Annotated in this window: 55 protein-coding genes (2 of these 55 cut by a window edge); 25 read left to right on the top strand and 30 right to left on the bottom strand. The window is 58.7% G+C overall.

What is annotated here, in order from left to right:
- The 7 genes from ispC to rpsB all read right to left on the bottom strand — a co-directional run.
- On the bottom strand, positions 1-998 hold the 5' portion of the coding sequence (ispC, locus tag QMK58_RS06200; RefSeq protein WP_053159591.1) for a 1-deoxy-D-xylulose-5-phosphate reductoisomerase. It extends 193 nt beyond the left edge of the window; the window shows 998 of its 1191 coding nt (coding positions 1-998); it begins with the start codon at positions 996-998; its stop codon lies beyond the left edge, outside the window.
- Positions 995-1801 carry a phosphatidate cytidylyltransferase gene (locus QMK58_RS06195; RefSeq protein WP_320396005.1) on the bottom strand — a complete coding sequence of 269 codons (807 nt, stop codon included), beginning with the start codon at positions 1799-1801 and terminating at the stop codon, positions 995-997. Before QMK58_RS06195 ends, ispC begins: the two co-directional genes overlap by 4 nt.
- Positions 1801-2556, bottom strand: coding sequence for a polyprenyl diphosphate synthase (uppS, locus tag QMK58_RS06190; RefSeq protein WP_053159595.1), 756 nt, complete (start codon positions 2554-2556; stop codon positions 1801-1803). Before uppS ends, QMK58_RS06195 begins: the two co-directional genes overlap by 1 nt.
- 13 nt (positions 2557-2569) lie before the next feature.
- Complete coding sequence (frr, locus tag QMK58_RS06185; protein WP_053159597.1) at positions 2570-3127, bottom strand: ribosome recycling factor; 558 nt, start codon at positions 3125-3127, stop codon at positions 2570-2572.
- Positions 3124-3867 (bottom strand): UMP kinase, encoded by a 744-nt coding sequence (gene pyrH / locus QMK58_RS06180; RefSeq protein WP_003172271.1) that lies wholly within the window; start codon positions 3865-3867, stop codon positions 3124-3126. Before pyrH ends, frr begins: the two co-directional genes overlap by 4 nt.
- A gap of 208 nt (positions 3868-4075) precedes the next feature.
- Positions 4076-4939 (bottom strand): translation elongation factor Ts, encoded by an 864-nt coding sequence (tsf, locus tag QMK58_RS06175; protein ID WP_053159599.1) that lies wholly within the window; start codon positions 4937-4939, stop codon positions 4076-4078.
- A gap of 189 nt (positions 4940-5128) precedes the next feature.
- Positions 5129-5866, bottom strand: a complete 738-nt coding sequence (gene rpsB, locus QMK58_RS06170) for a 30S ribosomal protein S2 (RefSeq protein ID WP_003222119.1) — start codon at positions 5864-5866, stop codon at positions 5129-5131.
- Between the two features lie 371 nt (positions 5867-6237).
- Here rpsB and map point away from each other — a divergent pair, with 371 nt between their 5' ends.
- From map to QMK58_RS06150, 4 genes are all read left to right on the top strand, one after another.
- Positions 6238-7020, top strand: coding sequence for a type I methionyl aminopeptidase (gene map, locus QMK58_RS06165; RefSeq protein WP_053159601.1), 783 nt, complete (start codon positions 6238-6240; stop codon positions 7018-7020).
- 41 nt (positions 7021-7061) lie between these two features.
- Complete coding sequence (locus tag QMK58_RS06160; protein ID WP_053159603.1) at positions 7062-9764, top strand: [protein-PII] uridylyltransferase; 2703 nt, start codon at positions 7062-7064, stop codon at positions 9762-9764.
- A 162-nt stretch (positions 9765-9926) separates the two neighbouring features.
- Entirely contained in the window at positions 9927-11126 is a 1200-nt protein-coding gene (gene dapC, locus QMK58_RS06155) for a succinyldiaminopimelate transaminase (RefSeq protein ID WP_053159605.1), read from the top strand.
- Between the two features lie 166 nt (positions 11127-11292).
- The gene (locus tag QMK58_RS06150; protein ID WP_053159607.1) at positions 11293-12024 is read left to right on the top strand and encodes a M12 family metallopeptidase; all 732 of its coding nucleotides are present in this window, start codon (positions 11293-11295) and stop codon (positions 12022-12024) included.
- A 16-nt stretch (positions 12025-12040) separates the two neighbouring features.
- On the opposite strand, the gene QMK58_RS06145 is transcribed toward QMK58_RS06150, so the two are convergent.
- Positions 12041-13672 (bottom strand): Na+/H+ antiporter, encoded by a 1632-nt coding sequence (locus QMK58_RS06145; RefSeq protein WP_053159609.1) that lies wholly within the window; start codon positions 13670-13672, stop codon positions 12041-12043.
- Between the two features lie 267 nt (positions 13673-13939).
- Between QMK58_RS06145 and QMK58_RS06140 the strand changes: the two genes are divergently transcribed.
- The 4 genes from QMK58_RS06140 (at position 13940) to QMK58_RS06125 (ending at position 17123) form a co-directional block, all read left to right on the top strand.
- Positions 13940-14302: an ArsC family reductase gene (locus QMK58_RS06140; protein WP_320396004.1), complete on the top strand. Its 363-nt coding sequence runs from the start codon at positions 13940-13942 to the stop codon at positions 14300-14302.
- A gap of 32 nt (positions 14303-14334) precedes the next feature.
- Positions 14335-15369: a 2,3,4,5-tetrahydropyridine-2,6-dicarboxylate N-succinyltransferase gene (gene dapD, locus QMK58_RS06135; protein WP_053159613.1), complete on the top strand. Its 1035-nt coding sequence runs from the start codon at positions 14335-14337 to the stop codon at positions 15367-15369.
- Between the two features lie 147 nt (positions 15370-15516).
- Positions 15517-16722 (top strand): aminotransferase class V-fold PLP-dependent enzyme, encoded by a 1206-nt coding sequence (locus QMK58_RS06130; RefSeq protein WP_053159615.1) that lies wholly within the window; start codon positions 15517-15519, stop codon positions 16720-16722.
- A complete protein-coding gene (locus QMK58_RS06125; RefSeq protein WP_053159616.1) occupies positions 16719-17123 on the top strand; it encodes a SufE family protein in 405 nt (134 codons plus the stop codon). Before QMK58_RS06130 ends, QMK58_RS06125 begins: the two co-directional genes overlap by 4 nt.
- A 92-nt stretch (positions 17124-17215) precedes the next feature.
- Here the strand turns inward: QMK58_RS06125 and tcdA are convergent, their stop codons facing one another.
- Entirely contained in the window at positions 17216-18034 is an 819-nt protein-coding gene (gene tcdA / locus QMK58_RS06120; RefSeq protein WP_053159875.1) for a tRNA cyclic N6-threonylcarbamoyladenosine(37) synthase TcdA, read from the bottom strand.
- 264 nt (positions 18035-18298) lie between these two features.
- On the opposite strand from tcdA, the gene QMK58_RS06115 reads away from it, so the two are divergent.
- The 4 genes from QMK58_RS06115 (at position 18299) to QMK58_RS06100 (ending at position 23478) form a co-directional block, all read left to right on the top strand.
- Entirely contained in the window at positions 18299-20887 is a 2589-nt protein-coding gene (locus tag QMK58_RS06115) for a glycosyltransferase (protein WP_053159617.1), read from the top strand.
- A 176-nt stretch (positions 20888-21063) separates the two neighbouring features.
- On the top strand, positions 21064-22215 hold the full coding sequence (gene dapE, locus QMK58_RS06110) for a succinyl-diaminopimelate desuccinylase (RefSeq protein ID WP_053159619.1): 1152 nt from the start codon (positions 21064-21066) through the stop codon (positions 22213-22215).
- Positions 22215-23024, top strand: coding sequence for a putative RNA methyltransferase (locus tag QMK58_RS06105; RefSeq protein ID WP_320396003.1), 810 nt, complete (start codon positions 22215-22217; stop codon positions 23022-23024). Before dapE ends, QMK58_RS06105 begins: the two co-directional genes overlap by 1 nt.
- A gap of 76 nt (positions 23025-23100) precedes the next feature.
- On the top strand, positions 23101-23478 hold the full coding sequence (locus QMK58_RS06100) for a hypothetical protein (protein ID WP_053159623.1): 378 nt from the start codon (positions 23101-23103) through the stop codon (positions 23476-23478).
- 110 nt (positions 23479-23588) lie between these two features.
- Here QMK58_RS06100 and QMK58_RS06095 read toward each other — a convergent pair whose 3' ends face one another.
- Entirely contained in the window at positions 23589-23798 is a 210-nt protein-coding gene (locus QMK58_RS06095) for a cold shock domain-containing protein (protein ID WP_053159625.1), read from the bottom strand.
- 236 nt (positions 23799-24034) lie between these two features.
- On the opposite strand from QMK58_RS06095, the gene plsB reads away from it, so the two are divergent.
- From plsB to QMK58_RS06075, 4 genes are all read left to right on the top strand, one after another.
- Complete coding sequence (gene plsB, locus QMK58_RS06090) at positions 24035-26527, top strand: glycerol-3-phosphate 1-O-acyltransferase PlsB (RefSeq protein WP_320396002.1); 2493 nt, start codon at positions 24035-24037, stop codon at positions 26525-26527.
- A 152-nt stretch (positions 26528-26679) separates the two neighbouring features.
- Entirely contained in the window at positions 26680-27315 is a 636-nt protein-coding gene (locus QMK58_RS06085) for a hypothetical protein (protein WP_053159628.1), read from the top strand.
- Positions 27316-27410: 95 nt separating this feature from the next.
- Complete coding sequence (locus tag QMK58_RS06080) at positions 27411-27809, top strand: YbaY family lipoprotein (RefSeq protein ID WP_053159630.1); 399 nt, start codon at positions 27411-27413, stop codon at positions 27807-27809.
- A gap of 27 nt (positions 27810-27836) precedes the next feature.
- Positions 27837-28526, top strand: coding sequence for a DUF4197 domain-containing protein (locus tag QMK58_RS06075; RefSeq protein ID WP_320396001.1), 690 nt, complete (start codon positions 27837-27839; stop codon positions 28524-28526).
- Positions 28527-29150: 624 nt separating this feature from the next.
- Here the strand turns inward: QMK58_RS06075 and QMK58_RS06070 are convergent.
- Positions 29151-32216 carry an efflux RND transporter permease subunit gene (locus QMK58_RS06070; protein WP_320396000.1) on the bottom strand — a complete coding sequence of 1022 codons (3066 nt, stop codon included), beginning with the start codon at positions 32214-32216 and terminating at the stop codon, positions 29151-29153.
- 6 nt (positions 32217-32222) lie between these two features.
- Entirely contained in the window at positions 32223-33323 is a 1101-nt protein-coding gene (locus tag QMK58_RS06065) for an efflux RND transporter periplasmic adaptor subunit (RefSeq protein ID WP_053162113.1), read from the bottom strand.
- Between the two features lie 93 nt (positions 33324-33416).
- On the opposite strand from QMK58_RS06065, the gene QMK58_RS06060 reads away from it, so the two are divergent.
- The gene (locus tag QMK58_RS06060) at positions 33417-34055 is read left to right on the top strand and encodes a TetR/AcrR family transcriptional regulator (RefSeq protein ID WP_053162116.1); all 639 of its coding nucleotides are present in this window, start codon (positions 33417-33419) and stop codon (positions 34053-34055) included.
- 137 nt (positions 34056-34192) lie between these two features.
- Here QMK58_RS06060 and QMK58_RS06055 read toward each other — a convergent pair whose 3' ends face one another.
- Positions 34193-34975 (bottom strand): class I SAM-dependent methyltransferase, encoded by a 783-nt coding sequence (locus tag QMK58_RS06055; RefSeq protein ID WP_053162118.1) that lies wholly within the window; start codon positions 34973-34975, stop codon positions 34193-34195.
- A gap of 93 nt (positions 34976-35068) precedes the next feature.
- On the opposite strand from QMK58_RS06055, the gene QMK58_RS06050 reads away from it, so the two are divergent.
- Entirely contained in the window at positions 35069-35689 is a 621-nt protein-coding gene (locus tag QMK58_RS06050; RefSeq protein WP_053162119.1) for a hypothetical protein, read from the top strand.
- 3 nt (positions 35690-35692) lie between these two features.
- Here the strand turns inward: QMK58_RS06050 and QMK58_RS06045 are convergent, their stop codons facing one another.
- From QMK58_RS06045 to ppc, 7 genes are all read right to left on the bottom strand, one after another.
- Positions 35693-36388 carry an extensin family protein gene (locus QMK58_RS06045; RefSeq protein ID WP_320395999.1) on the bottom strand — a complete coding sequence of 232 codons (696 nt, stop codon included), beginning with the start codon at positions 36386-36388 and terminating at the stop codon, positions 35693-35695.
- A gap of 2 nt (positions 36389-36390) precedes the next feature.
- A complete protein-coding gene (locus QMK58_RS06040) occupies positions 36391-37212 on the bottom strand; it encodes an isocitrate lyase/phosphoenolpyruvate mutase family protein (protein ID WP_320395998.1) in 822 nt (273 codons plus the stop codon).
- Positions 37213-37247: 35 nt separating this feature from the next.
- Complete coding sequence (locus QMK58_RS06035; protein ID WP_320395997.1) at positions 37248-38108, bottom strand: DUF72 domain-containing protein; 861 nt, start codon at positions 38106-38108, stop codon at positions 37248-37250.
- A complete protein-coding gene (locus QMK58_RS06030; RefSeq protein WP_053162127.1) occupies positions 38108-38413 on the bottom strand; it encodes a hypothetical protein in 306 nt (101 codons plus the stop codon). The genes QMK58_RS06035 and QMK58_RS06030 overlap by 1 nt, the downstream gene beginning before the upstream one ends.
- 218 nt (positions 38414-38631) lie before the next feature.
- A complete protein-coding gene (gene tsaB, locus QMK58_RS06025) occupies positions 38632-39306 on the bottom strand; it encodes a tRNA (adenosine(37)-N6)-threonylcarbamoyltransferase complex dimerization subunit type 1 TsaB (protein ID WP_053162129.1) in 675 nt (224 codons plus the stop codon).
- Positions 39307-39398: 92 nt separating this feature from the next.
- Positions 39399-40046 (bottom strand): adenylate kinase, encoded by a 648-nt coding sequence (gene adk, locus QMK58_RS06020; RefSeq protein WP_053162130.1) that lies wholly within the window; start codon positions 40044-40046, stop codon positions 39399-39401.
- Between the two features lie 288 nt (positions 40047-40334).
- Positions 40335-42965: a phosphoenolpyruvate carboxylase gene (ppc, locus tag QMK58_RS06015; protein ID WP_053162133.1), complete on the bottom strand. Its 2631-nt coding sequence runs from the start codon at positions 42963-42965 to the stop codon at positions 40335-40337.
- Positions 42966-43166: 201 nt separating this feature from the next.
- Here ppc and QMK58_RS06010 point away from each other — a divergent pair, with 201 nt between their 5' ends.
- The 3 genes from QMK58_RS06010 to QMK58_RS06000 all read left to right on the top strand — a co-directional run bounded on the left by QMK58_RS06010 (position 43167) and on the right by QMK58_RS06000 (position 45087).
- Positions 43167-43511 (top strand): hypothetical protein, encoded by a 345-nt coding sequence (locus QMK58_RS06010; protein ID WP_053162135.1) that lies wholly within the window; start codon positions 43167-43169, stop codon positions 43509-43511.
- 318 nt (positions 43512-43829) lie between these two features.
- The gene (locus QMK58_RS06005) at positions 43830-44243 is read left to right on the top strand and encodes a DUF4398 domain-containing protein (RefSeq protein WP_053162137.1); all 414 of its coding nucleotides are present in this window, start codon (positions 43830-43832) and stop codon (positions 44241-44243) included.
- A gap of 46 nt (positions 44244-44289) precedes the next feature.
- Positions 44290-45087 carry an OmpA family protein gene (locus QMK58_RS06000; protein ID WP_053162138.1) on the top strand — a complete coding sequence of 266 codons (798 nt, stop codon included), beginning with the start codon at positions 44290-44292 and terminating at the stop codon, positions 45085-45087.
- Between the two features lie 92 nt (positions 45088-45179).
- Here the strand turns inward: QMK58_RS06000 and QMK58_RS05995 are convergent, their stop codons facing one another.
- The 7 genes from QMK58_RS05995 to prfB all read right to left on the bottom strand — a co-directional run bounded on the left by QMK58_RS05995 (position 45180) and on the right by prfB (position 52074).
- A complete protein-coding gene (locus QMK58_RS05995) occupies positions 45180-45509 on the bottom strand; it encodes a hypothetical protein (RefSeq protein ID WP_320395996.1) in 330 nt (109 codons plus the stop codon).
- Positions 45506-46420 carry an alpha/beta hydrolase gene (locus QMK58_RS05990; protein WP_320395995.1) on the bottom strand — a complete coding sequence of 305 codons (915 nt, stop codon included), beginning with the start codon at positions 46418-46420 and terminating at the stop codon, positions 45506-45508. Before QMK58_RS05990 ends, QMK58_RS05995 begins: the two co-directional genes overlap by 4 nt.
- Positions 46421-46567: 147 nt before the next feature.
- Positions 46568-47845 carry a flavohemoglobin expression-modulating QEGLA motif protein gene (locus QMK58_RS05985; protein WP_053162144.1) on the bottom strand — a complete coding sequence of 426 codons (1278 nt, stop codon included), beginning with the start codon at positions 47843-47845 and terminating at the stop codon, positions 46568-46570.
- 33 nt (positions 47846-47878) lie between these two features.
- Positions 47879-48433 (bottom strand): hypothetical protein, encoded by a 555-nt coding sequence (locus QMK58_RS05980; protein WP_053162146.1) that lies wholly within the window; start codon positions 48431-48433, stop codon positions 47879-47881.
- A 131-nt stretch (positions 48434-48564) separates the two neighbouring features.
- Complete coding sequence (locus QMK58_RS05975; protein ID WP_053162148.1) at positions 48565-49269, bottom strand: TetR/AcrR family transcriptional regulator; 705 nt, start codon at positions 49267-49269, stop codon at positions 48565-48567.
- A 111-nt stretch (positions 49270-49380) separates the two neighbouring features.
- A complete protein-coding gene (gene lysS / locus QMK58_RS05970; protein ID WP_053162150.1) occupies positions 49381-50883 on the bottom strand; it encodes a lysine--tRNA ligase in 1503 nt (500 codons plus the stop codon).
- A 95-nt stretch (positions 50884-50978) separates the two neighbouring features.
- Positions 50979-52074, bottom strand: a protein-coding gene (gene prfB, locus QMK58_RS05965) for a peptide chain release factor 2 (protein ID WP_156322387.1) whose coding sequence is annotated in 2 segments (ribosomal slippage) — positions 50979-52001 and positions 52003-52074 — 1095 coding nt in all. Because the reading frame shifts where the segments join, the coding sequence is not laid out codon by codon here.
- A 652-nt stretch (positions 52075-52726) separates the two neighbouring features.
- Here prfB and QMK58_RS05960 point away from each other — a divergent pair.
- From QMK58_RS05960 to QMK58_RS05950, 4 genes are all read left to right on the top strand, one after another.
- Positions 52727-52885 (top strand): saccharopine dehydrogenase NADP-binding domain-containing protein, encoded by a 159-nt coding sequence (locus QMK58_RS05960; RefSeq protein ID WP_320395994.1) that lies wholly within the window; start codon positions 52727-52729, stop codon positions 52883-52885.
- Positions 52886-52923: 38 nt separating this feature from the next.
- A complete protein-coding gene (locus tag QMK58_RS28905; protein ID WP_413817399.1) occupies positions 52924-53259 on the top strand; it encodes a saccharopine dehydrogenase NADP-binding domain-containing protein in 336 nt (111 codons plus the stop codon).
- Positions 53260-53437: 178 nt separating this feature from the next.
- Positions 53438-53740 carry a hypothetical protein gene (locus QMK58_RS05955; protein ID WP_256220751.1) on the top strand — a complete coding sequence of 101 codons (303 nt, stop codon included), beginning with the start codon at positions 53438-53440 and terminating at the stop codon, positions 53738-53740.
- A 19-nt stretch (positions 53741-53759) separates the two neighbouring features.
- The gene (locus tag QMK58_RS05950) at positions 53760-53924 is read left to right on the top strand and encodes a rubredoxin (protein ID WP_413817398.1); all 165 of its coding nucleotides are present in this window, start codon (positions 53760-53762) and stop codon (positions 53922-53924) included.
- Positions 53925-54214: 290 nt separating this feature from the next.
- Here QMK58_RS05950 and QMK58_RS05945 read toward each other — a convergent pair whose 3' ends face one another.
- The 3 genes in view from QMK58_RS05945 to QMK58_RS05935 are tightly spaced (at most 48 nt apart) and all read right to left on the bottom strand, a layout consistent with a single transcriptional unit that may run on beyond the window.
- Positions 54215-55216: a response regulator gene (locus QMK58_RS05945; RefSeq protein WP_053162152.1), complete on the bottom strand. Its 1002-nt coding sequence runs from the start codon at positions 55214-55216 to the stop codon at positions 54215-54217.
- 48 nt (positions 55217-55264) lie between these two features.
- Entirely contained in the window at positions 55265-56275 is a 1011-nt protein-coding gene (locus tag QMK58_RS05940) for a chemotaxis response regulator protein-glutamate methylesterase (protein ID WP_053162154.1), read from the bottom strand.
- Positions 56272-57671 carry the 3' portion of a hybrid sensor histidine kinase/response regulator gene (locus tag QMK58_RS05935; protein ID WP_320395993.1) on the bottom strand. It continues 880 nt past the right edge of the window, so 1400 of the gene's 2280 nt are visible here — the last part of the coding sequence; the start codon falls outside the window, past its right edge; it ends in the stop codon at positions 56272-56274. The genes QMK58_RS05940 and QMK58_RS05935 overlap by 4 nt, the downstream gene beginning before the upstream one ends.

Raw genomic sequence — 57671 nt, 5'->3', positions numbered from 1 at the left:
AGCATGGCAGGAGCACTATTACCGGCTTCAGCCGCCTGCCGCGCCAATCGCAGACACGGGAAGCGTTCTTCGTCAGGCGCCTGGAAATCCAGGCGCGCAATGGCGAACAGGTCCAAAGGGGCAACCCCCGAATCAATTCGCTCGGGCCAGGCCAAAGCGTTGGCAATTGGCGTGCGCATGTCTGGATTACCCAACTGCGCCAAAACAGAACCATCGACATAGTCGACCAGCGAGTGAATCACACTCTGCGGGTGAATCACTACTTCGACCTGGGATGGCTTGGCATCGAATAGCCAGCAAGCTTCGATCAACTCAAGGCCTTTGTTCATCATGCTGGCCGAATCAACGGAAATCTTGCGCCCCATGGACCAGTTTGGGTGCGCGCAGGCCTGATCAGGTGAAACATGGGCCAATTCAGCCATCGGTGTCTGTCGGAACGGGCCACCAGAAGCTGTCAGCAGAATCCGACGCACGCCGACAGCACTCAATCCACGGTCGAAATCCCGCGGCATGCACTGAAAAATCGCGTTGTGCTCACTGTCGATCGGCAGCAATACCGAACCGCTTTTACGCACAGCCTGCATGAACAAAGCGCCGGACATGACCAGCGCCTCCTTGTTGGCCAGGAGAATCTTCTTGCCTGCCTCTACTGCCGCCAGGGTCGGACGCAATCCCGCCGCCCCGACAATAGCCGCCATGACCGCATCGACTTGCGGGTCAGCCGCTACCTGACAAAGGCCTTCCTCACCGACCAGCACGCGGGTCGAGAGGCCCGCCGCGAGCAAATCATCCTGCAAGCGCACGGCAGCATAGGCCTCGGGCACCACGGCAAACCGTGGAGAGTGGCGCACACAAAGCGCCAGCAGCTCGGCCAACCGAGTGAAACCGCTGAGGGCGAAAACCTGATAACGATCCGGATGCCGGGCAATGACGTCGAGTGTACTCAGGCCAATCGAACCCGTAGCGCCCAGAACGGTAATCTGCTGTGGGTGACTCATGGTCCCGCCATCCACAGCAGCACGGCGAACACTGGTATTGCCGCCGTCAGGCTGTCGATCCGATCCAGCACACCGCCGTGGCCGGGCAGCAGGTTACTGCTGTCCTTGATTCCGGATTGGCGCTTGAACATGCTTTCCGTGAGATCTCCGACCACCGAAATAAACACGATGACTGCTGCGCCAAACAGGCCCATCAGCATCTGAGAAAAGCTCCAGTCACGCGCAATACCGACGAGTGCAGTGATGACCAGGCTCAGCAACAGACCACCATACACGCCCTCCCAGCTTTTGCCTGGACTGACTTGCGGCGCCAGCTTGCGCTTGCCGAAGGCCCGACCGGAAAAGTACGCCCCGATATCAGCCCCCCAGACCAGCACCATCACCGCCATGATCAACCAGTTACCCAAAGACTCCTGCTTGATCAGAACCAGGCCCTGCCAGGCCGGCAGCAAGATCAGCAGCCCGATGACAAGCTTGCAGACCGCACTGGCCCAATGCTCGCTACTGCGCGGGTACGTCAGCACCAGGTACGTCGCTACCCCCCACCACAACACCGAAGCCCCCAATACCCAAGGGGCCAGGGCCGGCAGGACGTGCAAGACAAACAGAATTGCCGCGACGACAGCGGCATAAGCAACCCGGATCGGCTGGGCGGTAAAGCCTGCCAAACGAGCCCATTCCCAGGCGCCAAGGGTCACGACCAGACCGATAAACAGCGCAAAACCGGACCCCTCCAGCAGGAAAAACCCGCACAGGGCAATCGGCAGCAGGATCAGTGCGGTGATGATTCGTTGTTTAAGCATTAAACCCGGGCTCCAGCCTCGACCTGCTCGCTCGTTTTACCGAAGCGACGCTGGCGGGATGCGAAATCGGCCAGCGCGTTACGCATGGCATCGTGTTTGAAGTCCGGCCAGAACAGGTCGGAAAAGTACAATTCGGCGTAGGCCAGTTGCCACAGCAGGAAGTTGCTGATGCGGTGTTCGCCTCCCGTGCGAATGCACAGGTCAGGCAATGGCAGGTCGCCGGTAGCCAGGCAGGTCTGCAGCAGCTCCGGCGTAATGTCCTCCGGGCGCAGATGCCCGGCCTGGACTTCCCGGGCCAGCCGCTGGGCGGCTTGTGCAATATCCCACTGACCGCCGTAGTTGGCGGCGATCTGCAGAACGAAACGATTGGCACCGGCCGTCATGGCTTCCGCTTCGCGCATCGCCGCCTGAAGCTCGGGATGGAAGCGCGAGCGATCACCAATGATGCGCAGACTGATGTTGTTGTCGTTGAGGCGCTTGGCCTCACGACGCAACGCCTTGAAGAACAAATCCATCAAGGCACTGACTTCATCGACCGGGCGCTGCCAGTTCTCGCTGGAAAACGCGAACAGGGTCAATACTTCGACCCCAGATTCAGCACACACCTCAATGACCGCGCGAACCGCGTCCACGCCCGCCTTATGCCCTGCAACTCCCGGCATAAAGCGTTTTTTTGCCCAGCGATTATTACCATCCATGATGATCGCGACGTGACGCGGAACTATAGACGGCGCAGCCTGCTTGGTCTTTTCCATGAAAACTCGACCCTTATACGGCCATCAGGTCTTTTTCTTTCTGCGCCAAATCCGCGTCGATTTTTGCCACGAATTTTTTCGTCAGATCGTCGATTTCGCCAGTTGCGCGGCGCTCTTCGTCTTCACTGATGGCTTTTTCCTTGACCAGATCCTTGAGCTGGCTGTTCGCATCGCGACGGATGTTGCGCACGGCAACACGAGCGTCTTCAGCAACGTCACGGGCCTGCTTGGTGAAGCCCTTGCGGGTTTCTTCGGTCAGGGCCGGCATGGAGATCAGCAGCAGCTCGCCAAGGTTGGTCGGGTTCAGGTTCAGACCTGCGCTACCGATAGCCTTGTCGACAGCACCCAGCATGTTGCGCTCGAAGGCAACCACTTGCAGGGTGCGGGCGTCTTTGACGGTGATGTTTGCTACTTGCTTGATCGGAGTATCGGAACCGTAGTACGGCACCATCACGCCTTCCAGAATGCTTGGGTGCGCCTGGCCGGTACGGATACGGCCGAAGTTGTGCGCCAGCGATTCGACGGACTTCTGCATGCGCTCTTGAGCGTCTTTCTTGATTTCGTTGATCATTGTTGGCCTTCCTCGATCAGAGTCCCTTCAGCGCCGCCGTGAACGATATTCAGCAGGGCGCCGGGCTTGTTCATGTTAAATACGCGCAGCGGCATCTTGTGGTCGCGGCACAGACAAATGGCCGTCAGATCCATCACACCCAGCTTGCGATCCAGCACTTCATCGTAGGTCAGATGATCGAACTTCTCGGCATGCGGGTCTTTGAATGGGTCAGCGGTGTAGACACCATCGACCTTCGTCGCCTTGAGCACGACATCGGCATCGATTTCGATAGCACGCAGGCAGGCTGCCGAATCCGTGGTAAAGAAAGGATTGCCGGTACCCGCCGCGAAAATCACGACTTCCTTGGCATTCAGATGGCGCATGGCTTTGCGGCGATCATAGTGATCGGTCACGCCCACCATGGAAATGGCCGACATCACGATGGCCGAGATATTGGCACGTTCAAGCGCGTCACGCATAGCCAGGGCGTTCATCACAGTGGCCAGCATGCCCATGTGGTCGCCTGTTACCCGATCCATGCCGGCAGCGCTGAGCGCTGCACCGCGAAACAGGTTGCCGCCGCCGATGACCAGACCGACCTGAACGCCGATCCCGACCAATTGGCCAACTTCCAGTGCCATGCGATCCAGAACTTTCGGGTCGATCCCGAACTCTTCCGAGCCCATCAGGGCCTCGCCGCTAAGCTTGAGTAGAATGCGTTTATAGCGAGCCTGATAACCACTGCCCTGCTGAGCCATTGCGAATCTCTCCTGCGGCGTATTTTAAAAATTCTTTGCGAGCTGTTTTCAGCTGGCGTTCACTCTAGCTTGGCGCTGCTTCAGCGCCATCGGAACATGGCTTTGTAAGCCAGTTCCAATGGGAAACCAATAAAAATTGGTACCCCATCTGAAAAGAGGCTGCGCGCGTGAGCGGGCAGCCTCTTCAGGGCGACAGTTAAAAACCGTCTTATTGCTTGGCGGCAGCCAGCTGTGCAGCAACTTCTTCCGCGAAGTTGTCGACTGGCTTCTCGATGCCTTCGCCTACTTTGAAGTAGGTGAAGGAAACGATTTCAGCGCCGGCTTTCTTGGCCAATGCACCCACGGTGATTTCCGGGTTCATGACGAAAGCTTGCTCGACCAGGCTGGCTTCAGCCAGGAACTTGGTGATACGACCAGCAATCATTTTCTCAACGATTTCTGCTGGCTTGCCTTTCATCTTGTCTTCGTTCAGCGACAGGAATACGGCTTTCTCACGCTCGATGGCTTCTGGCGAAACCTGCGATGGCAGCAGGAACTCAGGGTTGCTTGCCGCCACGTGCATGGCGATTTCTTTGGCCAGCTGAACATCGCCGCCCTTGAGAACAACAGCAACGCCGATTTTGTTACCGTGCAGGTAGGTGCCGACAACGTCGCCCTCTACGCGTACCAGGCGACGGATGTTGACGTTTTCGCCAACTTTGGCCACCAGGGCTTCACGAGCCGATTCCTGAGCCGCGATCAGCGGAGCTGCGTCGGTCAGTTTTTCGTCGAAGGCTTTTTCTACGCTGGCAGCAACGAAGTTCTTGAAGTCGTCTTGCAGGGCCAGGAAGTCGGTCTGCGAGTTGACTTCCAGCAGCACGGCTGCCTTGTCGTCAGCCTTGATGGCGATAGCGCCTTCAGCGGCAACGTTGCCCGCTTTCTTGGCAGCCTTGATGGCGCCCGAAGCACGCATGTCATCAATGGCTTTCTCGATGTCGCCGCCAGCCTTGGTCAAGGCCTTTTTGCAATCCATCATGCCTTCGCCGGTACGCTCGCGCAGTTCTTTGACCAACGCTGCAGTAATCTCTGCCATTTCAAAATCCTCTTGGATAGGTTTTCAACCATTCCACCCGATCGAACGGGCGTTCAATTCTTCCCGAACCACCCTTGTTAGCTGCCGCACGTTACAGATAGAGCAGTGGGCGCCGACAAATGGTTTTCGAGGTGGCAAAAAGGGGGCCAAGCCCCCTTTTTGCTTACTGAGTCAACGCCAGGGCGTCAATTACTCAGCTGCAGCCTGAGTTTCTTCAGCTGCGAACTCTACGGTGCCGCCGGCAACGTTGTTGCGACCACGGATAACCGCGTCAGCCATCGAACCCATGTACAGCTGGATAGCGCGGATTGCGTCATCGTTGCCTGGGATGATGTAGTCAACGCCTTCCGGGCTGCTGTTGGTATCGACTACGCCGATAACCGGGATGCCCAGCTTGTTGGCTTCGGTGATCGCGATGCGCTCGTGATCAACGTCGATAACGAACAGAGCGTCTGGCAGACCGCCCATGTCTTTGATACCACCCAGGGAACGGTCCAGCTTTTCCAGGTCACGAGAGCGCATCAGCGCTTCTTTCTTGGTCAGCTTGGCGAAAGTACCGTCTTCGGCTTGCACTTCAAGGTCACGCAGACGCTTGATGGAAGCACGGATGGTTTTGAAGTTGGTCAGCATGCCGCCCAACCAGCGGTGATCGACGTACGGCGAACCGCAACGTGCTGCTTCTTCAGCAACGATCTTGCCAGCGGAACGCTTGGTGCCGACGAACAGAATCTTGTTTTTGCCCTGGGCCAGACGCTCTACGAAAGTCAGAGCTTCGTTGAACATTGGCAGGGTTTTTTCAAGGTTGATGATGTGAATCTTGTTACGCGCGCCGAAAATGTATTTACCCATTTTCGGGTTCCAGTAACGGGTCTGGTGACCGAAGTGCACACCGGCCTTCAGCATATCGCGCATATTGACTTGGGACATGATAGTTCCTTAATAAGTCGGGTTTGGCCTCCACGTATCCCAATGACCAACCAGCAGCTTCAGCTGAAGGCACCCAGGTCATCGTGTCGACACGTGTGTGGATTTAGGCTTTTCGGGGCATCCCCGGAAAGCGGCGCATTTTATATCATAAGACAGGGAAAAACGGAACCCGGATTCAAAAATCCCGGCAGGCGCTTTGCGCGACCCCTTGGAATCAGCCAAGAATGCACCATTCTATAAAGAGAAGCGATGCACTCAGGCGCAGATTTGCGCTGATCGTCTGATAGAATCGCATTTTTCAGGGCTGCGAAGTTCGATCGCGCAACGCCCTTTCCGTTTAGAAAGCGCCTTTGAGCGCAGAGAGAGCCTGTATGACCGTCAACCTCAAAACCCCCGAGGACATCGCAAAAATGCGTGTCGCCGGCAAACTGGCCGCCGACGTACTGGAAATGATTGCCGAATATGTGAAGCCGGGCGTCACTACCGATCAGCTGAACCAGATCTGTCACGATTATATTGTCAATGAGCAGAAAGCCATCCCCGCCCCGCTCAACTACAAGGGCTACCCGAAGTCGATCTGCACCTCGATCAACCATGTGGTCTGCCACGGCATCCCGAACGACAAGCCACTGAAAGATGGCGACACCCTGAACATCGACGTCACCGTCATCAAGGACGGCTACCACGGCGACACCAGCCGCATGTTCCACGTCGGCTCCGTACCGGTCTGGGCCGAGCGCCTGTCCCAGGTGACCCAGGAGTGCATGTACAAGGCGATTGAAATCGTCAAACCCGGCTGCCGCCTGGGCGACATCGGCGAAATCATCCAGAAGCATGCCGAAAAGAACGGTTTCTCCGTGGTTCGCGAGTTCTGCGGTCACGGTATCGGCAAGGTATTCCACGAAGAACCGCAGATCCTGCATTACGGCCGCGCCGGCACTGGCATGGAGCTGAAGGCCGGCATGACCTTCACCATCGAGCCGATGATCAACCAGGGTCGCGCCGACACCAAAGTGCTGGGCGATGGCTGGACCGCGATCACCAAGGATCGCAAGCTGTCGGCACAGTGGGAACACACCCTGTTGGTGACCGACACCGGTTACGAGATCTTCACCCTGCGCAGCGATGACACCATCCCCCGCGTCTCGGCCTGATCCCGCTACCGACCCCAGCCTATAGAAAGGAAAGCCAATCGATGCCGCAGGTGGATCCCGAACTCTTCGACCGCGGCCAGTTCCAGGCTGAACTGGCCCTGAAGGCAAGCCCCATCGCTGCGTTCAAGAAGGCAATCCGCCAGGCCCGCGAAGTGCTCGACGGGCGCTTTCGCAGCGGCAGGGACATTCGTCGGCTGATCGAGGATCGCGCCTGGTTCGTCGACAACATCCTGCAAAAGGCCTGGGATCAGTTCAACTGGAGCGAGGACGCCGACATCGCGCTGGTCGCGGTCGGCGGCTACGGTCGCGGTGAGTTGCACCCTTATTCCGACATCGACTTGCTGATTCTGCTGGACAGCGCCGACCACGAAGTTTTCCGCGATTCCATCGAGCGTTTTCTGACGCTGTTGTGGGATATCGGCCTGGAAGTCGGCCAGAGTGTTCGCTCAGTCGACGAATGCGCCGTCGAGGCACGAGCTGACCTGACCGTCGTCACTAACCTGATGGAAAGCCGCACCATCGCCGGACCCGAGCACTTGCGCCAACGCATGCTGGATGTCACCAGCACCGCTCATATGTGGCCGAGCAAGGACTTCTTCCTCGCCAAGCGCGCCGAGCAAAAGGCCCGCCACCACAAGTACAACGACACCGAGTACAACCTGGAACCCAACGTCAAAGGCTCCCCCGGGGGACTACGGGATATCCAGACGATTCTTTGGGTGGCCCGCCGTGAATACGGCACCTTGAACTTGCGCGCATTGGCGGGTGAAGGTTTCCTGGTCGAGAGCGAAAACGCCTTGCTCGCCTCTTCTCAGGAGTTTCTGTGGAAGGTTCGTTACGCCCTGCATATGCTCGCCGGACGTGCCGAAGACCGCCTGCTGTTCGATCATCAGCGCACCATCGCCGGTCTGCTGGGCTTCGCCGGCGACGACGCCAAGCAAGCCATCGAAAACTTCATGCAGCAGTACTACCGGGTGGTCATGAGCATTGCCCAGCTCAGCGACCTGATCATCCAGCACTTCGAGGAAGTGATCCTCGCGCCGGAAGACGAAGCGCCGCCACAGCCGATCAATTCGCGATTCCAGTTGCACGACGGTTACATCGAGGCTCGAAACGACAACGTGTTCCGCCGTACGCCGTTCGCCATGCTCGAAATATTCGTGCTGATGGCCCAGCAACCGGAAATCAAAGGTGTTCGTGCCGACACCATTCGCCTGCTGCGCGAGAACCGTCACCTGATCGACGACGACTTTCGCAATGACATTCGCAACACCAGCCTGTTCATCGAACTGTTCAAGTGCAAGATCGGCATCCACCGCAACCTGCGCCGGATGAACCGTTACGGCATCCTTGGGCGTTATCTTCCGGAGTTCGGCTTCATCGTCGGGCAGATGCAACACGACCTGTTCCACATCTATACGGTCGACGCGCACACCCTGAACCTGATCAAACACCTGCGTAAGTTGCAGTACACCCAGGTGTCGGAAAAATTCCCGCTGGCCAGCAAAACCATGGGCAAGTTGCCCAAGCCCGAACTGATTTACATCGCCGGCCTGTACCACGACATCGGCAAGGGTCGGCATGGCGACCACTCGGACATCGGCGCCGTGGATGCCGCTGCATTTTGCCAGCGTCATCAATTGCCCGCCTGGGACAGCCGCCTGATCGTATGGCTGGTGCAAAATCACCTGATGATGTCGACCACTGCCCAGCGCAAGGACTTGTCCGACCCGCAGGTGATCCACGATTTCGCGCAGATCGTCGGTGACGAAGCCCACCTCGATTACCTATACGTGCTGACCGTCTCCGATATCAATGCCACCAACCCGACGCTATGGAATTCCTGGCGCGCCAGCCTGTTGCGCCAGCTCTACACCGAGACCAAGCGGGCACTGCGTCGCGGCCTGGAAAACCCCGTGGACCGCGAAGAGCAGATCCGCCAGACCCAAAGCGCCGCCCTCGACATCCTGGTGCGCGGTGGCACCGATCCGGACGACGTCGAGCAGTTGTGGGCGCAGTTGGGCGACGACTATTTCTTGCGTCACACCGCCGGCGACGTCGCCTGGCACACGGATGCGATCCTCCAGCAACCCGTCGACGGCGGGCCGCTGGTACTGATCAAGGAAACCACCCAGCGCGAGTTCGAGGGCGGCACGCAGATCTTCATCTACGCACCGGACCAGCATGACTTCTTTGCCGTGACCGTGGCGGCGATGGACCAGCTCAACCTGAACATTCATGACGCCCGGGTCATCACGTCCAGCAGCCAGTTCACCCTCGACACCTACATCGTGCTCGACACTGACGGTGACTCGATCGGCGATAATCCGGCGCGGGTCAAACAAATCCGCGATGGCCTGACCGAAGCCCTGCGCAATCCGGACGACTACCCGACCATCATCCAGCGTCGGGTACCACGTCAGCTCAAGCATTTCGCCTTCGCGCCCCAGGTGACGATCCACAACGACGCCCAGCGCCCGGTGACGGTGCTGGAGTTGACAGCTCCCGACCGGCCGGGCTTGCTGGCGCGAATCGGCACGATTTTCCTGGAGTTTGATCTGTCCTTGCAGAACGCCAAGATCGCCACGCTTGGCGAGCGGGTGGAAGACGTGTTCTTCATCACTGACGCACACAATCAGCCGCTGTCCGATCCATTGCTGTGCAGTCGCTTGCAGGATGCAATCGTCGAGCAGTTGAGCGTCAACCAGGAACCCGATATCAAACTGTCGCGCATCAGTATCTGACGTGAAAATGGCCCGGGCCCCCTCTGTATGAGCGAGCATACTCGCGATGGTCATCAACGATGACGCTTGGCAGCAGGCTGAACTTCGCGACCTCGAGACCATCGCGAGCAGGCTCGCTCCTACAGTCGACCAGCGCTACCCTATACCGAACGAGATCTATCGATGAACAACGCTCTGACCCAGTTGCAGCCTTACCCTTTCGAAAAGCTCCGCGCCCTGCTCGGCAGCGTGACGCCGAACCCGGACCTGCGCCCGATTGCACTGTCCATCGGCGAGCCGAAACACCGTTCGCCAAGCTTTGTCGCCGAGGCCCTGGCCAGCAACCTGGATCAGATGGCGGTGTACCCGACCACGCTCGGCATCCCGGCGCTGCGTGAAGCCATCGCGGCCTGGTGCGAGCGTCGCTTCGGTGTTCCTGGCGGCTGGATCGACCCGGCGCGCAACGTGCTGCCGGTCAACGGCACCCGCGAGGCCCTGTTCGCCTTCACCCAGACCGTGGTCAACCGTGGCGACGACGCACTGGTGGTCAGCCCGAACCCCTTCTACCAGATTTACGAAGGCGCGGCGTTCCTCGCCGGAGCCAAGCCGCACTACCTGCCGTGCCTGGACGAAAACGGCTTCAACCCGGATTTTGACGCCGTTTCGCCAGACATCTGGAAACGCTGCCAGATTCTGTTCCTGTGCTCGCCTGGCAACCCGACTGGCGCCTTGATCCCGGTCGAGACTCTGAAAAAGCTGATCGCCTTGGCCGATGAATACGACTTCGTGATTGCTGCCGACGAGTGCTACAGCGAACTCTACTTCGACGAACAGACCCCGCCGCCAGGTTTGCTTAGCGCTTGTGTAGAACTGGGCCGCAAGGATTTCAAGCGCTGCGTGGTGTTCCACAGCCTGTCCAAGCGTTCGAACCTGCCAGGCCTGCGTTCGGGCTTTGTCGCCGGTGACGCCGACATCCTCAAGGGCTTTTTGCTCTATCGGACGTACCACGGCTGCGCTATGCCGGTGCAGACTCAACTGGCCAGCGTAGCGGCGTGGAATGACGAAGTGCACGTACGCGCCAACCGTGCGCTGTATCGCGAGAAGTTTGATGCCGTACTGGAAATTCTCAGCCCTGTGCTGGACGTGCAACGCCCGGATGGCAGCTTCTACCTGTGGCCGAACGTGGCCGGGGACGACGCTGCGTTCTGCCGCGACCTGTTCGAGCAGGAGCATGTGACTGTGGTGCCGGGCTCTTACTTGTCCCGTGAGGTGGACGGTGTCAATCCAGGTGCTGGCCGCGTGCGCATGGCACTGGTCGCGCCACTGGCCGAGTGCGTCGAGGCGGCGGAGCGCATTCGCGCATTTGTTACCCGTAACAAGTAACGGCCTCTGCCCGCATTACGCAATGTCGTGCGGGCAGTCCAACGTATGAAGTTACACTTTCCCAACTTCTAATGTTTTCCCTGCGCATACATACACCTTAATATTATTTCGCGCGCAGCAGCACGCCTCATAAACCCAACTATCACTTCATGGAAGAAGTCCGCCAATGAATAACATTGAGCACTGCACACTTATCCAATGGCCCGATCATCAGGAATCTTATGACGCAGCCATCAACGAAAGCCCCAGAAATGCAAACTATCAAACAGGCTCCCGCCGCAAGCGCTCTTTAGTTAATTATTCAAAACTGTGGGAAAATGACCGCACGTTGAAAATCGCGTTCATGGATGATCCTGACGATGAGCATAAACGCAAGATCATCGATGCGGCCAGCAAATGGTTGCCCTATATCAATCTGACTTTCGATTTCGTCGAGGGTCGAGCAGGCGAGATAAGGATCGCCACCAAAAACAACCGCAACAGTTCAATACTGGGCACCGATGCGCTATTGACTCACCCGGACTGGCCAACCATGCAACTGGGCGTAAAACCAGAACATGAAGACTTTGAGCTTATTGTCATTCACGAGTTCGGACACGCCTTGGGAGCAATGCATGAACACCAACATCCCGATGCCAATATCCCCTGGGATAAGCCGAAAGTGTATGAATTCTACAAAAACCGGGAAATGAACCCAATCGACAAGGAGGCGGTTGACATGAACATCTTTACTCCCTTCGATACAATTGAAGCGATTTATACGCCTTACGACAAAAAGTCCATCATGCATTACCCTGTTGCCAACGCCCTGACACTGGGAGACTGGGAAATCCCCCCTAATCGCAAGATCAGCAAGAAAGATAAAACAATGATGAAACTGCTCTACCCAAAACGCTGACCTTCAACAAATTTAACTAGTTGACGTGCCCCAGGTTTGCTTCACTCAAATCCAGTTCACCCAGTATTTCTCGCAATACGTCATCACCAATCTGGTGATGACGGCTGAGGCTGTACAACTCCAGTCGCTGAGCCTTCAAAGCCTTCAAACGCAAACGCCGCTCCAGCAAATCCATCTGAAAGGCCAGCGCCTGGGCTTCGGCCGAATCGTTGAACACCTCCAGCTGATGGCGATATTCAGACATGATCCGGGCCTTCAGTTCGACGGCCAGTGCTGCCTCTGCCGCATCCTGGGCACCGGCCTCTTCAACTTCCAGTGCATGAATGGCCGCTTCAGCCGTTTTGCGCCACGCTTCGCGCACTTCGTGGCGACGCTTGTCGTCCGGGCTGGTTTCAACACCCCGCAGCAACAGCGGCAAAGCGATACAGGCTGCGATCAGCGACAACAGGATCACGCCGGCGGCGATAAAGATCAGCAGGTCGCGCTCCGGAAATACCACCCCGCCCATCAGCAGCGGCACCGACATCACACCCGCCAGCGTCACCGCTCCGCGCACACCACCCACGGTCAACAACCAGCAGGACCGCGTTGTCGGCACATGAGTCATTTCGCCCTTGCCACGCAGACGGCGCAAAAAAACCGACAATCGCCAGGTGCTCTGCACCCAGACGAATCGCAATATCAGCAGCACCAGGAAAATCGCGACGACATCAAAACAGCGATACAGCAGCGTCGGCCATAGCGACGTTTCATGACTGGCCACCGCCTTGATGATGTCCGGCAACTGCAAACCCAACAGAAGAAAAATCAGGCCGTTGAAGGCAAACTCCAGCAACGACCAGACGCTGCGATTGAGTAGCCGGGTGCTGGTCTGACGCGGCAGCAGGTCAAGCCAGCTTTGCATCATGCCCGCTGCGACCGCCGACAGAATGCCCGACGCCCCAAGCTGTTCGGCCAGCACATATGCCGCAAACGGCAGCAACAACATGAAGACCACATGGGTAGCCGGATCATCCCAACCGCGGTTGATCATCCACGCCCGAAGACGGCCGACCAGCCAGCTAAGCGCCACGCCAACAGCCAACCCTCCAACCGCGACCAACACAAACGCCAGACTGGCATTGGTCAGTGAAAACACGCCCGTCACGGCCGCCACCAGAGCAAACTTGAACGTCACAAGACCCGAGGCGTCATTCATCAACGCTTCGCCCTGCAGCATGTGCATCAGTGGTGTCGGTAGCCGATTGCGCGCAATGGCCGAGACCGCTACCGCATCCGTCGGCGACAACACCGCCGCCAGCGCAAACGCCACGGGCAGTGGCACGCTGGGCAGCAACCAGTGAATGAAATATCCGGCCCCCACTACCGTAAACAACACCAACCCCACCGCCAACGTCAGGATAGGCCCGCGCAAGCGCCAGAATTCGCGCTTGGGCATACGCCAGCCGTCGGAAAACAACAGCGGCGGCAAGAACAGAAAAAGGAACAACTCCGGATCCAGCACCACATGCAGGCCCAGCGTCGGCCAGGCGAGCAACGCACCGGCGGCAATTTGCACCAGTGGCAACGGCAGCGGGATCACTCGCCCGATCAGGCGTGAAACGCCGACCAGCATCAGCAGGATCAGGACGGTATAAGCGGTTTGCATAAAGCGAGGTTCCCGGGCAATCGACAGCGTTGAAGTGCCATATTAGACGCTTAGACTACCGGTGGCCCTTGCACCTATGTCGCACCCGCAAGCACCACACCCCCTGCAGGAGCGAGCCTGCTCGCGATAGCGGTGGTTCAGTCAGCAGAAGTGTCGGCTGTAATGCCGCATCGCCAGCAGGCCCCCACAGGGTTTTGGGTTTTAACTTCAGGGTCATGGCATAATCCGTCACCTTTTATTTACAGCACCTGCAAAGGGGGCAATTCCTTGACCGTTTCAAGCAAAACGTTGCACCTTTTCGGCATCAAAGCCTGCGACACCATGAAAAAAGCGCGCACCTGGCTCGATGAACACGCAGTCAGCTACGACTTCCATGACTACAAAACGGTCGGAATCGACCGTGAACACCTGACCCAATGGTGCAACGAGCACGGCTGGGAAGTGGTGTTGAACCGTGCAGGCACGACCTTTCGCAAACTCGACGACGAACGCAAAGCCGATCTCGACCAGTCGAAAGCCATCGAGCTGATGCTCGCACAACCCTCGATGATCAAGCGCCCGGTGCTCGATCTCGGTGACCGAACCCTGATTGGCTTCAAGCCAGATATCTACGCGGCCGCACTCAAGTAAGCAGCCCGTTCCATTTTGTTAGAGGTATCAACATGTCTACTACCCTGTTCAGCCTGGCCTTCGGTGTCGGCACTCAAAACCGTCAAGGCGCCTGGCTGGAAGTGTTCTACGCCGCCCCGGTGCTCAACCCATCGGCCGAAGTCGTAGCCGCCATCGCGCCAATCCTGGGCTACACCGAAGGCAATCAGGCCATCGCGTTCAGCACCACTCAAGCTTCGCAACTGGCTGAAGCGCTCAAGGGCGTCGATGCTGCCCAGGCTGCCTTGCTGACCCGTCTGGCCGAGAGCCACAAGCCGCTGGTCGCGACTTTACTGGCAGAAGATGCCCAGTTGTCGTCCACGCCTGAGGCCTACCTCAAGCTGCACCTGCTGTCCCATCGCCTGGTCAAGCCACACGGCCTGAACCTGGCGGGCATTTTCCCGTTGCTGCCAAACGTGGCGTGGACCAGCCAGGGCGCAATCGACCTGGCCGAGCTGGCCGAACATCAACTCGAAGCACGCCTGCGCGGCGACCTGCTGGAAGTGTTCTCGGTCGACAAATTCCCGAAAATGACCGACTACGTGGTTCCGGCCGGGGTGCGTATCGCTGACGCTGCACGTATCCGCCTGGGCGCTTACGTGGGTGAAGGCACCACCGTGATGCACGAAGGTTTCGTCAACTTCAACGCCGGCACCGAAGGCCCGGGCATGATCGAAGGCCGCGTATCGGCAGGCGTGTTCGTCGGCAAGGGCTCTGACTTGGGCGGCGGTTGCTCGACCATGGGCACCCTGTCGGGCGGCGGCAACATTGTGATCAAGGTCGGCGAAGGCTGCCTGATCGGCGCCAACGCCGGTATCGGTATTCCGTTGGGCGACCGCAACACCGTCGAGTCGGGCCTGTACGTCACCGCCGGCACCAAAGTGGCGCTGCTGGACGAGAACAACCAGCTGGTCAAAGTCGTGAAGGCCCGTGAACTGGCCGGTCAACCTGACCTGTTGTTCCGTCGCAATTCGCAAACCGGTGCCGTGGAATGCAAAACCCACAAATCGGCCATCGAACTGAACGAAGCGCTGCACGCTCACAACTAAGCCACACGACCACCCGCACCTCTGTAGGAGCGAGCTTGCTCGCGATGGACGTCAACGATAACGCGCGGCATCAGACAGCCCGTGTCGTCCACGCGTCCATCGCGAGCAAGCTCGCTCCTACAAGGGGCAGGCGTACAGGCGAACAACATGATGATTCTCTCCCCCTGGCGCGCCGATTTTCCGGCCATCGCCGCCCTCCAACGGCAAGGCCAGACCTATCTGGACAACGCCGCCACTACGCAGAAACCTCAAGCCCTGCTGGATGCGCTGGCGCATTACTACGTCAACGGCGCGGCCAACGTGCATCGGGCGCAACATTTGCCCGGCGCCCACGCCACTCAGGCATTCGAGGACAGCCGTCGCAAAGTCGCGCAATGGCTGAATGCTGGCGATAGCGGTCAGATCATCTTTACCCACGGCGCGACGTCCGCGTTGAATCTCCTGGCCTACGGCCTGGAACATCTATTCCATCCGGGCGATGAGATCGTCATCAGCGCCCTGGAGCATCACGCCAACCTGCTGCCGTGGCAGCAACTGGCACACCGTCGCGACGTGAAACTGGTGATTCTGCCGCTGGATGCCAACGGCGTGATCGACCTTGAAGTTGCCGCAGGCTTGATCGGCCCGCGTACGCGCCTGTTGGCTATCAGTCAGCTGTCCAACGTGATTGGTGCCTGGCAACCCTTGCCCGAGCTGTTGACGATGGCCAAAGCTCGTAACGCTTTGACCGTGATCGACGGCGCCCAAGGCGTGGTCCATGGCCGCCACGACGTGCAAGCGCTGGGCTGCGATTTCTATGTATTTTCCAGCCATAAACTCTACGGCCCCGATGGGCTGGGCGTGCTGTTCGGGCGCAATGAAGCGCTGCAACAGCTGCGTCATTGGCAGTTCGGTGGCGAGATGGTACTGGACGCCAATTATCACGACGCTCGCTTCCGCCCGGCGCCGCTGGGTTTCGAGGCCGGTACGCCACCGATTTCCAGCGTGATCGGTCTGGGCGCAACCCTGGATTACCTCTCGGAACTCGACCAGAACGCCCTGTCCACTCACGAAGCCGCGTTGCATGACTGTCTGCTCAAAGGTCTTACGGCCCGCAACGGCATCCGTCTGCTGGGCAAGCCACAACTGGCGCTGGCCAGTTTTACCGTCGAGGGTGTGCATAACTCGGACTTGGCACATTTGCTGACCGAACAAGGGATCGCGGTGCGTGCCGGCCATCACTGCGCCATGCCGCTGCTCAAAAGCTATGAATTGGCCGGGGCAATTCGGGTGTCGTTGGCGTTGTACAACGACTCCGAAGACCTGGAACGGTTCTTTATCGCGCTGGATCAGGCGCTGGAGTTATTGCGATGAGCTTGCCTGCCGATGCTGTCACAGCGCTTGAAGTCTTTCGGGCGGCCGCTGGCTGGGAACAACGCGCACGACTGTTGATGCAGTGGGGCGAACGCTTGCCAGCGTTGGTTGATGCCCAAATGTGCGACGCCAACCGGGTGCACGGCTGTGAAAGTCAGGTGTGGTTGGTAGGTGAGTTGCGCGAAGGCCATTGGCAGTTCCACGCCAGCAGCGATGCGCGTTTGATTCGTGGATTGGTGGCGCTGTTACTGGCGCGGGTCAACGGGTTGTCGGCGGCCGAGTTGCAGCAGGTGGACTTGGCGGACTGGTTCAATCAGTTGGGACTGGGCCGACAGTTATCCGAGTCGCGCAGTAATGGCTTGAATGCGGTGCTTCAGCGGATGCGGGAAATATCCTTGTAGGAGTCGGCTTCCTCGCGATCCGCGCACCGCGCACCGCGGTGTATCAGGACTGCCGCCATCGCTGGCAAGCCAGCTCCTACAGCGGATACATTTTAAACCCGCGGTTTGACCCGCTCCGCCGGCCGCCGAACGCCCGCTACAATCTTATCCACAGCCTTGGTCGCCGCGACCATGCCGAACGTGGCTGTCACCATCATGACCGCGCCAAACCCGCCGGCGCAGTCGAGCTTCACGCCATCCCCGACAAAACTTTTCTGCAAGCAAATGCTGCCATCCGGTTTCGGGTAACGCAGTTGCTCGGTGGAAAATACGCACGGCACGCTGTAATGGCGGGTTACGGTGCGGGAGAAACCGTAATCACGGCGCAAAGTGGAGCGCACTTTCGAGGCCAATGGATCATTGAACGTGCGGTTCAGGTCGCAGACCTGGATGAGCGTCGGGTCAATCTGCCCGCCCGCGCCGCCCGTGGTGATGATCTGGATCTTGCGGCGTTTGCACCAGGCGATCAGCGCCGCTTTCGCATTGACGCTGTCGATGCAGTCGATCACGCAATCGATGTCGGGCGTGATGTATTGGGCCATGGTGTCGCGGGTGACGAAGTCCGGCACCGCATGCACCGTGCACTGCGGGTTGATCCCGCGCAGACGCTCGGCCATCACCTCGACCTTGGGCTTGCCGACCGTACTGTCGAGCGCATGCAACTGGCGGTTGGCGTTACTGACGCACACGTCGTCGAGGTCGAACAGCGAAATCTCGCCGACGCCGCAACGGGCCATGGCTTCCGCCGCCCACGAACCGACGCCGCCCACGCCGACGATTGCCACATGAGCTGCTTTCAAGCGCTCAAGACCTTCGATGCCATACAAACGGGCGATGCCAGCAAACCGTGGATCTTCTGTACTCATGACCAACACCTCAAAAACCGGCGCGCATTATAGGGCTGTCGGCGGCCAAGAGCATCATTACGCTATGAACGGGTAACTTCCACGTAAACACCATCGAACGAAGATTTGTCCTACACGCTCTAACGAAAGAACTTAAAGAGACTTGGGTTGCCCAACGTCCGGCAATTCCTTGTCTGCTGTACGACAAAAGAATACCCGGTGTAGGATGCGCGCCCCTTGGCGACGGCCAACCGTTCCTCCGTTCCACAGTCTTTGGAACCCGAAATAACTATGTCATCGCGTAAATTTGGACTCAACCTGGTGGTGGTGCTCGCCATCGCTGCCTTGTTTACCGGCTTCTGGGCGCTGATCAATCGCCCGGTCACTGCCCCCAACTGGCCCGAACAGATCTCCGGCTTCTCGTATTCGCCATTCCAGCAGGGTCAATTCCCGCAGAAGGAACAGTACCCGACCGACGATCAGATGCGTCGCGATCTGGAGATCATGAGCAAGCTGACGGACAACATCCGTACTTACTCGGTGGATGGCACGCTTGAGAACATCCCCAAACTGGCGGAAGAGTTCGGCCTGCGGGTGACGCTGGGGATCTGGATCAGCCCCGATCAGGAACGCAACGAACGGGAAATCACCCGCGCCATCGAAATCGCCAACTCCTCGCGCAGCGTGGTTCGCGTAGTCGTCGGCAACGAGGCACTGTTCCGTAAGGAAATTACCGCCCAGGAACTCAGCGTCTTGCTGGACCGTGTGCGTGCCGCTGTGAAGGTGCCGGTGACCACGTCGGAGCAATGGCACGTCTGGGAAGAACACCCTGAACTGGCCAAGCACGTCGACCTGATCGCCGCTCACGTGCTGCCGTACTGGGAGTTCATTCCGATGGACAAGGCAGGGCAGTTCGTCCTCGACCGCGCCCGCGACCTGAAAAAGATGTTCCCGAAAAAACCGCTGCTGCTGTCCGAAGTGGGCTGGCCGAGCAACGGCCGCATGCGCGGTGGCGCCGATGCGTCGCCGGCAGACCAGGCAATCTACCTGCGCACCCTGGTCAACAAGCTCAACCGCCAGGGTTTCAACTACTTCGTGATCGAAGCATTTGACCAGCCATGGAAAGCCAGCGACGAAGGCTCGGTGGGCGCTTATTGGGGCGTGTTCAACGCCGCGCGCCAGCAGAAATTCAACTTCGAAGGCCCGGTGGTAGCAATCCCTCAATGGCGCGTGCTGGCCATCGGCTCGGTGGTTCTGGCATTGCTGTCATTGACGCTGCTGATGATCGACGGTTCGGCCCTGCGTCAACGTGGCCGCACTTTCCTGACCTTCATCGCCTTCTTGTGTGGCTCGGTGCTGGTGTGGATCGGTTACGACTACAGCCAGCAATACAGCACCTGGTTCAGCCTGACGGTCGGCTTTTTGCTCGCCCTCGGCGCGCTCGGGGTGTTCATCGTCTTGCTGACCGAAGCCCATGAATTGGCCGAAGCCGTCTGGGTGCACAAGCGTCGCCGTGAATTCCTGCCGGTGGTGGGCGATTCCACGTACCGCCCGAAAGTCTCGATCCACGTACCTTGCTACAACGAGCCGCCGGAGATGGTCAAACAGACCCTCAACGCCCTGGCCAACCTCGACTATCCGGATTTCGAAGTCCTGATTATCGACAACAACACCAAGGATCCGGCCGTGTGGGAACCGGTGCGCGACTACTGCGAAACCCTCGGTCCGCGCTTCAAGTTCTTCCACGTTGCACCGCTCGCCGGCTTCAAGGGCGGCGCGCTGAACTACCTGATTCCGCACACCGCCAAGGACGCCGAAGTGATCGCGGTGATCGACTCGGACTACTGCGTACACCCGAACTGGCTCAAGCACATGGTGCCGCACTTCGCCGACCCGAAAATCGCCGTGGTGCAATCGCCGCAGGATTATCGCGACCAGAACGAAAGCACTTTCAAGAAGCTTTGCTACGCCGAGTACAAAGGCTTCTTCCACATCGGCATGGTCACCCGCAATGACCGTGATGCGATCATCCAGCACGGCACCATGACCATGACCCGTCGTTCGGTGCTCGAAGAACTGGGCTGGGCCGACTGGTGCATCTGTGAAGACGCCGAACTGGGTTTGCGCGTGTTCGAGAAAGGCCTGTCGGCGGCGTATTACCACGACAGCTACGGCAAAGGCCTGATGCCCGATACCTTTATCGACTTCAAGAAGCAGCGTTTCCGCTGGGCCTACGGGGCGATTCAGATCATCAAGCGTCACACTGCCAGCCTGCTGCGCGGCAAGGACACCGAACTGACCCGTGGCCAGCGTTATCACTTCCTTGCGGGCTGGTTGCCGTGGGTTGCGGATGGCATGAACATCTTCTTCACCGTCGGCGCCCTGCTGTGGTCGGCAGCAATGATCATCGTGCCGCAACGGGTCGATCCGCCGCTGCTGATCTTCGCAATCCCGCCGTTGGCGCTGTTCGTGTTCAAGGTCGGCAAGATCATCTTCCTGTACCGCCGCGCAGTGGGCGTGAATCTGAAGGATGCGTTCTGCGCGGCACTGGCCGGGCTGGCGCTGTCGCACACCATCGCCAAAGCGGTGCTGTACGGTTTCTTCACCAGCAGCATTCCGTTCTTCCGCACGCCGAAAAACGCCGATAACCATGGCTTCTGGGTGGCGATTTCGGAAGCCCGTGAAGAGATGTTCATCATGCTGCTGTTGTGGAGCGCCGCGCTGGGGATCTATCTGGTGAACGGCCTGCCGAGCAACGACATGCGCTTCTGGGTCACCATGCTGCTGGTGCAGTCGCTGCCGTACGTCGCGGCGCTGATCATGGCGTTCCTGTCTTCGCTGCCCAAACCTTCGGCGCAGCCTGAGATCGCAGCGGCATAATCCGTTGCGGATAACGTCAAACGGCGGCCTTCGGGTCGCCGTTTTGCTTTAGAATGATCGCCCTTTTGCACTGTAGGAGCTGCCGAAGGCTGCGATCTTTTAATCTACAACAGCAAAAGATCGCAGCCTTCGGCAGCTCCTACAGGTTTATTGTGCTGCACAGATCGGAGTTTTCCATGACGGCCTACGCCGACCTTTCGCCGACCCTCCAACTCGCCATCGACCTGATCCGCCGTCCGTCCGTGACGCCGGTTGACGCCGATTGCCAGAAGCAGATGATGCAGCGCCTGGGCGATGCCGGTTTCGCACTGGAGCCGATGCGCATCGAAGATGTGGATAACTTCTGGGCGACCCACGGCAAACATGACGGCCCGGTGCTGTGCTTCGCCGGCCACACCGATGTGGTGCCAACCGGTCCGGTCGCCGCCTGGCAGATCGAACCGTTCAATGCACTGATCGACGAACACGGCATGCTTTGCGGCCGTGGCGCAGCGGACATGAAAGGCAGCCTGGCTTCCATGACTGTCGCCGCCGAACGCTTCGTCGCTGACTACCCGGATCACAAGGGCAAGGTCGCGTTCCTGATCACCAGTGACGAAGAAGGCCCTGCGCATCACGGCACCAAAGCGGTGGTTGAGCGCCTCGTCGCACGCAAGGAGCGTCTGGACTGGTGCATCGTCGGCGAACCATCGAGCACCACGCTGGTCGGTGACGTGGTCAAGAACGGCCGTCGCGGCTCGCTCGGCGCCAAACTGACCGTCAAAGGTGTGCAAGGTCACGTGGCCTACCCGCATCTGGCCAAGAACCCGATCCACCTCGCCGCCCCGGCCCTCGCCGAATTGGCCGCCGAGCATTGGGACCACGGCAACGATTTCTTCCCGCCAACCAGTTTCCAGATTTCCAACGTAAACTCCGGCACTGGCGCAACCAATGTCATCCCCGGTGACCTGGTGGCGGTGTTCAACTTCCGTTTCTCCACCGAGTCCACCGTTGAAGGCCTGCAAAAACGCGTCGCCGACATCCTCGACAAGCATGGCCTGGACTGGCACGTCGATTGGGCATTGTCCGGTCTGCCATTCCTCACCGAACCGGGCGCATTGCTCGATGCAGTGTCGTCGAGCATCAAGGACATCACAGGACGCGAAACCAAGGCTTCCACCAGCGGTGGCACGTCCGACGGCCGCTTCATTGCGACCATGGGCACGCAAGTGGTTGAGTTGGGGCCGGTCAACGCGACCATCCACCAGGTCAACGAACGCGTGCTGGCCGCTGACCTCGATGTGCTGACCGAGATCTACTATCAGACCCTGATCAAGTTGCTCGCCTGATGCTTTCTTGCCCAATCTGTAGCGAACCGCTCAATGCGGTGGACAACGGCGTGGTGTGCCCTGCCGGGCACCGCTTTGACCGTGCACGTCAGGGTTACCTGAACCTGTTGCCGGTACAGCACAAGAACAGCCGTGACCCTGGGGATAACCAGGCGATGGTCGAGGCACGCCGTGATTTCTTGAACGCCGGCCACTATGCGCCGGTGGCCAAGCGTCTGGCGGAGCTGGCAGCCAGCTATGCGCCGCAGCGCTGGCTCGACATTGGTTGTGGCGAGGGTTACTACACCGCGCAAATTGCCGAAGCCCTGCCGAACGCCGAAGGCTATGCACTGGACATCTCTCGCGAGGCGATCAAACGCGCCTGCAAACGCAATCCGCAACTGACCTGGTTGATCGCCAGCATGGCGCGGGTGCCGCTGGCCTCGGACAGCTGCCAGTTTCTGGCCAGCGTCTTCAGCCCATTGGATTGGGAAGAAGCCAAACGCCTGCTCAGCGTCGGCGGCGGCCTGATGAAAGTCGGACCGACTAGCGGCCATCTGATGGAATTGCGCGAGCGTTTGTACGACGAAGTGCGCGAATACATTGACGACAAGCATCTGGATCTGGTGCCCGAAGGCATGGCGCTGGCGCACAGCGAGACGCTGACGTTCAAGCTGACGCTGGACAAGCCGCAGGACCGCGCCAACCTGTTGGCGATGACACCCCACGGCTGGCGCGCCAGTGCCGAGCGCCGGGAAGCGGTTATCGAACAGACCGAGCCGTTCGAGACGACCGTGTCGATGCGCTACGATTACTTCGTTCTTCAATAACTTTTTGGTTCCGGGCGAGTGCCCGAGACCGGCTAAATCCGCGAATGGATTTTTCAGACACGCAGTGAGGACATCCATGCGCCAACCCGATATCGAGATTTACCTCAAAGACGCCGACGTCGATCACAAGGCCATCTCGGCCTGGCTGGGTGCGGCATTGGGCCCATGCACCGACTGGGTGCAAAAGGGCCAGACCTACAAGTGCAAGGCCGGCAATGTGCCGGTGACCTGGTTACCGAAAGCCGTAGGAAAGTGGAACAGCCTGTACCTGGAAAGCGACCAGACCCCGTGGGAAGACGACATCGCCTGCGCTCGCGCTGCATTTGTCGCACTGAACGTCGAAGTGCGTTGCGCACCGGGAACCTGGGTCGAGGAAGAAGGCGAAGAGACCGCCGATCGCTGGATACGCATCAGCGCGGACGGAGAAGAAGAGATCACCTGGAAAACCGCCTGACATTGCTGGATGTAACGTGACCCTGTAGGAGCCGGCTTGCTGGCGATCCATGCACCTCGGTGCATCAGGATTGTCGCCTTCGCTGGCAAGCCAGCTCCTACAGGACCGTATTACAGACCTACCACATCCTCAGCCTGCAACCCCTTCTGCCCTTCCACCACCGCATACTCAACCTGCTGCCCTTCAGCCAGTGAGCGGTGTCCTTCGCCGCGTATCGCGCGATAGTGCACGAACACGTCCACCCCGTCTTCGCGCTGAATGAAGCCGTAGCCCTTGGCGTCGTTGAACCACTTCACGTTGCCGGTTTCGCGTGTTGCCATGTGTTCATACTCCTTTTTTATTATGGGTCGGGCTTTTCGCAGGAAAGCCTCGGGAACGTCAGCCTGCGCATACCGGTCCCATGAGGGCAGTGGCGACAGAGCGCCGAGTATATGACAGAGGGTAAAACTCTCAACAGGAGTTTACTTCGCCGCTTTTTTGCCGATTTTCAACGAATCCGGCACACTATCGACCTCCCGAGCAAACGCTCGGTTTTATTCACTCACGCAGAAGCCGTATGACCCGTTCCCCGTTCCGCCGTCTTGTGTTTGGCACCCTGCGCCGACTGTTGTATCTCTGGGTTCGCTCGGAGACGATCAACCAGTCGTCGTTCACCCTTGACCTCGACCGCAGTCGTCCGGTGTTCTACGTCCTGCAAAACCCTTCGCTAACCGATCTCGCTGTGGTCGACACCGAATGCAGCAAGGCTGGCCTGCCGCGTCCGGTTTTGCCGGTGTCCGTAGGCAACCTGCTGGAACCCGCCGCGTTCTTCTACCTGACACCGGACCCGGACTGGCTCGGTCGTCAGGACAAGCGCGGCGCGCCGCCGACCCTGACCCGTCTGGTCAGCGCCTTGAGCCAGAACGCCGCCGAAGACGCGCAGATCATTCCGGTCAGCGTGTTCTGGGGCCAGTCGCCAGACAGCGAAAACAGTCCGTGGAAACTCTTGTTCGCCGACAGCTGGGCCGTCACCGGTCGCTTGCGCCGACTGCTGAGCGTCATCGTGCTGGGACGCAAGACTCGCGTTCAGTTCTCCGCACCGATCCACCTGCGCGAGCTGATCGATCACAACAAGGGCCACGAACGCACCGTGCGCATGGCCCAGCGCATCCTGCGGGTGCACTTCCGCAACCTCAAAGCGGCAGTGATCGGCCCGGACATTTCCCACCGTCGCAATCTGGTCAAAGGCCTGCTCAACCAGCCGATGGTCAAGCAAGCGATCCTCGACGAAGCCGAGCGCGAGAACATCTCCCCCGAGAAAGCCAAGGCTCAAGCGCTGCGCTACGGCAACGAAATCGCCTCGGACTACACCTACACCGCGATCCGTTTTATGGAAGTGGTGCTGAGCTGGTTCTGGAACAAGATCTACGACGGCATCAAGGTCAATCACATCGAAGGCGTGCAGAAGGTCGCCCAGGGTCACGAAGTAATCTACGTGCCCTGCCACCGCAGCCACATCGACTACCTGCTGCTCTCCTATCTGCTGTTTCGCAACGGCCTGACCCCACCGCACATCGCCGCCGGCATCAACCTGAACATGCCGGTGATCGGCGGCCTGCTGCGTCGCGGTGGCGCGTTCTTCATGCGCCGCACCTTCAAGGGCAACCCGCTCTACACCTCGGTGTTCAACGAATACCTGCACACCCTGTTCACCAAGGGCTTCCCGGTGGAGTACTTCGTCGAAGGCGGTCGTTCGCGCACCGGGCGCATGCTGCAACCGAAAACCGGGATGCTGGCAATTACCCTGCGCAGCTTCCTGCGGTCGTCGCGCATGCCCATCGTCTTCGTGCCGGTGTACATCGGCTACGAACGCGTATTGGAAGGTCGAACCTATCTTGGCGAGTTGCGCGGTGCGGCCAAGAAGAAAGAATCGATTTTCGATATTTTCAAAGTCATCGGCGCGCTCAAGCAGCGCTTCGGCCAAGTGGCGGTGAACTTCGGCGAACCGATCAAACTGGCGGAGTTCCTCGACAGCGAACAGCCGGACTGGCGCCAGCAGGAACTCGGTCCGCAGTTCAGACCCGCCTGGCTCAACGAAACCACCAACCGCCTCGGCGAGAAAGTCGCCCGGCATCTGAACGAAGCGGCGGCGATCAACCCCGTAAATCTCGTGGCCCTGGCCCTGTTGTCCACCAGCCGTTTGGCACTCGATGATCGCGCCATGGCGCGGGTGCTCGATCTGTATCTGGCACTGTTACGCAAGGTGCCGTACTCGCCGCACACCACGCTGCCGGAAGGTGACGGGCGCGCGTTGATTGCACACGTGAAAGATATGGATCTGCTGTCCGAGCAGAGCGACGCCCTGGGCAAGATCCTCTATCTGGACGAGCAAAACGCCGTCCTGATGACCTACTACCGCAACAACGTGCTGCACATTTTCGCCCTCCCGGCGCTGCTGGCCAGTTTCTTCCAGAGCGCCTCGCGCATGAGCCGCGAACAAATCCTGCGCTACACCCGCGCGCTGTACCCGTACCTGCAAGCGGAATTGTTCATTCGCTGGTCGCTCGACGAACTGGATACGGTGATCGATCAATGGCTGGAAGCCTTCGTCGAACAAGGCTTGCTGCGCTTCGAGAACGACGTGTACCTGCGTCCGGCGCCAAGCTCGCGACATTTCGTGCTGCTGACCTTGCTATCGAAGAGCATCGCCCAGACGTTGCAGCGCTTCTACATGACCGTTTCCCTGCTGCTCAACAGCGGCCAGAACAGCATCAGCGCCGAAGAACTGGAAGACTTGTGCACGGTCATGGCCCAACGCCTGTCGATCCTGCATGGACTGAACGCCCCGGAATTCTTCGACAAGAGCCTGTTCCGTCACTTCATCCAGACGATGCTAGACCTCGACGTGCTCAAGCGTGATGAAGCCGGCAAGCTGAGCTACCACGAACTGCTCGGTGAACTGGCCGAAGGCGCGGCCAAACGGGTGTTGCCGGCGGATATTCGTCTGTCAATTCGTCAGGTGGCGGTGCATCGCAGTGAAGACGCGGCGGATCTCGTCGAGCAGGTATAAGCCGTCAATGTGTCAGAAGCAAGGACGCTTCCGACCTATCCCGTCATCAATTCGCTTTCGCTTGGCGAACTTTTCCTACATAACGCTCGAATGCGCGGGAGATAAGCTCAGCGCTCGTCATTTTCGACGAGCCCATTGATAAGGAAATCATCATGACCCAACATACCATCAACACCCAGCTGCACTTTCCTCCAGACTTTGAACTACCGGAAAGTTGCGAAATAAGTATCAGAGTACAAAACATTACCAACAGAGATGCGCCCAGGCTTCACTGTCAGTGGGGCAGCAACCAACTTTCCTCGACGCGTCCCATCATCTTCCCGGTTGTGGTCGACTCACAGTCGAACACGTTCGGAAGCCGCTTCTCCATCAATGTAAAAATCTCCCACCAAGGGACCGCGCTGCTACTGGATCTGGAGCAGGATTTCCGCTGGGCAGGAGGCGATCACGATACGGACATTCACTTGAGCCCTGTGGGTTACATCGCGGCGCAAAAGCACTGGATGCCTAAAATTGATTACCCTGCTGACTCAGAGCTGATTCTGAAGTTGATTGAAATGAAAACTGATGACCAGCCTGAGATCGTTGTGAGTGAGGCCGTGGGCCTGACCGCGCAAATGACCCCCACTTACCTGAAATATGATCCGTCCGTCATCAAGCCAGGCCAACTTTACACACTAACCGGCACATTCGAGACCCACAGTCGGCACCGAATGCCGCTAGGTCTTAAACCGGCAAAACTGATACTAATGCCGGAACCTGTTCGGACACCGGCTTTCGGTGGCTGATATCAACCGTCCTGATCGACGCTTAGTGTAAAAGCCGCTTACGTTCGGGCACAGGCGCCAGTATTCTACTGGCGCCTTCGACACGGAAACTACTTTTGAAAAAATTGCCTCTGCTCGCCGCGGCTGCCTTGCTGACAGCCTGCCAAACGCCGTCGTGCGCACCTGAAATGTCGCTCAACGGTGAAGTTTTCTACCTGCAACGAATCGCTCTACCGTCCAATGCCACACTGAGCGTAAGTTTGCAGGACGTGTCTATGGCCGATGCCCCTGCGGTAGTTCTTGATGAACAGAAAGGCCAGGTCAAAGGCCAGGTGCCCTTGCCATTCCATCTGAGTTACGATCCGGCCCGGGTCAAACCGGGTCATCGCTACTCCGTCAGCGCGCGTATCGAAGTCGACGGCAAGCTGATCTTCATCACCACCGAGCATCACGCCGTGCAGCTCGATGGCAAAGACCCGCAGCCCCTGAAAGTCCGCGTAGACGCCGTCCGCTAAATACCTCTTACGAACAAGGAAGCTTGCATGCTCCGCTCTACCCTTCGCTTCGCCGGCCTGTGTGCGGGTTTGATGATCAGTGCCAACGCCATGGCTTTGGCACTCACCGACCTGTCACAAAAAGACGCCACCGGCGGGCTTAAGGACGCCCTGACCCAAGGCGCGCAATTGGCTGTTAAACAACTTGGCACACCAGGTGGGTTCAGCAACAACCCGGATGTAAAAATCGAACTGCCGGGCAAGTTGGGCAAAGTCGCCAGCAAAATGAAACAGTTCGGCATGGGTGATCAGGTTGATCAACTGGAAGCCAGCATGAACAAAGCGGCGGAAACCGCCGTGACCCAGGCCCAACCAATCCTTGTGGACGCCGTGAAGAAAATGACCGTGGAAGATGCCAAGGGCATCCTCAGCGGCGGCAACGATTCGGCCACCCAGTACCTGAACAAAACCAGCCGCGAACAAATCCGCGCCAGGTTCCTGCCCATCGTCAAGCAGGCCACCGACCAAGTGGGTCTCGTCCAGCAGTACAACTCGTTCGCAGGGCAAGCGGCGACCATGGGCGTGGTCGATGCGAAAAACGCCAACGTCGAAAACTACGTCACCGAACAGGCGCTGAACGGCTTGTTCGAAATGATCGGCAAACAGGAAGAAACCCTGCGCCAGAACCCGGCGGCGGCGGCAACCAGTTTGGCGAAGAAGGTGTTTGGTACGCTCTAAACTGCAATACAAATCCTGTGGGAGCGAGCCTGCTCGCGAGTGCGGTATGTCAGCCAAGTTGATGTCGACTGACATGACCTCATCGCGAGCAGGCTCGCTCCCACAATAGGATTGGATACATCTTTGAGAGATTGGTCGGCTGACAGGCCGCCACCGTCGGAACGCCGCCCGGAGCAGGCTCGCCCCTACAGAAGAGCAAAGGCAGAACAGCGTACACCAAGCTCTTCACCACTCATCAGGCCGAGCGTTAGCTCGCCTTCAGCTTTTGATCCTGATCCACCCGCCCCGTCGGAAGGCTGAGTGGAGGTGTTCATCCGGGGGTGGGCGCGAAGCGCCGTTCGACGAAGTCGAACACATCGAGAGGAGGTCGAAGCGAAGCCGACCGGAGGCGATGCCCCCGGATGAATGCCGGAGCGAAGGAACACCGAGCCTCAGCGAGGGGCCGGACGTCAGGGGCGAGCCTTTTTTTGCTTACTTTTTTGGAGGGGTTTGAAAAAAAAGTGAGTCGCCGTAAGGGCGAAACCAAAAGTGGCCGTTACCGAAAAAACGGATATGCACTCACCCTCTCAGCCAACAAAAAACCCAATGAACCTGGTCGGCCCGAAGGCCGCCAAGGTCAAACCATCAATCCGACTCTTTGCGAACCCGAAACCAGGCCGCATAGAGCGCCGGCAAAAACAGCAGCGTCAACGCCGTCGCCACAATCAACCCGCCCATGATCGCCACCGCCATCGGCCCGAAGAACACACTGCGCGACAACGGAATCATCGCCAACACCGCCGCCAGCGCCGTCAGTACAATCGGCCGGAACCGCCGCACCGTCGCCTCGATAATTGCCTGCCAAGGCTTGAGCCCCGCCGCGATATCTTGCTCGATCTGATCGACCAGAATCACCGAGTTGCGCATGATCATCCCCGACAATGCAATCGTCCCGAGCATGGCCACAAACCCGAACGGCTGACGGAACACCATCAGGAACAGCGTCACGCCGATCAGCCCCAACGGGGCCGTCAGAAACACCATCGCCGTGCGTGAGAAACTGCGCAATTGCAGCATCAGCAACGTCAACACCACCACGATGAACAACGGCACCCCGGCCTTCACCGAGTTCTGTCCGCGCGTCGAATCCTCCACCGTGCCACCGACATCCAGCAAATACCCATCCGGCAATTCAGCGCGGATCGGATCAAGCGTCGGCATGATTTGCTGCACCAACGTTGCCGGCTGCTCCTTGCCATAAATATCGGCCCGCACCGTCACGTTAGGTAGCCGATTGCGATGCCAGATCACGCCTTCTTCGAAGCCGTATTCCAGGGTCGCTATCTGCGACAACGCCACGCTGCGACCGTTGTCCGTCGGTATCGCCAGGCTCGGCAGCAACGACAGCTCCGTGCGTTCATGCACCGTGCCGCGCAGCAGGATCTCGATCAACTCGTTGTCTTCGCGGTACTGACTGACGCTGGAACCGGTCAGCGAACTTTGCAAGAACTTCGACAGGTTCGCCGTGCTCACGCCCAATGCTCGGGCGCGGTCCTGATCGATGTTCAGATAAACGACTTTGCTCGGTTCTTCCCAATCGAGGTGAACGTTGACCACATGCGGATTTTCCCGAACCTTGGCGGCGACTTTGCGTGCCAGAGCGCGGACTTCCTCGATGTGTTCACCCGTGACCCGAAACTGCACCGGATAACCTACCGGCGGACCGTTTTCCAGGCGTGTGACCCGCGAGCGCAGGGTCGGGAACTGTTCGTTGAGCGTTGAGATCAACCAGGTGCGCAGAGGTTCGCGATCCTCGATGGTCTTGGCCAGCACGACAAACTGGGCGAAGCTCGGGGCAGGCAGTTGTTGATCCAGCGGCAGGTAAAAACGCGGCGAACCGGTGCCGACGTAGGCCACGTAGTTATCGATCCCTGCCTTGTCCTTGAGCAATGCTTCGAGACGTTTGACCTCCTCGGCGGTGTTGCTCAAGGAAGCGCCTTCGGCGAGTTTCAGGTCGACCATCAACTCCAGTCGGCCGGACGCCGGGAAGAACTGCTGCGGAACAAAACGGAACAGCACGATGGAGGCAATGAACAACACCACGGTCGCCGTGATCACGGTTTTACGCCAGCGCACACACCACTCCACCACACGCCGGACACGCTGATAGAACGGCGTGGCGTAAGGATCTGGCTGGCCAGGGCCGTGTTTCGCCGCATGAATTTTCGCCAGGTCCGGCAGGAGTTTTTCCCCCAGATAAGGCACGAACAGCACCGCCGCCACCCACGATGCCAACAGCGCGATGGTGACCACCTCGAAGATCGAACGGGTGTATTCGCCAGTGCCCGATTGCGCCGTGGCAATCGGCAGAAAACCGGCCGCGGTGATCAGCGTGCCGGTGAGCATCGGGAACGCGGTACTGGTCCAGGCATAGCTCGCCGCTTTGACCCGGTCGAAGCCCTGCTCCATTTTGATCGCCATCATTTCCACGGCAATGATGGCGTCATCCACCAGCAGGCCCAGCGCCAAAACCAACGCACCAAGGGAAATCTTGTGCAGACCGATGCCCAGGTAATACATGCAGGCAAACGTCATGGCCAACACCAGCGGAATCGCCAGGGCGACCACCATGCCGGTGCGCACGCCGAGGGAGAAAAAACTCACCAGCAACACGATGGCCAATGCTTCGACCAACACCTGGACAAATTCGCCGACACCGGTCTTCACCGCGGCTGGTTGATCGGACACCTTGCGCAGCTGCATGCCGATCGGAAGGTCTTTCTGGATGCGGTCGAACTCGATTTCCAGCGCCTTGCCCAGCACCAGAATATCGCCGCCGTCCTTCATCGCGACCGCAAGACCGATAGCGTTCTCGGCCATGAAGCGCATGCGCGGTGCCGGTGGATCATTGAAGCCACGGCGCACATCGGCCACATCGGAGATACGGAACGTACGATCTGCGACGCGGATCGGGAAATTCTTGATCTCGTCAACCGTCTGAAAATTCCCCGTTACCCGTAACTGCAATCGCTCGCTGCTGGTTTCGAAGAAGCCCGCCGTAGACACCGCATTCTGCTCTTCAAGCGCCTGCTGTACCGCCGCCAGTGGCAGGCCGAGGGTGGCGAGTTTGACGTTCGACAACTCGATCCAGATTTTCTCGTCCTGCAGGCCGAGCAACTCGACCTTGCCCACGTCCTTGACCCGTTGCAACTGGATCTGGATGCGGTCGGCGTAATCCTTGAGCACGGCGTAGTCGAAACCCTCGCCGGTCAGGGCGTAGATGTTGCCGAAGGTGGTGCCGAATTCATCGTTGAAAAACGGCCCTTGAATGCCCGGCGGCAAGGTATGGCGAATGTCGCTGACCTTCTTGCGCACCTGATACCAGAGCTCCGGAACCTCCACCGAATGCATGGAGTCACGGGCGATGAAGGTCACTTGGGATTCACCGGGGCGAGAGAAAGAAACGATGCGATCGTACTCGCCGGTTTCCATCAGTTTCTTTTCAATGCGCTCGGTAACCTGGCGCGAGACTTCCTCGGCGGTCGCCCCCGGCCAGTTGGTGCGGATCACCATGGCTTTGAAGGTGAACGGCGGGTCTTCACTTTGGCCGAGCTTGGTGTAGGAAAGAGCGCCGACGATGGCGAGCAAGAGCATCAGGAACAGGACGATCTGGCGATTGCGCAGCGCCCAGGCAGAAAGATTGAAACCCATCGGGGATTACTCCTTGTCGGCCAGATTGACCACGCGATTGGAGCGATCCACCGGGCGCACGGATTGCCCGTCCAGCAGCACATGGACGCCGGCGGCCACTACCCAGTCGCTGGCGTTGAGGCCTTCGAGTACCGGTACGCTTTTCTCGCCAAAGGCACCGACCCGCACCGGTGTCTTTTTCAGCGTGTTGTTGGCGCTGACGACCCAGACATAGGTCACGCCGCTTTCTGCGGTCAGCGCCGACAGCGGCACCGACAGCGCAACGGTTTCGGCGGTCTGTATGAAGACGCGGGCGCTCTGTCCGAGTTCGGCGGGTACCTTGGTACTACTGAAAGCGATGCGCGCAGCGAAGGTACGGGACTTTGGATCGGCAGCCGGCGACAGCTCGCGAATACGCCCGTCGAAACGCTGGTCCGGCTGCGTCCACAGTTCCACCGATACTGGCTGACCGACCTTGAAGCGGCCAAAGCTCTGTTCCGGCAGGCTGATCAGGACTTCACGTTCGCCATCGGTGGCCAGGGTAAACACCGTTTGCCCGGCCGCGACGACTTGCCCGACTTCCACCGCACGCTTGGCGACCACGCCATCCTGCGGCGCACGCAGCACGGCGTAGCTGGCCTGATTGGTCGAAACGTTGAATTCGGCTTTGATCTGTTTGAGACGCGCTTCACCAGAACGGTAAAGGTTTTCGTGGTTGTCGTACTGCGAGCGGCTGACCAGTTGACGCTCCATCAGGGTTTTATAGCGATCACGCTCGGCGCGCACCATGCTCAGGTTGGCCTCGGCGGCCGCGACCTGGGCGCGGGTGGCTTCCAGTTGCAGGCGCACGTCCTGGGGATCGAGTTCCGCCAGCGGCTGATCGGCCTTGACCCTCTGCCCTTCGTCGACCAGTCGTCGGCTGACTTTGCCGCCGATGCGGAACGCCAGGTCCGGCTCATAACGGGCGCGTACTTCACCGGGATAGCTTTCCATTGCCTGGGACGAAGGCTCTGGCTGAACCACCATGGCCGGACGAATGCTGACTTGCGGCGCCTCTTCGTGACCGCACGCCGTCAATAAAAATGCCAGGCTGACCGGCAACGCGAGGGGCAAGGCATAGCGGAACATGGTGAAGGACCTTTCGCTAATGGTGCTTGGAATAATTATACTGGCGAGTATGTTATTAATAGCAAACTCACCAGTCCAGTAATAAAAGCGAATATGTCGAACAATCTTTCAGCACCCAATGGCCCGGGCCGCCCCAAGGATCTGACCAAGCGCCAGGCGATCCTCGATGCAGCGAAAACGCTGTTTTTGACCAAGGGTTATGCCAACACCAGCATGGATGCTGTCGCCGCGGAAGCCGGCGTATCGAAGCTGACGGTCTACAGCCATTTCAATGACAAGGAGACGCTGTTCTCCGCCGCCGTGGTGGCCAAGTGCGAAGAACAACTGCCGCCGCTGTTTTTTGAATTGCCCGAAGGCGTGGCGGTGGAAACGGTGCTGCTGAACATCGCGCGCGGTTTTCATCAGCTGATCAACAGCGACGAGTCGGTGAACCTGCACCGCTTGATGATGACCCTGGGCAGCCTGGACCCGAAACTCTCGCAGATTTTCTTTGAGGCCGGGCCCCAGCGCATGGTGCTCGGCATGGAACGTTTGCTGAGCAAGATCGACGAAAGCGGCGCGTTGAGCATCGACAAACCGCACAACGCGGCCGAGCACTTCTTCTGCCTGCTCAAGGGCGCGGGGAATTTTCGTTTGCTGTACGGCTGCGGCGAGCCGCCGGTGGGTGAAGCGGCGGAGAGCCATGTGCGGGAAGTGGTGGGGTTGTTTATGCGGGCTTATCGGCCTGAGTGAACCTGATGGCTTGAGCGTGTCCGGGCTGACGCCTTCGCTGGCAAGCCAGCTCCTACAGGGCCCGAGGTGTTCCAAAATCCTGGGGCCGACACAAAACCTGTAGGAGCTGGCTTGCCAGCGATGAAGGCGACTCGGTCCTAAGGCTTGAGCGCCTTCTTCGGATAGATGTCATACCGGCTGGATTTACCATCCAGCGCATGACTCGGCTTCGGCCCTTCAATGCACGGCGCCTTGCGTGGCCGCTTGACCACCACCCGATGGCTGGCCAGCGCCAACGCCGCTTCGAGCAACGCCGGTGCATCCGGGTCATCACCCACCAACGGTCGGAACAGGCGCATTTCCTTCTTCACCAGCGCGGTTTTCTCGCGGTGCGGAAACATCGGGTCGAGGTAGATCACCTGCGGCGGCTCACCCTCCCAATTGCGCATCACCTCGATCGAATTGCCCTTGAGCAAACGCATGCGCGCCACGATCGGCGCCACATCGAAATCTTCCGCCCCTCGGGCCAGGCCATCCTCAAGCAAGGCACCAATCAATGGCTGGCGCTCGATCAGGCTCATCTCGCATCCAAGGCTGGCCAGCACGAACGCATCCTTGCCCAGCCCCGCCGTAGCGTCCAGCACCCGTGGACGCACGCCCTGCGCCACACCAACAGCCTTGGCGATCATCTGCCCGCTGCCGCCACCGTACAGACGGCGATGGGCCGCACCGCCTTCGACGAAGTCCACCCGCACCGGTCCCGGCGCATCCGGCCCCAACTGTTGCAGTTGCAAACCCTGCTCGCCCACCTGCAAGGCAAACTCGCCCTCAGCCACTTGCAGCGGCAAGCCCAGGCGCTCGGCCCATTGCCCGGCCTGTGGCTCGAACGCAGGGGTCAGCGCCTCGACATGGATGCGGCACACCGCGGGTTGATCAATCATCGGAAAACACGCTCAAAAAATTAATGATCGGCAAAAACGGCCGATAACAAAACTATCGAGCATTTTGCCAGAGCTGAGCGTCGACCGAGAGAAATGTCAGACATTCAACCCACAATCACAGGTTTTATCTCGCCCTACGGCGACTACAACCTGCGAAACACCCAGACGCTGAGCGGCGTCAGCCACATCTGGCAGGATTTCTTTGCCCGTGCGCTGGCCGAACAGTCGGGTGAAGTGCTGCCTGAATCACTGAACTTTCCACCGGTCGATCTCGACAGCCCGGTTGAACCTACCGTCGGCAGCGACCTGCTGGCGCACATCGTTTCCCAGCGTGAATGCGATGTGAAGGACAACGAAGTCCGCCCGCCCGAACCGTTGTTCCTGCCGATTGCCGAGTTCGAAATGGACCTGGCCGACAAACCATTCCCAGCGTTCCCGGCGGATGAAATTGTCGCCCAGCAGAAGCAACAAGACTTCGAAAGCGGCTGGGTTCGCCCGATCGTCCTTAACGCCGGCCAGCCTGTGGCGCAGATCACCCCGGCACCACAACCTCGTCCGCTGCACTTGCCGATCGCCGAATTTGAACTCGACTTGCTCGACAAACCATTCCCGCCGTTCTCACCGAAAGAACTGGCAGAACAACAGAAACAATTCGATTTCGATAACGGCTGGGCCCGCCCGATTGTCCTGCAAAACCTGCGCATCGCCGCCTGAGCCTTAACGACAAACCCACCACGGCCCGACATCCACATGAAAGTGATTGCGGTGGGCTGCGTTGTAGTCCGGGCTCAACACCACACTGAATATGTCGCAGGCGCCATCGCGGATCTGTCTTAGAAACTGTGCGTCCTGGTTATCCTTGGGCCAATCCTTGAGCACGCTGATGGATCGACCGTCGGCCAGGCGAAAAGCGGCGATATCCAGTGCATCGGCCGACGCGTGCTGACTGCGCCGCCCATTTTCACGCCCATAAACGTTACGACAGGCAAAGCTGCCGAGATGATCGACCCGACTGACCGCTTGCCCGTAAACGGTCTGTGCGGCGGGCTGCAAGACGTGGTGTTCGAACAAGGCAAACGACACAGCGAGGCGGCAACTGGCGAGGAAACTGCTGCTCAGGGCTACCTCGCCGCCCTGCACGCGCAGGGCATTGGTGAGCGGGCATTTGGCATCAGGGCTGTCAGCCTGCGGGGCCACGCGCAAACCGGAACTGCTCAAGGCCTGTGCGCACAGTTGCGGGTCATCGCGCAGGCGCATCAGCTTGTAGCGGGTCAGCAGGTTGGGCGTGGCCTTCACGTCCAGCGGTGCCCAAGGGTTCCATTGCGGTGGCACTACCAGCCAACCGCGCCAGGCACCCACACCCGCCGCAGCGATGATCGACAGCACCAGCAACAGCCACCACCGGAACCGCATCGTCAGCCTTTGAACAATTGATTGGCCTGTGCGTACGGCATTGAACGCGAGGTGAAGCCGAATGTGCCGGACGTCTTGATCTCTTCGGCTGCGCGATAGAACTCGCCCAATGCCGCCAATGCCAGCGCCGAGCCGACACTGACGCGCTTGACGCCCATTTCGCTTAGTTGCTGCACGGAGAGTTTCAAGCCGCCAGACATCAACACATTGACCGGTTTCGGCGCCACCGCACGGACCACCGCCAATACGTCTTCCGCACTGCGCAAGCCTGGCGCATACAACACGTCGGCCCCGGCTTCGGCGAAGGCCTGCAAGCGGCGAATCGTGTCGTCCAGATCCGGATTGCCATGCAGAAAATTCTCGGCCCGGGCCGTCAGTGTGAAAGGGAAAGGCAAGCTGCGGGTGGCTGACACGGCAGCCTCGATACGCGCCACAGCATGCTCGAAACAATAGATCGGAGCGCCTTCACGCCCCGTCGCATCTTCAATCGAACCACCGACAGCCCCCGCCTCTGCCGCGCGCAAAATGCTCTTGGCGCAATCGGCGGGGGCGTCGGCAAACCCGTTTTCCAGGTCCACCGCCACCGGCAAATCTGTAGCAGCGACAATCGCCCGTACGTTAGCCAGCGTGTCGTCCAGGGTCAGACCACCATCGGGACGAGCCTGGGAAAAGGCATAGCCGGCACTGGTGGTCGCCAGCGCCTCGAAGCCGAGACTGGCGAGCATCTTCGCCGAGCCGGCATCCCATGGATTGGGAATCACAAAAGCGCCGCTGCGTTCGTGCAAGGCTTTAAACGCTTGGGCTCGAAGGGTTTGCGCGTCCATTGACAGGCTCCTGAAAAAGGCGAACGAATCCGCCTTCAGAGCAAGCCAAGTTGCTCGGCGGCGGGTTCTCTGTATAGCTCAGGCAGCGCTGGCAAGCCAGGCAAACGCAACATCAGGCGCCCATGAAAACGCTGCGCCAGTTTCGCCGCGAGCACATTATCGGCGGTATGCAGGAAGATATATGGCGTACGCCCCTCTTCGATCCACCGTGCGACTTTCTCCACCCACGGCAACAGGAATGGATCGTTGGCTTCAAGCTCGGGATGACCGATGAAACGCACCTGCGGGAACTGCGTAAATGCTGCGGGACGCGGTGGGACTCGGGGTTTCTTGGATTGCGCATGGAGCACCGACGGCTCGGTCGAGGTGCAGCTGAACAGCGCACGCGGATCGAGGCAGATGCGTTCGACACCGCGATCGAGCAACAGGCGATTGAGCATGCGCTCGCTATCGCCCTTGGCGAAAAAATCGTCGTGGAGCACCTCCACCGCCAGAGAGTGCCCAAAGGCGTCGATAAATCCGGCCAGTTCGGGCACGCGTTGCGGCGTGAAGCTTTTCGATAACTGCAACCACAATGGCGACACACGCTCGCCGAGGGGTTTGAGCAATTGCAGGAATGTTTCGGCGGCGGTGAGCTGTTCGCGCAAGTCGCCGCCGTGGCTGATCTCGCGGGGGAATTTGGCGGTGAAACGAAAGTGCTCGGGCATGGTTTCGGCCCAACGCTGCACGGTGGTTGCAGACGGACTCGCGTAGAAGGTCGTATTGCCTTCCACGGCGTTGAAAACCTGGGAGTAGAGATTCAGAAATTCAGCGGGTTTGGCGTCTGGCGGATACAGATAGTCACGCCAGGCGTTTTCACTCCACGAGGGGCAACCGAGGTAATACGGCAGCAACATCAGATGTACAGATCGAGACCCAGCACGTCCGCATCCCAGTCGACGAAAGCTGCAGTGCTCAGGTAACTGGCCAAGGCCATTGCCACGCTTTTGCTCATCGCACGGTGGTAAAGCATGTCCTGCTGACGGGCGGGGAGATTGCTCAACTTTTGCGCAGAAGCTTTGGCGGCGCGGGCAGCCAGTTGCTCTTCAGTTGGAATTTCCAGCTCGCCGTCGATATCGACGGATTCGTCTTCCTCCACACGGCCTTTGCGAGGCTTGCGATTGATGGGATAGGACTGAGAGGAAACGCCGTCTATACGCATAGAGATATGCTCGGGATCAGTGATGGCAGTTTAGTGGCGCATCATCCACTTCGCAAACCGCCGAGTGATAACTAGAACACATAAAAGACAAAAGGTTTAAAAGCGGTGGTTAGAAACCGATGATTGGTGTTTCTGTAAAAGAATCGCAGCCTGCGGCAGCTCCTACAGGCAAATGCGATCGTCTGTAGGAGCTGCCGCAGGCTGCGATCTTTTAAGGCTTAACGTGCCTTCGGCGTCGCCACTTTATCGCGCAGATAAACCGGCTGTGCCTCATCGGCGACGATCGCCTCGCCACGATCCCAGGCAAAGCGCGCCAGGGTCAGCAAGTCTTCAGCGTGAGGCAACATGCCTGCGTCTTGCCCGCTCAGGCTGACAGCGATACGCTCGGCATATCCCCAACCGGTGCCCGCGCCAAACCACTCACCGTTGGCATCGGCCGGCAACGCAGCCGACTCTGGTGGCAGCACGGCTTCAGCGCCGACCAGACGCATCTCCCCCGCTGTCTCGCGGTAGCAACCCCAATACACTTCGTCCATGCGCGCGTCGATGGCCGAGGCGACCTGGCTGGCACCGTGTTCGCGATAGGCACGCTGGGCCAACACGGCGAGGTTCGACACCGGCAGCACCGGGCGCTCCAGCGCGAACGCCAAGCCTTGCACCACACCGATGGCAATGCGCACGCCGGTAAACGCACCCGGCCCGCGACCGAACGCAATGGCATCGACTGCTTGCAGGGTGGTCCCGGCATCGGCCAGCAACTGCTGAATCATCGGCAACAGCTTCTGCGCATGCAGGCGCGGGATCACCTCGTAATGGCTCGTCACCTTGCCGTCATGCAGCAAGGCAACGGAGCAAGCTTCAGTCGCGGTGTCCAGGGCCAGCAAGGTGCTCATCGATGTATCCACAAGAAAGGTCAAAAAAGTGCGTCAGTATAAACAACTACGGCCCGCAAGCGGGCCGTAGAAGGTGAAGCGATTCAGACTTTTCAGCTCAGCGCTGCCAGCACCTTGGCGGTGATGGCTTCAACCGAACCCACGCCTGCGATATGGCTGTACTTCGGCTTGCCGTTGGCGGCCGACAGCTTCTGGTAGAAATCCACCAGCGGCTTGGTCTGCGAGTGGTAGACCGACAGGCGATGACGCACGGTTTCTTCGGTGTCGTCCTTGCGCTGTACCAGTTCTTCGCCGGTGATGTCGTCTTTACCGGCAAGTTTCGGCGGGTTGTAGACGATGTGGTAAACGCGGCCGCTGGCCTCGTGAACACGGCGACCGGCGATACGCTGAACGATTTCTTCGTCTTCAACGGCGATTTCAACCACTGCGTCCAGCTCAACGCCTGCAGTCACCAGGGCTTCAGCCTGAGGAATGGTGCGCGGGAAGCCATCGAACAGGAAGCCATTGGCGCAGTCGGCCTGGGCGATACGGTCTTTGACCAGCGCGATGATCAGGTCATCGGAGACCAGGCCGCCGGCATCCATGATGCTCTTGGCCTTGATGCCCAGCTCGGTGCCAGCCTTGACCGCGGCACGCAGCATGTCGCCGGTGGAGATTTGCGGAATGCCGAATTTTTCGGTGATGAACTGTGCCTGAGTACCTTTACCGGCCCCGGGAGCTCCCAGCAGAATGACGCGCATCGATGTGCTCCTCAATTTTTTATATAGATAACGTCAGATTCGCCTCGTGGGGCCAATCTCAAAAATAGGGTCGTGACCGCCCAAACGGCCAAAGGCTGATCAAGATACACAGCAGGCTGCGCCCACACAAGACGCCGAAAGTCGGAGAAACCGCTGCCTCATGCGACCATTGCGCACAGTTCCCCAAGTCGCAACCCCATCATTAACTGTCGCCTGGTAACACTTTTGGACCTGTCACAGGCCGGCATCCGACTCAACCGCCGGATGCCTGATCTCACAACAAAATCGTTAGCCGGTGTTACGCAATCCGGCGGCAATCCCCGCTACAGACACCAGCAGCGCCTGTTCTACCGGGCTGCCCTGCGCCACGTCCTGTTGCCGCGAACGGGCCAGCAACTCGGCCTGCAATAGATGCAGCGGGTCAAGGTAGGTGTTGCGCAAACGGATGAACTCGAGGGTCGCTGGGCTATGTGCCAGTAGCTGCGACTGCCCGGTCAGGCCGAGGACGATGGTGCACGCCTGCGACAATAGGTCGCGTAAGTGCGCGCCCAACGGCAACAGATCCGGCTCGACCAGACGCCCGTCATAGGACTGGGCAATTTCCGCGTCGGCCTTGGCCAGGACCATTTCCAACATATCGATACGGGTGCGGAAGAACGGCCACTGCTCGCGCATCTGTCCCAACAGCTCGCCTTCGCCGCGCTCCAGCGCCTTGCTCAAGGCCGCTTCCCAGCCGAGCCAGGCCGGCAACATCAGGCGCGTCTGGGTCCAGCCGAAGATCCACGGAATCGCCCGCAAGCTTTCAATTCCGCCGGCCCGACGCTTGGCCGGACGGCTGCCGAGCGGCAAACGTCCGAGTTCCTGCTCCGGCGTCGACTGCCGGAAGTACTCGACGAACTGAGGATTTTCCCGCACCACGGCGCGGTAAGCGCTGACACCATCTGCCGCCAATTCATCCATCAAGTGCCGCCATTCTGGCGTCGGCGGCGGTGGCGGCAGCAGCGTCGCTTCGAGCACCGCCGCCAGGTACAGATTGAGGTTCTGTTCTGCGATGTCCGGCAGGCCGAATTTGAATCGGATCATTTCGCCTTGTTCAGTGGTGCGAAAACGCCCCGCCACCGAACCCGGTGGCTGCGACAAAATCGCCGCATGTGCCGGGCCACCACCACGCCCCACAGTGCCACCGCGGCCATGGAACAACAGCAGTTCCACTTGTTGTTCGCGGCAGATATCCACCAATCGTTCTTGCGCCCGATACTGCGCCCATGCAGCCGCCGTAGTACCGGCGTCCTTGGCCGAGTCGGAGTAGCCGATCATCACTTCCTGCGGCCCTTGCAAGCGTGCGCGATAGCCCGGCAACAGCAACAGCTTCTCGATCACCGGCCCGGCGTTGTCGAGGTCGGCGAGGGTTTCAAACAACGGCACGACGCGCATTGGCCGCAATACGCCGGACTCTTTGAGCAGCAATTGCACAGCCAGCACATCGGAAGCGGCACCGGCCATGGAGATCACGTACGAACCGAGGGACGCCCCCGGCGCAGCCGCGATTTCGCGGCAGGTTGCCAACACTTCGGCCGTGTCGGCAGACGGTTTGAAGTAGGTGGGCAGCAACGGTCGGCGGTTGCTCAGTTCACGCATCAGGAAGGCAATGCGTTCCTCTTCGCTCCAGTCTTCGTAGCGACCGAGGCCCAGGTAATCGGTGATTTCAGTCATGGCCGCACTGTGCCGAGACGAATCCTGACGCACATCGAGCCGCACCAGGAAAAGGCCGAATGTCACAGCCCGGCGCAGGCAATCGAGCAGCGGACCGTCCGCGATCACACCCATGCCGCAATCGTGCAACGAGTGGTAACACAGCTCCAGGGGATCAAGCAGGTCGCGATTGTTTTGCAGTACATCGGCGGTGGCTGGCGCAGGTGCTGACAGCGCGGTGTGTGCCCAGTTGCGCGTCGCACGCAGGCGTTCGCGCAGTTGCTTGAGCACCGCCCGATACGGTTCGGCACTGTCCCCGGCCTTGGCTTTCAATTCATCACTGGCCTGCTGCATCGACAGTTCGGCAGCGAGGTGATCGACATCACGCAGGTACAAGTCAGCCGCCATCCAGCGCGCCAACAACAGCACCTCGCGGGTCACGGCCGCGGTCACGTTGGGGTTACCATCGCGGTCGCCGCCCATCCATGACGCAAACCGAACCGGCGCAGCTTCCAATGGCAAACGCAGGCCGGTGGCGGCATGCAGCGCCTGATCGGCTTTTCGCAGGTAGTTGGGAATCGCCTGCCAAAGCGAATGCTCGATCACCGCGAAACCCCACTTGGCTTCATCGACCGGTGTGGGGCGCGTGCGGCGGATTTCTTCGGTGTGCCAGGCTTCGGCGATCAGGCGCTGCAGCGTGGTTTTGATCTGATCGCGTTCGGCAGTGGTCAGATCGCGGTGGTCCAGCGCGGCCAGTTGCGCGGCGATGGCGTCGTACTTCTGGATCAATGTGCGCCGCGCGACTTCGGTCGGGTGTGCGGTCAATACCAGTTCGATTTCCAGTCGCCCCAATTGCCTGGCCAGGGCTTCCGCACCGTGACCTTCGGCGCGCAGGCGAGCGAGCAACTCTGGCAACACCCGGGATTCGAACGGCGCCTGCTGGGATTCTTCACGACGATGAATCAATTGGTACTGCTCGGCGATGTTGGCCAGGTTGAGGAACTGGTTGAATGCCCGCGCGACCGGCAGCAATTCATCTTCGGTCAGCTGATTTAGGCTGGCGCTGAGTTCGACGTCCATGGAGCCGCGACGGTCAGCCTTTGCGCCCTTGCGGATCTGCTCGATCTTGTCGAGAAACCCCTCGCCATACTGTTCACGAATGGTATTGCCCAGCAGCTCACCCAGCAGGTGAACGTCTTCGCGCAAGCGTGCATCAATATCGGTCATCAGCAGTTCTCCAGCAAAAATCCGGGCGGCTACGAACCTAGAGAGTGCCGCGCCAGACAGGTTCTTACAAGCCAGTCGACGAAGGACCTTTAAACCTTGCGCGTTAAAGCTAGTCTGAAGAGTGGGTCGTACAACGGCCGTCATCGGCTACGGCCGGACACTCTCCAGACCTGCCACGAGCAGGCGTGCAATGAGGTCATTATGAAAATCCGCGAGCTCGCCCACCACTGGGAAGAAAACGCCAAGGGTCGTCTGACCGATACCGGCTATGCCATCCATCTGGACGTAGAGTCTGCCGCACGGCTGGCGGCGATCATCGAAATGTACCCCAAGCGACACCCTGAAGAACTGCTCGGCGACCTGATCGGCGCCGCGCTGGAAGAACTGGAAAGAAGCTTCCCGTATGTGAAGGGCTCGACCGTGGTCGCCACCGATGAAGAAGGTGATCCGCTGTACGAAGATGTCGGGCCGACCCCGCGTTTTCTGGCGTTGTCTCGCAGGCATCTACACGATTTGTCGACCGGTCACGACAAGCAGAAACACTGATTCATTTCCCCGCCTCACCGCTCAATGTGGGAGCGAGCCTGCCCGCGATGTTCCTTAACCAAACCGCGTGATATCTGAAAAAAAGCGGCGTCGTTAAGTCCATCGCGAGCAGGCTCGTTCCCACAAATAGCGACTTAGAGCCCTGTCGACTCACTCAAGATTTTTTCGATAGCTAACTAAATTCTCTGAACTTTCAAAAAAAGCCTCGGGTCAACCCCAGTAACCACACCTGGGACGAGCGTTTCTGAACACACCGCAAACGAAGGTTAAAGCTCCTTGCCCAGGATGGATTTCGACGTTTTTTCAGGAGCTGGCCCAATGGAGTTGAAGACCATGAAAACCCGAACTGGTACATCCTCGTTCACTCACCTGCGCAGCTTGAAACTGGCGGCACTGGCCCTCGGTAGCAGCCTTGTGCTGGCCGGTTGCGCCGGCAACCCGCCGACCGAGCAATACGCAGTGACCCAATCGGCCGTCAATGACGCGGTGAGCGCAGGCGGCACCGAATTCGCCGCCGTGGAAATGAAGTCCGCCCAAGACAAGCTCAAGCAAGCTGAAATTGCCATGCACGACAAGCAATACGACCAGGCCCGCACACTCGCCGAGCAGGCCGAATGGGACGCTCGCGTGGCAGAGCGCAAGGCCCAGGCAATGAAGGCTGAACAATCAGCGAAAGACGCTCAACAAGGCGTTCAGGAACTGCGTCAGGAAAGCCAGCGCACCGTTCAATAAACGGCGTGGCACGACGTGTTTCTTACTCGACTAAAAGGACGAAATCATGAAGCGTAATCAACTGATGATCCCTGCTCTACTGGCTGTTACCGTGTCTTTGGCGGCCTGCTCGACACCTCCCAACGCCAACCTCGAACAGGCCCGCACCAACTACACCGGCCTGCAAGCCGACCCGCAGGCGAGCAAAGTTGCCGCCCTGGAAACCAAGGAGGCCAGCGACTATCTGGGCAAGGCCGACCAGGCTTACAGAGACAAGGAAGACGCGGCCAAGGTTGATCAGCTTGCCTATTTGACCAACCAGCGGGTTGAAGTGGCCAAGCAAACCATCGCCCTGCGTACCGCGGAAGCCAATCTGAAAACCACCTCGGCACAACGGGCCGAAGCGCGCCTTGACGCTCGCGATCAGCAGATCAAACAACTCAAGGACAGCCTCAACGCCAAGCAGACCGACCGCGGGACACTGGTGACGTTCGGTGACGTGCTATTCGCCACAGACAAGGCCGAGCTGAAATCCACCGGGCTGATGAACATCAACAAACTGGCGCAGTACCTTCAGGAGAATCCCGACCGCAAAGCGATCGTCGAGGGTTACACCGATAGCACCGGTACGGCATCGCACAACCAGTCGTTGTCGGAACGTCGCGCGGGTTCCGTACGAGCGGCGCTGGTGAAAATGGGCGTTGACCCAACCCGCGTCGTCGCCCAGGGCTATGGCAAGGAATACCCGGTGGCAGACAACACCAGCACCTCGGGACGGGCGATGAATCGTCGGGTGGAGGTGACCATTTCCAATGACAACCAACCGGTGATACCGCGTTCGGCGGTGAGTGCCAATACGCAGTAACGGGTCTCAAGATCAAAAAGTTCGCAGCCTGCGACAGCTCCTACAGGGAGTAGGTGTAGGAGCTGCCGCAGGCTGCGATCTTTTCTGCTGGGTTACGGCGCCAGCTTCTGCGGCGTTTCCTGCCCCATGCAACGCACAGCTTTTTTCTTGTTGTCCACCAGCACACCGGTCAGGCCTTTCTGCTCCATGTCAAACAACACCAGCACGCCATCGATGCACTGCGCCACTTGGGCGGCCGGTTCCAGGGAGACTCGATAGTCTTCGCCCGGCACGGTCTTGAGCATGGTGAATTCGTTGAGCAGCAGCGCATCTTCGGGCTTGGCGAAGTGCAGGTAGCCGTACCACCACAGGGCACCGACGGTGCCGAGGATGGTGCAGATACCGGTGATGATCAGCGGGATGGCGTTACGTTCTTCACTCATTGCGGGCTCTCTGGTGGTTCATTTTCAGAATTCGGGGGGGCCGGGTAATTGGGGATTTCACCCAGGCGGCGCAGACCGTTGAAATGTTGCGGGTCTTCAAGGTAACGCAGCATGACAGTGCGCCAGACCGGGTCGGCGAACGTCTGCACATGCCCGCCGCGAGTCAGTTGCAACACCCTCGGCGGCGGCGCAGCTTGATACAGACGGATGCCGTTGGAAAGAGGCACGATCGGATCGTCGATGCTGTGATAGAGCAGTTTCGGCACGCCATTGAGTTGCGCCATGGAATTTATCGCGCTGTCGCCGTCCGGCACCAGCCACGACAACGGCACCTGGAACGGCCAGGTCAGCCATGAAGTGCTGAGCGCGAACTGGCCGACGCTGCGGTAACTGGCAGGGGCGCCATCGAGTATCAGGGCTTTGAGCTGCTTCTGACGCTCCGGGTGTTGCACCAGGTAATGCACGGCCATAGAACCGCCGAGACTCTGGCCGAGCAGGATCAGCGGCTTTGCTTTGACCTCTGGCGCCTGGTCGAGCCATTTGAAGGCGGCGTCGATGTCCTGATAGATGGCCGGCAGACTCGGTTCACCTTCGGACAGACCGTAACCGCGGTAGTCCACAAGTAATACCTGGTAACCCTTTTTCGGCAGCCAATAGCTTCCGCCCAAGTGCATCGGCAGGTTTCCGCCATTGCCATGCAGGTGCAGCACCGTGCCTTTGACTTCGACGCCTTGTTTCGCAGGCAGCCACCAGGCATTCAGCTTGAGGCCGTCGGCGGTGGTCAGGGTGATGACGCGGTACTCGAGCCTGGCCTTTTCCGGGGTGAACAACTGACCGGGTTCGGGATAGAACAGCAGCGAACTGCAACCGGTCAAGGTCAGGAGAAGCCAGAGGGTGCCGAGGATTCTCATCCGGTGAAACCTCGCAGATTACGGGATTGGAATGCATCCCCTGTAGGAGCTGGCTTGCCAGCGAAAGCGGTTCAACATGCAACATGGTTGTTGTCTGATATGACGCATTCGCTGGCAAGCCAGCTCCTACAAGGAAGGTCGCCAGGATTACAGGATGTTGGAGTAATCCGCCTCGATCCGGTCCAGACTCAGGTGGTTGAGGAAGTTCGAGAAGCACATCCACGCCGACAGCGCGTTCATGTCGCGGAACTGCTCCGGCAAGTACTTGGGCGGCACCACCAGGCCTTCGTCCACCAACTGACGCAACGTGCGCATGTCTTCCAGCGTGGTCTTGCCGCAGAACAGCAGCGGTATCTGCTCCAGCTTGCCTTTGCGCACGGCCAGCTGAATGTAGTTGTAAATCATGATGAAGCCCTTGAGATAGGACAAGTCTTTGGTAAATGGCAGACCTGTCGGTACCGAGCCACGGAAAACGCGGCTGGTGTTGCTGTAACTCTCGGGCATTTCGAAACCTTGCTCGCGGAAGAACTCGAAGACTTGCATGAAGTCGGCGCCCTCCTCGACCATGTGAATGGCGCGGGTGCGGTTGGTCAGTTTGCGCAGGCGACTGGGGTAAGAGGCGAAGGTAATGATCTCCATCAGGATCGCCAGGCCTTCCTGAGTCACCGTCGACGAGGGCGGCCCCTTGGAGAGAAAGGTGCAGATCGGCTGGTTCAAACCATTGAGCGTGGTGCCGACGTGCACCAGCCCTTCGTGGACTTCCAGGGCGCGGACGTCACGGTTGTTGAACATCGCATCGGAGCGAATCTTGATGTAGTCCGCGCCCGCCGCCGCATCCGCGACGATTCCATCAGACTCGAATACCCGAATGGTTTCCTCCGCCTCGCCAAACACCTTGTTCAAGCGATGCTGAAGCATCTCGACCGCTTCCTTGGCGGTCAGGGTCTTGGGTTCATCCTTGAGGTCGCCACGGCCGTCGATGTTGTTCAGGTAATCGGAGAGCATCAGGCCCAGGTCGGACAAGGTCGGGTCGCCGGCGTGGAAGGCGTCCGAGGCGGCGCCGTACAACTCCTGGGAAATCAGGCCGAAGTCCTCGGTGCCGCGCGCTTCGAGCATGCGGATCACCATGCGGTATTCCTTGCACATGCGTCGCATGATCTGGCCGACGGGGTTGAACTGGCCGAGCTGGCGGGTGATGTCGCGCTCGATGTTCTGGAATTCCAGCTTCACTTTGCTGGAATCGAACGCCAGCGGCCGGTTGAGGTAATAGTCGCGATCGATCGCCGGCATTTCCTTGCCCTTGGCCTTGAGAAAACCCTGGCGAATGCTGTCGTCCCACTTGACCGCATCGAGGACGCGAATGGGCGTCTGCGCCAGCACAATGCGATCGGACAATATGCGTATCGACTGCTGGTAATCGTCCACCCGAAACTCCTGTAAGTACCTATTGTGTGCTGGTTATTTGATTTTGGCCTGACGCTGGTAGCGTACCGCCTCGATGAACACGTCGGAATTGGCCGGGTCGTCGAGGTAAGCCGCGACCTTGTCCATCGGGCTGTTGATCAACACACCCTCGCCGTCGTCAGTGTCAAACGCTTCGCCGCTCAGGGCGTTTTGTTTCAGCGCCTGGTTGATCTGTTCGAGGTCGAGGTTGTACAGCACCAGTTCACGCTGGTCGGTCAGTTCGAAGCCGCCGATGATGAAATGCCCACCGAACTGCGCCGGCACCTTCGCCGACAGATACCAGCGGCTGCCATGGCGCGACACGGTGAAGGGATAGGCTTCACGCTCCTTGGGTCTGGCCTTGAAGTAGCTGACGGCCTGATAGCGATTATCAGCGATGCGCGTCAGTTCCAGATTGACTGGCTCACCCCAGGCACTGGTGCTGGTCCATTTACCGAGCAACCCTTTGGGCGCGGGTTCGCTGGTGGGCAGCGGCTCCTTGAAGGTCACCAGACAGCCACTGAGTAACAGGAACGACAAGGCGATCACAACGAAACGCCAGGCTTTCATTCAACACTCCCTTTGAACACACACCACTTTCGTAGGAGCTGCCGCAGGCTGCGATCTTTTGATCTGGCTTTGCAGCGGTATCGAGAAGGTCAAGATCAAAAGATCGCAGCCTTCGGCAGCTCCTACAGGGGTTATACCGACGCGAGTACCAAATGCATGTACCGCGTCAGATTGCCGAGCATTTCCTCTTCGGCGACCGGCTCGGTGTCGTTGATCAGGCCCTGATATTCCATCCGTCCGATTATAGCCGTCAACACTTTGGCATCTTGTTGCGGCTCACGCGAGCCCAATACCTGGAAAAGCTGGCAGGAGCCCTGCAAAAGGATTTGCTGATGCGAGCGTACCAATACGGCAAGGCGTGGGTTGAGCAACGCTTCCTGACGGAACGCCTGCTCCGCCAACAGATGCTCGCGGCGCGTAACCAATTGTCGATGCACATAGTCCGCCATCAACCGTGCGATATCGTCCGCCAGATTTGAACGGGCCTGCGGGCTACCGTCGCCACTGGCGATCATGTCACGCAGCAGACCTTCGTTGTTCACCCACAACTTGGCCATGTAGGCCGCGCTGCGTTCCACGTATTGCGCGAAGGTATCGGTGAGCAAGTCATCGATATCCTTGAAATAGTAGGTGGTCGCCGATAACGGCACTTGCGCCTCGGCGGCCACTGCACGGTGTCGCACAGCGCGTACACCATCGCGCACGACGATGCGCATCGCGGCGTCGAGAATGTCCTGTCGTCGCTGTTCACTGCCCTGTCGGCTGGCCTTGCGGCCCTGGTACTGAACACTTTCAGCGACCGCAGTGGCGATACCCGCTGCACCTTCTTGAGCCATTGCACCGTTCACGACAGGAATCCTCTCACTTCAAAAGTAACCAATTGATACGTTTGTACCAGACAGGCAATAAAAAGCCGCCTATTTCAGGCGGCTTTTTAATTGAAACACTTACGCTTGCGGTCGCATGTGCGGGAACAGGATCACGTCGCGGATCGACGGGGAATTGGTCAGCAGCATCACCAGACGGTCGATGCCGATGCCTTCACCCGCCGTTGGCGGCATGCCGTACTCCAGCGCACGAACGAAGTCGGCGTCGTAGTGCATGGCTTCGTCGTCACCGGCATCCTTGTCGGCCACTTGAGCCATGAAGCGCTCGGCCTGGTCTTCCGCGTCGTTCAACTCGGAGTAGGCGTTGGCGATTTCGCGGCCACCGATGAACAACTCGAAGCGGTCGGTGACGTTCGGGTTGTCGTCGTTGCGACGGGCCAGCGGCGACACTTCGAACGGGTACTGGGTAATGAAGTGCGGCTGTTCCAGCTTGTGCTCGACCAGCTCTTCGAAAATCATCACCTGCAGCTTGCCCAGACCTTCGAAGCCCAGCACCTTGGCGCCGGCCTTCTTGGCGATGGCACGGGCCTTGTCGATGTCATTCAGGTCGTCAGCGGTCAGCTCAGGGTTGTACTTGAGGATCGAGTCGAACACGGACAGACGCACGAACGGCTCACCGAAGTGGAACACCTTGTCGCCGTACGGCACGTCGGTGCTGCCCAGAACCAGCTGCGCCAGTTCGCGGAACAGTTCTTCGGTCAGGTCCATGTTGTCTTCGTAGTCGGCGTAAGCCTGGTAGAACTCCAACATGGTGAATTCAGGATTGTGACGGGTCGAAACGCCTTCGTTACGGAAGTTGCGGTTGATCTCGAACACTTTCTCGAAGCCGCCAACCACCAGGCGCTTGAGGTACAGCTCCGGCGCGATACGCAGGAACATGCCCATGTCCAAGGCGTTGTGGTGGGTTTCGAACGGCTTGGCTGCCGCGCCGCCAGGAATGGTCTGCAGCATCGGCGTTTCCACTTCCAGGAAGTCACGCTGCATCAGGAAGCTGCGGATGTGGGCGATGACTTGCGAACGCACGCGGAACGTCTGGCGCACGTCTTCGTTGACGATCAGGTCAACGTAACGCTGGCGGTAGCGTTGTTCGGTGTCGGTCAGGCCGTGGTGCTTGTCCGGCAGTGGGCGCAGGGATTTCGTCAGCAGGCGCACGTTGGTCATTTCGACGTACAGGTCGCCCTTGCCCGAACGGGCCAGGGTGCCTTCGGCGGCAATGATGTCGCCCATGTCCCAGGTTTTCACCGCGGCCAGAGTTTCTTCGGACAGAGTCTTGCGGTTGACGTAGACCTGGATACGACCGGTCATGTCCTGGATCACCATGAACGAGCCACGGTTGAGCATGATGCGACCGGCAACCTTGACCGGGATTGCAGCTTCTGCCAGCTCTTCCTTGGTCTTGTCCGCGTACTGTTTCTGCAGGACATCGCAGTAGTTGTCGCGGCGGAAGTCATTCGGGAAGGCATTACCCTTGGCGCGCTCGGCAGCAAGCTTTTCCTTGCGCAGGGCGATCAGGGAGTTTTCTTCCTGTTGCAGGGCTTGCGGGTCGAGTTCTTGGTCGCTCATGTCTTTAAATATTCCATCTGGTTCGTTGTCCCCGGCCTGCGGCCGGGGATCGCCGGCAAGCCGGCTCCTACAGGGGATCGCGGTGTGTCAGTAACTTACAGCCCGGATTTCAGGCTGGCTTCCAGGTATTCGTCGATGTCGCCGTCGAGCACCTTGTCGCAGTCGCTGCGTTCGATGTTAGTGCGCAGATCCTTGATGCGCGAGGCATCGAGTACATAAGAGCGGATCTGATGACCCCAGCCGATGTCGGACTTGGTGTCTTCCAGCGCCTGGGACGCCGCGTTGCGCTTCTGCATTTCCTGCTCGTACAACTTGGCCCGCAGCATTTTCATGGCGGTGTCCTTGTTGGCGTGCTGGGAACGTTCGTTCTGGCAGCTGACCACGGTGTTGGTCGGTACGTGGGTGATACGTACGGCCGAGTCGGTGGTGTTTACGTGCTGACCACCGGCACCGGAGGAACGATAGGTGTCAATCCGCAAGTCTGCCGGGTTGATTTCGATTTCCACCTTGTCATCGATCTCTGGCGAGACGAACACTGCGCTGAACGAGGTGTGGCGACGGTTGCCGGAGTCGAACGGGCTCTTGCGCACCAGACGGTGTACGCCGATCTCGGTACGCAGCCAACCAAAGGCGTATTCGCCCTTGATGTGCACGGTCGCACCTTTGATCCCGGCGACTTCACCGGCCGACAGCTCCATGATGGTCGCGTCGAAACCGCGTTTGTCGGCCCAACGCAAGTACATGCGCAGCAGGATGTTGGCCCAGTCCTGGGCTTCGGTGCCGCCGGAACCGGCCTGGATGTCCAGGTAGGCGTTGTTCGGGTCCATTTCATGGCTGAACATGCGCCGGAATTCCAGCTTGGCGAGGTTTTCCTCAAGACGGGCCAGCTCGGCGACGACATCGTCCACTGCGCCTTCGTCGTTTTCTTCGACGGCCATGTCCAGCAGGTCACGGCAATCGGCCAGACCGGTGTTCAGTTCGTCCAGAGTCTCGACGATCTGCGCCAGCGCAGCGCGCTCGCGGCCCAACTCCTGGGCGTATTCAGGTTTGTTCCAGACACTCGGATCTTCAAGCTCGCGATTGACTTCGGTCAGACGCTCATGCTTTTGATCGTAGTCAAAGATACCCCCGAATGGTTTCGGAGCGCTCGGACAGGTCCTTGATGGTGTTCAGGATCGGATTGATTTCCATGACGGGCAGCACTCGTTGGCGAACTTTTGAAAGCCGGCGAGTATACCGTAATCAAGCGGTCCCGGCAGCCCGAATGGCTGGTTTACCGGCGAATGGTTTCTGTTATTCCTGCCTCGCACCAACCATGAACGCTGCCATCACCCTGCTCACTTCTTCCAGTGATGCCGCTGTCGACTGTCAGTACAGTACTGGTGATCCCCGAAGGCTGATTCGATACCGAAAACGGAATGGTCTGGGCTACATCAGCCGGCTGACCGTTACGCCGCGGTTGATGGAAAGGGTTAAAGGTCGGCAACGTCCTTGACCGACTCGACTCCCAGCATGGTGCCTTTAATGGCTCACGCAACTGCCACGGCTAAAAACAACTCGCTCTTGAGCAATGATGCCTTAAACATCTCTCAGAGCACTAACCAACAACAAGATTAAGATCTCGACCGATCTGTAGGAAAACAACTTCAACAATAACGGACCAATCCTACTTAATTGGCAATTGCGCAATGCATCTGCCTTCCCTATAACTATGCAACACAAAAAATTTCTAAAAACTTACTAGCACCATCACCGAAAACCTTAACCCTCAGAAACCTAAGCAAGCTACAGCACCACCACAAAACATGGATAGTCAACCCAACCCTTTAACCAAAGGACTACCATGAAAAAAATCGACAGAATAATAATTGTAGGCTTTGGAAGTATCGCCCAGGCTTTGCTACCGCTACTTTCAGAAAATTACGATTCGGAAATTATCATTTTCGACAAAGAAATCGACGCAATTCAAAAAATATCGCGAGCGAGTATTCCGCAATATTAATTAAAAATCTGATAACCCCAAACAACTTCCACAGTATTTTGTCACCACTATTAAGCAACAACAGCGTCCTCTTAAATCTGGCGGTATCTGTTTCCAGCTTAGCTCTGATAAATCTAACCCAGCCATACAACACATTGTATTTAGACACATGCATAGAGCCATGGGACTACGCAAACCATAACAACAACCACTTAAAAAGCAATCACTCTATAAGGGAAAATCTGAAGCAATATGCGCAAACCCAAACCAGCACAACAACAGCAATTGTTGGGCACGGAGCAAACCCTGGCTTTATATCTATACTCCTAAAAAAAGCAATGCTTGAAATGGCACAAAAAAATGGAATACCTGATCAACCGAAAAACACAATCTGAGTGGGCCAAACTATCAGAACACCTTTCTTTTTGATCACGACTGCCCTCACTTTTTGCTCAATTCAAGCGAACTCGGAGCCCCTGTAGTAGAAGACATTTTATCCATACTAACCAAAGGTTAAAGATGAGAAACCACTACTACATGGCAGCCTCCTTAATACTTATGGTTTTCGGCTAAATACTAACAATTTACAGTGAAGTATACGCCTCGAAGCTGCCCGACCGCTCGCTGGATAGCCCTTTAATATTCGTAAAACCTATAGTACTTATCAGCATTGCTGGCATCAGTCTAATTTTTGCGTACTGGCTAGGATATCAAGCAACTGGAAATATATGGATAGTTACCGTTGCATCCTTGACACTCCTTCTGATTCTTGAGCCAATTGTGATATACGCAATGCTAAAGGAACTACCGGAAAGAGGCGCTCTAATTGGCTTCATCTTAGGAGCAACTGGCTTGATCGCTACTATCACACTTTAATCTACCCTCAGGAAAAATCATGTTAAGCAAAGAAAACATAATGCGGTGCACTGTTTGCGGCTATGAATATGATCCCGCTCTAGGCGACTCTGAAAATGGAATACCACCTGGCACGCCTTGGAACAATCTGCCCGAAGACTGGTTATGCCCAGATTGTCAGATGCCCAAAGAAGATTTTGAGTAAGAACACTTATTGCGGCGCTCCCTTTCACTTTCATTGAACGGGACGTTGCCCTCCTAAGCCTTTATTAAAAGCTGGCACGATTATTTTCTGAACGCCCAAAGTAAACTCGCCAGCATTCTTATACATAGCAATAATCAACTGTGTTGAACGACTATCCGTACAAAAAACCTCGTAAACTATGCAACAAGCCTCTTTAGTCAAACTCCATGCACAGGGTTTGCGAGGACTTTGTCTTCGGACGCAGTCTCGCGGGCTCCGCAGCCGCTACTGCACTACGGAGCGTTGTACCGTCACGCCACCCCCACCTGATTGCGCCCATTGTTCTTCGCCGAATACAGCCCCTTGTCCGCCGCCGAGATCAGGTCACGGCAGTTGCTGCCCGCTTTGGGGATAATCGTCGACAGGCCGATGCTGACGGTCAGGTTCGAACCTTCACTCGGCGAATTATGCGCGATCTTCAGGGCCTCGACGGTCTGGCGCAGTTTTTCCGCCACCAGTCGTGCGCCACCCGGTGAAGTATTGGGAAGCACCAGCGCAAACTCTTCGCCGCCGTAACGGGCTGGCAAGTCCGAAGGTCGGGAGCTGGCGTCCTTGATAGCGGCTGCGACCTTGCGCAGGGCTTCATCGCCTTCCAGGTGTCCGAAGCTGTCGTTGTAGGCCTTGAAGTAGTCCACGTCGATCATCAGCAACGACAATTGGCTCTGTTCACGCAGCGCACGACGCCACTCCAGCTCCAGGTACTCATCGAAATGTCGACGGTTCGACAACCCGGTCAAGCCATCGGAATTCATCAGGCGTTGCAGCACCAGGTTGGTGTCGAGCAACTGTTGCTGGCTGACGCGCAGCGCACGATAAGCCGCGTCCCGCTGCAACAGCGTCATGTAGGACCGCGAGTGATAGCGGATACGCGCGACCAGTTCGATATTGTCCGGCAGCTTGACCAGATAATCGTTGGCCCCGGCCGCGAACGCCGCGCTCTTGATCAGCGGGTCTTCCTTGGTCGACAGCACAATGATCGGGATATCCTTGGTCGCCGGATGATTGCGGTACTCGCGCACCAGACTCAGTCCATCCAGCCCGGGCATCACCAGGTCCTGAAGGATCACCGTCGGTTTGATGCGGACCGCATGGGCGATAGCCTGGTGCGGGTCGGCGCAAAAATGGAAGTCGATGTTCTCTTCGTTCGACAACCCGCGACGCACGGCTTCGCCGATCATGGCCTGATCGTCTACCAGCAACACCATGGCGGCGTATTCATCGGACTTGAAATCGTCGAGCTGTAAATCATTCATGTGCGTTCACCTGAATACTACCTGGGCCAGGACTGCGGGAAAAACCACTCATTTTGCGAAAATCTCCAGCAATCGTGGCGCTATCTTGTTCAGCGGGCGAATCTCTGCGGCAGCATCGATGGCGGCGGCCGCCTTTGGCATGCCATACACCGCACTGCTGTTCTGGTCTTGAGCGATGGTCAGGTAGCCCTGCTGACGCATGAGTTTAAGCCCCTGCGCGCCATCACGCCCCATGCCGGTGAGCAATACGCCGACCGCGTCACCGTTCCAGTAACTGGCCACACTCTCAAAAAAAACATCGATCGAGGGCCGATAAATCTCGTTGATCGGCTCGGCGGTGTAGGCCAGCGTGCCGTTTTTCAACAATCGGATATGGTGATTGGTGCCGGCCAGCAACACCGTGCCGCTTTGCGGAGGCTCGCCTTCCCGGGCCAGGCGCACGTTGAGGCCGCTGGCGCTGCCGAGCCATTCGGCCATGCCGGCGGCGAATACTTGATCGACGTGCTGCACCAGCACAATGGCCGGTGAAAAGTTGCGCGGCAAGCCCTTGAGCAGGATCTCCAGCGCCGCAGGCCCACCGGCGGATGAGCCGATGGCGATCAGGCTCTGGCAAGAGCCGGGGTTGCGCAACGGTGATGGCGCCCGACTCGGGCGGTTGCCCTTATCGCCGATCAACCAGCCGATGTTCAGAATCTTGCGCAGCAACGGCGCGGCGGCTTCCTTGGCATTGCCAGCGCCGAGGGCTGGGGTGTCGACCACATCCAGCGCCCCGTGGCCCATGGCCTCGAATACGCGATGCACGTTCTGTTGACGATCCACCGTGACAATGACGATGGCGCATGGGCTTTCGGCCATGATCCGGCGGGTTGCCTCGACGCCATCCATCACCGGCATGATCAAGTCCATCAGGATCAGATCCGGAGTGTCCTGCGCGCAAAGGCGAACGGCCTCGGCGCCATTGCCGGCGACCCAGACCACCTGATGCGACGGTTCGAATGCCAAGGCGCGGCGCAAGACCTCCACCGCCATGGGCATGTCGTTTACGATGGCAATCCTCATGCCCGGGCTCCTCCGATGAGCTCGACCACTGCATCGAGCAAGGCGTCGTCATGAAAACTGGCCTTGGCTAGATAATAGTCGGCCCCCGCATCCAGTCCACGACGCCGGTCCTCCTCACGATCCTTGTAGGACACCACCATCACCGGCAGCGATTGCAGGCGAGTGTCCCGGCGCAGCAGCGTGACCAGTTCGATGCCGTCCATGCGCGGCATATCAATGTCGGTGATCAGCAGATCGAAATCCTCCGAACGCAGCGCGTTCCAGCCGTCCATACCGTCCACCGCAACCGCCACATCGTATCCGCGATTGAGCAACAGCTTGCGCTGCAACTCTCGCACGGTGAGTGAATCGTCGACCACCAGAATCCGTTTGCGTGAGGCTTCGACCACCTGGCTGCCCTGACGGGCGATACGCTCCAGGCGCCCGGTGTTGAGCAATTTATCCACCGAACGCAGCATGTCTTCGACATCGACAATCAGCACCACCGAACCGTCATCGAGCAAGGCCCCGGCGGAAATGTCCTGCACCTTGCCCAGGCGCTCGTCCAGCGGCAGAACCACCAATGTGCGCTCGCCGATAAAGCGCTCGACCGCCACGCCATACATCGCATCACGTTCGCGAATCACCACGACTTTCAGCGTTTGCCGGTCGCTCTGGCTGGCCGGGCGTTGCAGCAGTTGGCTCGCGGCAACGAGGCCGACATGCCGACCCTCGTGCCAAAAATGCTGACGCCCTTCGACTTGCACGATGTCCGCTGGCTCCAGGTCGCACATGCGCTCGATGTGTGCCAGCGGGAAGGCGTAGGCTTCGGCGCCGACTTCCACCACCAGACTGCGTACTACCGACAGGGTCAGCGGTACTTCGAGATGGAAACGACTGCCCCGGCCCGCCGTCTGCTCCAGCATCACTGCGCCGCGCAACTGACGGACCATATGTTGAACAGCATCCAGACCGACGCCGCGCCCGGAGACTTCTGTGACAGTGTCGCGCAGGCTGAAACCCGGCAGGAACAGGAACGTCAGCAGCTCTTCTTCGCTCAGTTGCGCAGCGGTTTCGACGGGTGAAAGATTGCGTTCAACGATACTGCGGCGAACCTTTTCCAGGTCCACGCCATTGCCGTCATCGCTCAGCTCCAGGACCAAAAGGCCGGCCTGATGAGAAGCACGTAAACGGATCACGCCTTCCGCTGGCTTGCCCGCCAGCAGGCGCTGCTCAGGGGTTTCGATCCCGTGATCGACCGCGTTGCGCAGCAGGTGAGTCAGCGGCGCTTCGAGCTTTTCAAGCACGTCGCGATCGACCTGGGTTTTCTCGCCTTCGATCTCCAGCCGCACCTGTTTGCCAAGGTCACGCCCCAGATCACGAACCATGCGCGCCTGGCCGGTCAATACATCGGCAA

The organism is Pseudomonas sp. P8_241, assembly GCF_034008315.1.
Classification (GTDB): Bacteria; Pseudomonadota; Gammaproteobacteria; order Pseudomonadales; family Pseudomonadaceae; genus Aquipseudomonas.
This window is presented reverse-complemented; position numbering and strand designations above follow the sequence as displayed.

Coding starts and splice junctions, on each gene's coding strand:
- QMK58_RS06005 (WP_053162137.1), top strand. CDS start 43,830: ATGGAGTTGAAGACCATGAAAACCCGAACTGGTACATCCTCGTTCACT.
- dapE (WP_053159619.1), top strand. CDS start 21,064: ATGACGGCCTACGCCGACCTTTCGCCGACCCTCCAACTCGCCATCGAC.
- QMK58_RS06045 (WP_320395999.1), bottom strand. CDS start 36,388: ATGCGGTTCCGGTGGTGGCTGTTGCTGGTGCTGTCGATCATCGCTGCG.
- QMK58_RS06075 (WP_320396001.1), top strand. CDS start 27,837: ATGCTCCGCTCTACCCTTCGCTTCGCCGGCCTGTGTGCGGGTTTGATG.
- adk (WP_053162130.1), bottom strand. CDS start 40,046: ATGCGCGTCATTCTGCTGGGAGCTCCCGGGGCCGGTAAAGGTACTCAG.
- QMK58_RS05945 (WP_053162152.1), bottom strand. CDS start 55,216: ATGAATGATTTACAGCTCGACGATTTCAAGTCCGATGAATACGCCGCC.
- lysS (WP_053162150.1), bottom strand. CDS start 50,883: ATGAGCGACCAAGAACTCGACCCGCAAGCCCTGCAACAGGAAGAAAAC.
- QMK58_RS05960 (WP_320395994.1), top strand. CDS start 52,727: ATGAAAAAAATCGACAGAATAATAATTGTAGGCTTTGGAAGTATCGCC.
- dapC (WP_053159605.1), top strand. CDS start 9,927: ATGAACAACGCTCTGACCCAGTTGCAGCCTTACCCTTTCGAAAAGCTC.
- QMK58_RS06060 (WP_053162116.1), top strand. CDS start 33,417: ATGTCGAACAATCTTTCAGCACCCAATGGCCCGGGCCGCCCCAAGGAT.
- QMK58_RS05950 (WP_413817398.1), top strand. CDS start 53,760: ATGTTAAGCAAAGAAAACATAATGCGGTGCACTGTTTGCGGCTATGAA.
- ppc (WP_053162133.1), bottom strand. CDS start 42,965: ATGACCGATATTGATGCACGCTTGCGCGAAGACGTTCACCTGCTGGGT.
- QMK58_RS06050 (WP_053162119.1), top strand. CDS start 35,069: ATGTCAGACATTCAACCCACAATCACAGGTTTTATCTCGCCCTACGGC.
- QMK58_RS06040 (WP_320395998.1), bottom strand. CDS start 37,212: ATGGACGCGCAAACCCTTCGAGCCCAAGCGTTTAAAGCCTTGCACGAA.
- QMK58_RS06010 (WP_053162135.1), top strand. CDS start 43,167: ATGAAAATCCGCGAGCTCGCCCACCACTGGGAAGAAAACGCCAAGGGT.
- QMK58_RS06130 (WP_053159615.1), top strand. CDS start 15,517: ATGATGATTCTCTCCCCCTGGCGCGCCGATTTTCCGGCCATCGCCGCC.
- plsB (WP_320396002.1), top strand. CDS start 24,035: ATGACCCGTTCCCCGTTCCGCCGTCTTGTGTTTGGCACCCTGCGCCGA.
- QMK58_RS05995 (WP_320395996.1), bottom strand. CDS start 45,509: ATGAGTGAAGAACGTAACGCCATCCCGCTGATCATCACCGGTATCTGC.
- QMK58_RS05975 (WP_053162148.1), bottom strand. CDS start 49,269: ATGGCTCAAGAAGGTGCAGCGGGTATCGCCACTGCGGTCGCTGAAAGT.
- QMK58_RS06035 (WP_320395997.1), bottom strand. CDS start 38,108: ATGTTGCTGCCGTATTACCTCGGTTGCCCCTCGTGGAGTGAAAACGCC.
- tsf (WP_053159599.1), bottom strand. CDS start 4,939: ATGGCAGAGATTACTGCAGCGTTGGTCAAAGAACTGCGCGAGCGTACC.
- QMK58_RS05940 (WP_053162154.1), bottom strand. CDS start 56,275: ATGAGGATTGCCATCGTAAACGACATGCCCATGGCGGTGGAGGTCTTG.
- dapD (WP_053159613.1), top strand. CDS start 14,335: ATGTCTACTACCCTGTTCAGCCTGGCCTTCGGTGTCGGCACTCAAAAC.
- uppS (WP_053159595.1), bottom strand. CDS start 2,556: ATGGAAAAGACCAAGCAGGCTGCGCCGTCTATAGTTCCGCGTCACGTC.
- QMK58_RS06195 (WP_320396005.1), bottom strand. CDS start 1,801: ATGCTTAAACAACGAATCATCACCGCACTGATCCTGCTGCCGATTGCC.
- tsaB (WP_053162129.1), bottom strand. CDS start 39,306: ATGAGCACCTTGCTGGCCCTGGACACCGCGACTGAAGCTTGCTCCGTT.
- QMK58_RS06085 (WP_053159628.1), top strand. CDS start 26,680: ATGACCCAACATACCATCAACACCCAGCTGCACTTTCCTCCAGACTTT.
- QMK58_RS06055 (WP_053162118.1), bottom strand. CDS start 34,975: ATGATTGATCAACCCGCGGTGTGCCGCATCCATGTCGAGGCGCTGACC.
- QMK58_RS06115 (WP_053159617.1), top strand. CDS start 18,299: ATGTCATCGCGTAAATTTGGACTCAACCTGGTGGTGGTGCTCGCCATC.
- QMK58_RS06100 (WP_053159623.1), top strand. CDS start 23,101: ATGCGCCAACCCGATATCGAGATTTACCTCAAAGACGCCGACGTCGAT.
- QMK58_RS06030 (WP_053162127.1), bottom strand. CDS start 38,413: ATGCGTATAGACGGCGTTTCCTCTCAGTCCTATCCCATCAATCGCAAG.
- pyrH (WP_003172271.1), bottom strand. CDS start 3,867: ATGGCTCAGCAGGGCAGTGGTTATCAGGCTCGCTATAAACGCATTCTA.
- QMK58_RS06105 (WP_320396003.1), top strand. CDS start 22,215: ATGCTTTCTTGCCCAATCTGTAGCGAACCGCTCAATGCGGTGGACAAC.
- QMK58_RS06065 (WP_053162113.1), bottom strand. CDS start 33,323: ATGTTCCGCTATGCCTTGCCCCTCGCGTTGCCGGTCAGCCTGGCATTT.
- QMK58_RS05980 (WP_053162146.1), bottom strand. CDS start 48,433: ATGAAAGCCTGGCGTTTCGTTGTGATCGCCTTGTCGTTCCTGTTACTC.
- rpsB (WP_003222119.1), bottom strand. CDS start 5,866: ATGTCCCAAGTCAATATGCGCGATATGCTGAAGGCCGGTGTGCACTTC.
- QMK58_RS05990 (WP_320395995.1), bottom strand. CDS start 46,420: ATGAGAATCCTCGGCACCCTCTGGCTTCTCCTGACCTTGACCGGTTGC.
- map (WP_053159601.1), top strand. CDS start 6,238: ATGACCGTCAACCTCAAAACCCCCGAGGACATCGCAAAAATGCGTGTC.
- QMK58_RS06000 (WP_053162138.1), top strand. CDS start 44,290: ATGAAGCGTAATCAACTGATGATCCCTGCTCTACTGGCTGTTACCGTG.
- QMK58_RS06145 (WP_053159609.1), bottom strand. CDS start 13,672: ATGCAAACCGCTTATACCGTCCTGATCCTGCTGATGCTGGTCGGCGTT.
- QMK58_RS06125 (WP_053159616.1), top strand. CDS start 16,719: ATGAGCTTGCCTGCCGATGCTGTCACAGCGCTTGAAGTCTTTCGGGCG.
- QMK58_RS06095 (WP_053159625.1), bottom strand. CDS start 23,798: ATGGCAACACGCGAAACCGGCAACGTGAAGTGGTTCAACGACGCCAAG.
- QMK58_RS06160 (WP_053159603.1), top strand. CDS start 7,062: ATGCCGCAGGTGGATCCCGAACTCTTCGACCGCGGCCAGTTCCAGGCT.
- QMK58_RS06070 (WP_320396000.1), bottom strand. CDS start 32,216: ATGGGTTTCAATCTTTCTGCCTGGGCGCTGCGCAATCGCCAGATCGTC.
- QMK58_RS06150 (WP_053159607.1), top strand. CDS start 11,293: ATGAATAACATTGAGCACTGCACACTTATCCAATGGCCCGATCATCAG.
- frr (WP_053159597.1), bottom strand. CDS start 3,127: ATGATCAACGAAATCAAGAAAGACGCTCAAGAGCGCATGCAGAAGTCC.